Consider the following 57,671-nt stretch of genomic DNA (forward strand, 5'->3'; position numbering starts at 1 on the left):
ATAATCCTATGTGAATCCTAATATTTCTTTAATGAAAACAAAAAGGATCAACGCCCGTTCGCATTATATACGATTTTCACTTTTTTCTCAAAAATTCATCGCATCAAAGGTTTTTTAACCATTTCCCGCTAACACTGGAACCCAGAGTTACATATCGTATCTTAACCTTTTAAGAGGACAACTATGGCTAAAGCACATGTTCAGCCGGGTGACCGGTTTATCAAAGTCGGCCATCCAGAAACTGTCTGGATTGCCACACGTCTAATCGAACTCCCGAACCTTCCGATGCATGTTCACTTGATGAACGAGCGCGATGACCTGCAAATGCAGACATTGAGCGAAATGGCACTGGAGGATCGCAAGCTTTATCAACGAGTACGCACCACTCATTAATAAAAACCTGCGAACACCAAAACAAAAAGCGGTCCCTTTGCCATGAAGGGGCCGCTTTTTGTTTAAACGCCTTGTTTTGTGCTTTAGGAGGGGAAGAAACATCATAACTCCGCCCCTCCCTCTTCAAAAAACACCCTAAATTTAAGAAGCTATCCGCGTTAGAGGAAAACCAGAATCATAGAGTTTACGTAAATCAGTTTCTTCGCAAAAATGGCCAAGAGCATAACAAATCGGCTCTCCAATAATGCGAATGACCTTACCAAGCAAACTTCCCCGTTCGATTTTTCCTTCGATATGGGCAACCTGCTTGGCGCGAGCTAAGGCAAAAGGCCGTATGAATGCGGTGGCAAGTGGTGATTTGCGCATAAGTCTTACATACGGTACAGCCCAAAAGTGATACCCTCGTCTCAATTCATCAGGCATCACCCGGACAGCATGAGCCATATCCCACCGATAGAGGTTTGAGGGCATTAGCCCTTGGCGATGCAACTCCGTGCAAATAGCACTCTTGCCACCTCCCGTATTACTGCTATCCGCATCATAACCAATACCTCGTTTAGATGCTTCAATTTCCACCGCACTGCGGTTAAGCCCAAAAGTCCGCCCCAAAGCTGGTTCAGCAGAAACGGCATTACCCTTTCCTTTACCAAGCCCTGCAGATACTTCAGCATCTGACATGCTACCTGGGTCTCTACCTTCGCCACTGTTTGAACGATTTGCATTTGGCCCTTTTTGACTATTTTTGCCCATATTGGCAGTTGCTGTAGATTTCACAGCAGCCACTTTCCCGACATCACGGCTATTTGGACCTGCACCTAAGGTGTCTTTGGCAGCACCACCTGACAAATTATGAGCTCCCGTCCCGCCACTCATGATATCCTTTTCATCAGCCGTACTCAACATTCCAGTGGTCGGACCCGTTTTACCGCCAAATTCTTTCGTTGATTGAGAAGAAGAGTTAGTCGTCAAACCATGCTTTGCATCAAAATCTGGATTGGTTGGTTGGGCAGCACTTGTAGTATTTGACTGTGCCGCTTTTGCAGCAGCGTTGTGTGCTTCCTGAGATTTTTGATGTGCCGCAGCCTGCGACTTACTATAATTATCCAGATGTTGCTGTGTTTTTGCGGCTTGCTTTTCTTCCTCCTTGCTGACTTGAGTTTGGTTTTGGGCAACCTGCGTATTCGTCACAGAAGTCGAACGGGATTTATTCTGACCAAACATTCCAGCTTCAATATCTGCCATGGCACTTTGCATCGCACGGCTTTGGTCAGTGGAGATTGTTGATCCGACCGGTCCTAACCCTTGCACGCCTTTGGGGGCAGATGTAGGTCGGCTGGGCATTGTACCAAAAGAAGCTGATGCTGACTTACCATTCGCTAGGGATACTGTCCCCGGAGCCACTGCATCAAAGAAACCACGTACCCACTGATAGCGAGGTTATGGTTGGGATCAAGTGTATTGCTATAGGCTTTTGACCCCATCAATGACAAGGCATCATCCTTGTGCATCAGTGAAGGATTACTTGCTGTAATGGACTTGCCATTCACATCCAAAGTCGGGCCAATGGCTTGACCGCTGACCATTCCCAAAATGTCAGGATTTAATGACAAGGCTTCAAAGCTGCCGAACGCATTATTAACAGCTTCATCTATAGCCCGACCATTCACAGAAAAGCCCGCACCATCATCATAGGCACCACGCAAATCACCTTCGGAGTATGATGGTGGTGATACACCGTCGTCAAAACGTGAAGCCATTTCCAATACATCCTTTGCAAGGTCATATGCAAAATCAGTATTACTTAAACTACCTAAAAAGCTGGTTGAAATTGGGTCAATTTCCACTGCTTGTGACAAACCATATTGGTTAATTGCCGCAACCATTGGATCAATTGCATGATATGCCCAGCCTCCATATGTATTGCCATGGGGAACGGCATTGGGATCATACGTTGTTGGCCTTGCATTTGTAATGCCATACACAGAAAAGTCGGTTGGCATTTCAAGTGTTAATCCGGGAAGGTGCTCAACAAAATGAGCAACAGGTGAATGTTGTTGCGTCAATGTCACTACGTTATTAGGTGAAATTTGAATATCGTTCGGATTATCCAAAATCCCAATGGCACCCGGTCCATCAATACCCACTAAACTGGCATTGGCTCCTTTTCTCGTTGCTTCTTCGGCTAAGGCACCTGCGATTGGATTGCCAAGACTAAAACCTGAAAACGTAATTTGGCGACCATTTGCTCTTTCAATCGCATAATCGAGAGCATCCTTGAATGCTTGTGTATCCTTTTGCAACTGACCTCCGCTCAAGTCTGCCGCTAAATCCTTAGCGGTTTCCACGTGATCTTTCCCACCAGCGTAGGTTCCAGCAGCACTTACATGCACCCCCTTTTGACCGCCGTCGAACACGCCAATTTGTAACCCAGTGGGATCATCCCTAAAATCTGCAACTGGGCTAAGCCCGTTAATCGTTTTTCCTGACAGGCCAGTTAATTGAGTGTTGTGAACTTCTTGAGCAACATTAACTGCATCAATGATTTGTTGTTCGGTTAGGTTAGTATTCATAGCAATCTCCTTCATAAGATCAAAAAAAAGACCCGCCAAACCAGCGAGTCTTGAAAAGTTTAATAAAGCCCTGCGAAATCCCTTTTTGGGCAGCAGAACATTCTGTAGGTCTACATGATTAGAAAAAGGTTATTAATGCCCAGCATAGAAATAATGAAAAGAGGGTGATGGCGGAGTTTCCCAACCATCCAAACCGATTTATTTTCTTGTATATTTTCCAGCTAGCCCACCACAAAATAATAAGAACGACACCTCCTACTAGATACGCATGACGTAACGAGTACAAGGCTCCCCCAATCGCTCCGCCAAAGCCAAGTCCCAATACAATGAGATTGACATAGACAAGAATAAGACCAAGTAGTGTCAAAGCGGCAGCACGCCACATCGTTTCTAAAACAGTCATGTTGTTCGAAGTATCCATTAGTGTATTCTCCAATTCAGAACTGATGACTGGATACATATCGTTATGAAAATGAGGACTATGTTCCCTTTCACGCTGAATTTATTGATCTTTCTGTAAAGAAAGAACATGGCGAGCACAACTGCTCCCATCAGAAGTAAAGGTAAAAGCAATAAATAGACCGGCAATGTTTCGGTAAACCTTGCCATTAAGAAATAAGCCGCAGGTATTAACAATAAAATGACGACCGCGACATTTAACAGAAACATTTGGATCGCCCCACGCCACACCATTTCCATAGGCATCATTTTATTCGGAACGTTCATTATTGCGTTCTCCAATTTAGAACTGCGAACTGGAAACAAAAGGTTATGAAGATCAGTGCCAAATTCCAGCTAATGGGGAAACGGTTAATTTTTCGATATACTAGATAAGCCACATAACACAGCCCACCACAGACAATTAATGGGAGTGGCATCAACCAAAATGGTGCATCAACACTTGCTGCACCTGCCATTCCTAGTGCAAGCATACTAATTGGTATAAGAACAACTAAAACACCCATTAAATTCAGAATGGTAAATTGGATAACACCTCTCCACAGAATTTCAGGAAGTGTTATTTTTTTCTCTATTTCGCGCATTCCAACTCTGCCTATTTTTCTCAGTTTTATTTATGAAAAGGCTATAGGGGTTTTCTTAAGTTGTATTACAACAAACAAAAATAGGAAAGTGCGCTCACACTTCTCCTGTTGACTTCCCTCTATATGGCATGTGGCCCACATCAAGCCAAGAACACAACAAGAACAAACTATACCTTTGCCCAACACCAAATGCGAATCCATCAATTTTCACAAGGGCTCAGCTCTTTTAACCAGATTTCCTTGAGGCACAAACGCAGGCTATCCATGGGGGAAATGGCACCGATAATTTGGGCAAAGGCATCCTGCAAGGCGCGAATAGCCTTTAAGACTTCCTCAGAACGTTCGCGGTCCATGGTTTCCCGGCCAATGGCATACATTTTTTCAAAGGCTGCTTTTTTGATCTCATTGAGTTGTTCAGCCAAAGACACAGCCGAAAGGCAGGGTGTCTCTTCCAACATTTTGGTCATCTCGGCCAAGGCAGAGAGAATAATCTCGCGTAACTGTTCATCTTTGATATGTGCAAATTGTGCTGTTTCAGCCACTGCCGCCATGATCAGGTCCTTAATGATTGCCATGAGCCCTTTCTTATTAGATAAAGAAGCCTATGTCGAAAATTATCTTATTCAATAAGCCCTTTAACGTCCTGTGCCAATTTACAGACGAAGGAATTAAGCGCGAAACACTGGCTGATTACATCAAGATTCCCGGTGTTTATGCCGCTGGCCGCCTGGATAAAGACAGCGAAGGATTATTGTTGCTGACAGGAGACGGTAAACTCCAGTCACAGATTTCTCATCCAAAATTCAAATTGCCCAAGACATACTGGGTGCAGGTGGAAGGTATCCCAGATGACAAAGCCCTGAATGCTTTGGCACAGGGAATAACGCTTAAAGACGGAAAGACACGCCCTGCCAAAGTACGCAGAATCGAAGAACCTAAAAACCTATGGGAAAGAAATCCACCGGTACGTTTTCGGGCCAACATCCCCACAAGCTGGATTGAACTAACCATCAAGGAAGGTAAAAACCGGCAAGTGCGCCGAATGACAGCGGCTGTCGGCTTTCCCACCCTGCGCCTCATCCGTTATGCCATAGGGCCGTGGACCCTTGATCAGCTTGAAACAGGACAATGGAGCGAAACATCTGTCAAACAAGATGACTTGCCAGAATTTAAAGTTGAGAGAAAAAAAGCTTTTCATCGGCGCAAAAATGGTCGAAAACAGATAGGAACAAAAAACAGGGAAGTTAACAAACGACTTCCAAACGGGGAGAAGACAAGGGCATGAGCGCCAGCGATAGATCAACAAAAGAAACAGAACGCTTTGTTGCGCTTGCATTTTGCCGTGCCGACCTCCTTTTTGAGCTGGACGACGACTGTAAGATTGAGTTTGTCGCAGGCGCAACCCCGGTTTTACTGGGCAAAAAGCCCGGACAAATGAAACAGACCAACTTCAAAGACTATGTTCATGAAGAAGATCACGGCCTTTTGAAACAACTGATTGATACAGCTGACAACAAGGGGCGGCTGGACGATGTTACCTTACATTTAAAAACGGCTAAGGGCGGTAAAGTCAGAACCTGCCTGTCAGGCTATCGTGTACCAGACTTTAACAATCACTTCTTCCTTGCGATTAAGGTGGAACCCAAGAAAGATTCCTTTGGTAAGATTGATCCCTTGCGCCGTGATGGCGACACAAGCCTGCTGGATAAAGAATCTTTCTCTCAAGCGGCCTCTGAACGGATTAATTCCTTCATTCGTGCAGGTGGTGAAGCCGAAGTTTCCATGGTTAAAGTCGACCAACTGGATAAACTTCTGGAATCCATCGAAGAAAACGACCAGCAGAAACTGCTGGAAGGTATCGGCAACTTGCTGAATGAAAATTCCATTGGTGGCGATACGGCCAGCCGGATTGATAATGACAGTTTCAGCTTTGCCCACTCCAAAGATATTGATACCGAAACCGTTAACCAAAAAATCGAAGAACTCGCCAAACAAATTACTCCGGCAGGTGATATGATCCAGGCCGTTTCCAATACGGTTGATATGGATTCTGCGGACATGAGCGACGATCAGGTCGCACGTGCCATGATGCATACCATGCAGAAATTCTGTGAAAATCCTGGCGGTTTGAAAGAGAATAACTTCTCCGATGTTCTTTCCGGCATGATGACCAATACGGTCTCTAATATTGATTATATCAAGGAAGTGTCCAAAACAGGCGATCTGGATATTTACTTCATGCCTATTAACGATTTGCAACGAGGGTATGTCCACCACTTTGAAGCCCTTGTTCGCTTTAAAGGAGAACAAGGAAAAGGCTCGCCCTATCAACTGATCAGTCTGGCCGAGGAAGTCGGGATCATTCACGATCTTGATATGGCAATTGTGAAAGAAACCATCGCCAGCGTGCGTAATTATCGCAGTAAAAAGAATTTCCCAGGTGTCGCTGTCAACCTGTCAGGATCGTCTGTCAGTAACGAACAGTTTATGACAACCATTTATGAGATGATGAAGAGAGAACCTAAACTTTCGGAACATCTCCTGTTTGAAATTACAGAATCTGCCAAAATTGATGATCTGCCACGTGTAAACAATACCATTCAATCTATCCGTGAGCTGGGCTTTGAAGTCTGTCTGGATGATTTCGGTGCCGGGGCAGCCAGTTTTGATTACCTCAACGGGCTGGATATCGACGTGGTTAAGTTCGATGGCCCTGTGGTTAAGCGTGCCTATAGCACGAAAAAAGGCCATGACCTGCTCAAAGCCATGGCAAACATGTGTCGTGACCTGAATGTGGAAACCGTTGCCGAAATGGTCGAAGATCAGGAAATGGCCTATCACATGAAAGAATGCGGCATTGATTACGGTCAAGGCTGGTTCTTTGGCAAACCAGACCCCGACCCCATGCAATATGCCCGTAAATTTGCCCCTAAGAACAAGCTGATCAAAAAGTAATTCAATTACGAATCAAGGATAAGCTTCTTACATTAATAGGTCCTGCCCCTACCTTATCCCGATACAGCAAGATTTTTCCTAAGAAGTTTTTCATTGTGCTGCAGAATCACAGCACGCATTACAATCTAAGTACGTATTCATATAACTGTAACAAATTCTAGGTATTCCCCCCTATTGTCTTTGCGATACCGTCTCTATATAAGAGGTTTATCTTTTAAGAACTTGTTTTTATGTATGGTTTAATGACTATCACATCCACAGATAAAACTCTATATGAAGCGGAACGTACTTGTTATCGCTGTAACAAAGGCTCATATAAACTTGGTACAATTGGCTGCGCTGATATCTGTGAAAAAATTTACGATACAATCGTCAATCTGGACGGCGATGCCTCCTCCTATCCAAAGGGCTCACTTCATATCCGTTCATATTAACAAATATGGGTGATTTCAAACCTGATTTCCTGAGTTATACAGTCCGCACTTAAATTTAAGTTGATGCGGATGGAAAAAATGTCTCACATATGGGAAGAACTGACCAATCATGAACTCAATATGGTCAACTGCCTGAAAGCCTATTGTTTTGCCTGTAAAAAGAGTACAGGTATTGAAGGGGTGATTGGGTGTCGTGATATTTGCCCCCCATATGTGAAGCCCTCGACAATCTTGACTATCTGCGCGAGAATAGCCCCTTTTCCGATTACTGTGAGCTTCAACAGGCTTGTTAAGATTCGTAGGCCCTATAGCTTTTCCAGATACGCCTTATACTTCATATCATCAATCAGAATATGATTAAGAAACCAGTCAAGCAATGCCTGTAAATGCTGAGCTGTTGCACCTTGGCCTTTTTCAAAATGTTGACAAGCCTTGGCAAGCTCGTCCAGAAATTCAAAATGACTTTCTTTATGGTCCTTTAGCCCCGGAATCTCCATTTTTTCCAACAAGGTTTCTTCGAACAGTAAATGTTCATGGACAGACTTTAACAAGTCCCCCATTTGATTCGCCACATGGATTTCACAATCCGGGCTTTCTACAAAATCAATCAGTTGATTGAGGTTCTCTGTGATCTCCTGATGTTGCGCATTTAATTCGCTATGCCCAACGCAATATGTCCCATCACCAATAAGTGGCTGCATAATCAACTACCAATAAAATCAATAAAGTCACAAGTTGCGGTGCTTTTAATATATTGCAATGCACAAAACAACCTGTAGAAGTACCTATAAATACAAAAAAAGACCCGAAGTAATCTTCGGGTCTTTTTGAATTGGTAGCTGGAGGCAGACTTGAACTGCCGACCTCGGCATTATGAGTGCCGCGCTCTAACCAGCTGAGCTATCCAGCCTTAGAAGCGTGTCGTGCGCTTCGAAGTGGGCGTTTTTTACGGCAGTAGCGCCCAACTGTCAAACAAAAAAAACATTGTTTTTAACTTTTTTTTGACAGCCTTAAAATGCCTGAAATTCCACAAGAAAAAAGCTTAAGCCCCTCGTTCGATCCAGCCTCCACCCAGCATGCGCTCACCTTCATAAAAGACACAAGCCTGTCCCGGTGCGATACCAGCATACCCCTCTTTAAGGGCCACACGGGCGCGGTTATTATCCAGTGGATAAACCGTTGCTTGTTGCGGGGGCTGGGCGGAACGAACCTTGACCACCAGCTCACGTCCTTCTTTAGGTAAGTCGGTAAAGCCAATCCAGTTCACCCCATGAATGGTCAGCTCATATTCCATCAAAGCTTCTTTAGGGCCAACAATAACCTGCTTTTTCTCAGCATCCAGCCGAATAACATACAAGGGCTGCGGCCAGGCAATGCCCAACCCACGACGTTGACCAACCGTATATTTGATAACCCCATCATGTGTGCCGACCACTGTCCCGTCGATATGGACAATCTCACCAGCCTCTAGAGCACCGGGGCGGAGCTTTTCAACCACATCCACATATTTGCCTTCCGGGACAAAGCAAATATCCTGGCTATCGCTTTTAGAAGCCACTGCAAGGCCATATTTCGCAGCCAGAGCACGTGTTTCATCCTTTGACATACCGCCTAAGGGAAAACGCACAAAATCAGCCTGATCCTGCGTCATGGTGAACATGAAATAGCTTTGATCCCGACGATGGTCTTGCCCCCGCAATAGAATCGCCCCCTGATCTGTCATATCCCACTGGACGTAATGACCCGTGACAAGGGCATCCCCACCCAAGTCTTTGGCCGTTTCCAGAAGGTCACGAAATTTCACTGTCTCGTTACATTTCACACATGGGATCGGTGTTTCACCATGGACATAGGTTTCAGCGAAATAGTCCATGACATCACGCTTAAAAATCTCTTCATAATCCAGCACATAATGCGGAATGCCAATCTGATCAGCGACGCGGCGTGCATCATAGATATCGCGCCCGGCACAACAGGTATTGGGACGGCACACTGCCTCCCCATGATCATAGAGCTGCAAGGTGACACCAACCACATCATACCCCTGTTCCTTAAGCATAGCTGCTGTAACAGAACTATCCACACCGCCGGACATGGCGACAATCACGCGGGTATCTTCAGGGGCTTTATCAATAAAGAGAGAATTCATGATTTAATCACTGCTTCATAATCACTATTAGGGTCAAGCACACGCAACGTTTTGGAATGAAACTCACGACGATAAACGACCAAAACGACAAGAAGGGTCGAGGCAATAAAAATTAATGGATGGATAAACCACGATAGTGCGGCCAAGCCAAAATAATAGGCCCGCATCCCCCGATTAAAGGTCTGCACAGCCAATGCATTAATTCTTGCAGCGCGCTCAGCCAAAGTCTGTGCCTTTTCACTCGCCGCCTCTTGAAAATCGGGGAATGCCCCCATCACAATGACCATGTAATTAAACTGTCGTAAAGACCAGGCGAACTTGAAAAAGGCATACACAAAGATCAACGCCAAAGTCAGGAGCTTGATCTCCCACATCACTTTGGTTGTGCTGGCGACATATCGTAAATCTTTCGTCAGTTCCTGCACCTGATCCAGCCCCCCAAAAATGGCAACAATCCCCCCGATGATGAAGATTGCTGTCGAGGCAAAGAGTGAAATGGACCTGACAAGAGTGGAAACCGCAGCCATATCAGCAACGCGAATTTCATGTTTGAGGGCTTCGCGCATCCATTCCAGACGATAGTGATACATCACATTCATAAGGCTGGAGCGTTGCTGACTAAAGCGGTCCGCCCATTTGGTATAGCCCGCCCAAGCAATTAAAAACCACAAGAGTGCGAGCGCATCCAGAAGGGTCACACCATGCATAAATTCAATATTCATACCTTCCCTCCCAAAAGAAAAGGTCCCCGCATTCGCGAGGACGACAGCTTCTTAATCTCTTTCTTCAAGCCAGGCCATTTGTATGGCTTCGAGAATTTTCTCGTTGCTTTTATCCGGGTCATCCTCGAAATCATCCAACTCCTGAACCCATTTCCAAAGATCAGTAAAGCGGACATGCATAATGTCCACATCAGGATGAGCATCCTCCAGTTCAATGGCGATATCATGAATATCTGTCCAACGTAGTCCCATCAGATGCTCTCCTTATGTGTGTCAGTCTTAGCCGATGTTGCGTGTTTCGGCCGGAACGTGAACTTTAATGCCGTCCAGTTCGTCATTCAGAATGATCTGACAGCCCAGACGTGATGTTTCTTGCAGGCCAAACGCCAAATCCAGCATATCTTCTTCTTCTTCAGTCGGTTCGTCCAACTCGTCAAACCACTCGTCATCAACGATTACATGGCAAGTTGAACAAGCCATGGACCCTTCGCAAGCGCCTTCCAGCTCGATATCATTTTTATGAGCAACTTCCAAAATAGACAGACCGTTTGCAGCCTCTACTTCTTTTTCAGAACCGTCAGGGTTTACGAAAACTACTTTAGGCATAAAGAACTCCTCTTTTTCAAAAACTTCTAAGTTAGTTTTGATCTATTCAATTCAATAAATCAAGATTCAATAGCATTTTCCAGTCGATCCACATTGATGCCTGTCAATGCTTCTTCAATTCCTTTATCCATGCGGCGCTGTGCAAACATCTGGGTTTCGCGATCCAGCTCTTCCACCATGGCATTAATGGCATGACGATCATCACCGACGATGGTCTCGTCCAGTTTATTCAACACCACATCAATATGGGAACGTTCATCTTCATTCAACAATTTTCCATCAATATGAAGGGCAGAATAGACCGCTTCCATCACGCGCTTGGCTTCAACACGCGCCTCGGTTAACAAACGGACTTCCATATCGTCTTTTGCATGTACCATACTATCGCGCAGCATGGTCGCCATTTCTTCATCAGACAAACCGTAGGACGGCTTAACAGCCACTTCTTGCGACACACCTGTGGTCACTTCTTCAGCCCCAACGGTCAGCAAGCCATCTGCATCTACACTAAAGGTCACACGAATACGCGCCGCCCCGGCCGTCATGGCCGGAATGCCTTTCAGGGTAAAGCGTGCAAGGGATCTGTTTTGATCCACCATCTCACGCTCACCTTGCAGGACATGAATAGCCATCGCACTTTGACCATCCTGATAGGTGGTAAATTCCTGTGCTTTAGCCACTGGAATCGGGGTGTTGCGCGGAATGACTTTTTCCACAATCCCGCCCATAGTCTCGATCCCCAAACTAAGCGGGGTGACATCCAGCAACAGGTTATCAGAACCAACAGTCAGGGCTTCGGCCTGCAAGGCAGCACCGACAGAAACAACCTCATCCGGGTTGATATCAGACAGCGGGTTCTGTTCAAAAAACTCCCCCACACGCTGGCGTACCAACGGCACACGGGTTGAACCACCGACCAGAACAACGCCTTTGACTTCATCTGGGAACGTATCGGCATCTTCCAACACATTGCGACAGATATCAATGGTGCGTTCCACCAAGGGGGCTACCAGTTCTTCAAACTTTTCACGGGTGATGGTGTGGTTGGACATTTTGCCATTAAATTCCAATGCAAAATCACCACTATCATTTTCCGTCAAACATTCCTTGGCCATCCGCCCTGTAACAAGGGCAATCTTCACATCATCGGTTGTCAGGATTTCTTCACCATATTGGGCACGACGTTCCTCAAGGAAATATTCCAAAATGGCATGATCAAAATCATCCCCGCCAAGGGCCGCATCCCCGCCTGTGGCTTTTACCTGAAAAACGCCTTTTTCCATACGCAACAAGGAAATATCAAAGGTCCCGCCACCCAGATCATAAACCGCATAGACACCTTCGGCCTCACGATCCAGACCATAGGCCAACGCAGCCGCTGTCGGTTCATTCACAAGGCGCAGAACTTCCAAACCTGCCAGTTTGGCCGCATCCTTGGTCGCTGTACGTGCTGCATCATCAAAATAGGCCGGAACAGTGATAACCGCCTGATTAACCTTCTGCTTAAGCTGATCTTCTGAACGTTCTTTCAGAGCCTTCAAAATATCGGCTGAAATCTCAACAGGGGTGAGTTCCTTACCTGACACTTTCAGGCGCACCATCCCTTCGCCTTCGACTACTTCAAACGGAAGCGTCCCTGCGATGGATTTCACATCCGCCAAGCCACGGCCCATCAGGCGTTTCACTGATGAAATCACCGTTTCTGGGCGCATCAATAACAATTGTTTCGCCAACTGACCGACAATGGCTGACCCATCAGGTGCATAAGCCACAACAGAAGGCACCAATGCCGTTCCGCTTTCATCGCGCAAAACTTCCGGCTTTTCTTCTTTTGACACGGCGACAACCGAGTTGGTCGTGCCCAAATCAATACCAACAGCCAAATTTTCTTCACCATCATGTGGCATTGGCGTTTCACCGGGCTCGTGAATTTGCAGCAGAACGTTTTCAATCATTATTTCAATACCAGACGCGCTTTATGCTGACGCGTTTCTTCCAGAAGTTTCGTTAAATATTTCAGACGAAGAGCAAGCTTACGTGCCTCATCCAGCTTTGTCGTTTCAAAGGCAGCGGCAATGGCTTTCACACATTCCCGCACATCCCGACGTGCCCTATCAGACAACTTATTAACCACGGCAACATCTGTGGCTTCCATCAAGGCTTCACGGGTTTCCATAGCTTCCATCAACAAGATGGGATCATTCACCGTGTGATCATGGCTGATGCCATCCGTCCCTAAAACCTGCAACAAATAGTCAGCCCGTTTCAGCGGGTCTTTCAACACCTCGAATGCCTCGTTCAGGCTCACCGCCTGTTGTTGAGACAGGTTCTTTTCCTGTGCGGTTTTATTGGCAAAACGATCAGGATGGAGATGGCGTTGCAGTTCAAAATAAGTGCGCTCCAAACCATCCACGTCAATGCCATAGTCCTTATGCAGACCAAGGCGGGAGAAATGGTCAATGTGACCGGGGGGTTGTACCGCATGACAGGTTTCACAAAACAGGTCACTTTCCCCAACCGGGCCTTTACAGGACCAGCATGGGTGCAAACCACTGTGATCATTGCGCAATGTTGTATCGTTTGATGAAGTATCCATAGACCCAACTGCCATCCCGCACTTGATGCGGGATCTCTTTATTCAAAAGGTCCCCGCTTTCGCAAGGACGACGGTTCCTTAATTAAACGTGGAAAGATTCACCACAGCCACAACGCCCCTTTTCATTGGGGTTGTTGAAGACAAAACCGGATGCCATTTGCTCTTCGACAAAATCCATTTCTGTTCCAAAAATGAACATGGTCGCTTTGGGGTCAATCATGATTTTTACATCGTCTGCCGGGTCAAAGACCTCATCAAACTCGTTGACCTCATCAGCAAATTCCAACGTATAAGACAGGCCGGAACAGCCTTTGGTACGCACACCAATGCGAATACCCACACTGGGTTTGCCACGGCTATCTAACAACGCACGGATACGATCTAGTGCAGCATCGGTTACACTAATTGGGGCAGGACGTTCATTCATGCCAACGTCACTCCTTAGTCGGTTTTCTTGGTTTTATAATCGTCAATGGCGGCCTTGATGGCATCTTCGGCCAAAACAGAACAGTGGATTTTCACCGGCGGCAAAGCCAGCTCTTCAGCAATATCTGTATTTTTGATATCCGCGGCCTCATCCAAAGTCTTGCCTTTGACCCATTCTGTCACCAGCGAGCTGGATGCAATGGCAGAACCGCAGCCAAATGTTTTAAACTTGGCATCTTCAATCACACCATTATCAGCAACCTTGATCTGCAAACGCATCACATCGCCACATGCCGGTGCACCGACCAGACCTGTGCCCACATCACCATCTTCATTGTCCATAGAGCCGACGTTACGCGGGTTTTCATAGTGATCAACAACTTTATCGCTATAAGACATTTTATTCTCCTTTTCACCGCTTCAAAGGCGGTTGTCTTAACCTATTCCTTAATGTTCAGCCCACTGGATGGACTTAATATCAATACCTTGCTGAGCCATTTCAAACAGTGGGCTCATTTCACGCAGGCGTTTAACTTCTTTAATGATCCGGTCCGTGGCAAAATCCACTTCTTCCTTGGTGGTAAAGCGACCAATGCCCAGACGAAGCGACGTATGAGCCAGTTCTTCTTCCACACCCAGCGCCCGCAGCACATAAGACGGTTCCAGCGATGCAGATGTACAAGCTGAACCGGAAGACACGGCCAAATCCTTGATCCCCATCATCAGACCTTCCCCTTCCACAAAGGCGAAAGAGACATTGAGATTGCCAGGAATACGACTGTCCAGATCACCATTCAAGTAGACTTCCGGCAATTCATCCTGAAAACGTTTCCACATATAGCTTTGAAGCTCATGCAGGCGTTCACTTTCTGCTGTCATTTCTTCCTTGGCAATCTTACAAGCCTCACCCAATCCCACACACAGAGCCGGGGCGAGCGTCCCAGAACGCATGCCACGTTCCTGACCACCGCCATTCATTTGTGCAATCACACGCACACGCGGGCGACGGCGAACATAAAGGGCACCAATCCCCATCGGACCATAAATCTTGTGACCGGAAATAGACATGAGGTCGATATTCATCTCATTCACATCCAGTTCAATCTTACCCACAGCCTGCGCACAGTCCGTATGGAAGAAGGTTTTGTTCTCACGGCACAAGGCACCGATTTCTTTTAACGGCTGGATCACACCGATTTCATTGTTGACCGCCATGATGGATACCAACAATGTCTTATCCGTCATCGCAGCTTTCAATTCTTCCAAATCAATCAGGCCATTTTCCTGAACGGGAAGATATGTCACCTCAAAGCCTTCCTGTTCCATATGGCGGCAGGTATCAAGGATACATTTATGTTCGGTCACGCAGGTAATGATGTGATTGCGTTTATTCTTATAGAACTCCCCCACCCCTTTCAGGGCCAGATTGTTTGATTCTGTCGCACCGGAGGTAAAGACGATTTCCTTGGAGTTCGCCCCAATAATGTCCGCTACCTGCTTGCGGGCGTCTTCAACCCCTTCTTCTGCATCCCAGCCATAGGCATGGTTACGAGAATGCGGATTACCAAATTTTTCGGTAAAGAACGGCATCATTTTTTCAACGACACGCGGGTCTGTCGGTGTGGTTGCCTGATAATCCAAATATACCGGATGGTCCTTTGTATTCACGCCCATGAGGGGGTTCCTTTTCTTCTTCTTCGTCTTCAATCTCAAGCCGCATTACTGTGGCTTGTTTTTCTCGCCTGTACACGCTCAACTATCTTTGTATAAGCCTGTACAAAAAAATCTATATCTTCTTTGGTACTATTCCAGCCTAACGAGACCCGGATCGCACTGCCTGCCAGTTCATCCTTCACCCCCATAGCTTTCAACACATGGGAAGCCTTCACCTTACCGGAAGAACAAGCAGAACCGGCACTAACCATAACTCCTGCCAAATCAAGTGCCATGACCTGACGCTCACTCGCCATCCCTTCAATCGCGAAATAGCTGGTGTTGGGAATCCGTTCTACAGTCTCACCAAACACAACTGCGCCCAAAGCCTTAATTTGCACTTCCAGCTCATCACGCAAGGCTTTGATGGCAGAAAAGTCCCTTTTTTCTTCAACCGCTGCACCAAAACCGACAATACCTGACAGATTCTCAGTCCCGCCGCGCATGGAACGTTCCTGTCCGCCCCCTTTATTCAAAGGTGTCAACGTCAAACCTGCGCGCTTAACCAAAGCCCCCACACCTTGCGGGCCACCCAGTTTATGAGCAGACAGGCTGATTAGGTCCAGACCAAGGCTTTGCATATCAAAATCACATTTACCAGCCAACTGGACCGCATCAGAATGGATCAAGGCACCATGAGCATGGCAAATCTCCACAATCTCTTTCAGTGGCTGGATCACACCGGTTTCATTATTGGCCCCAACGATACTGACCAACGTTGCACGGTCATCCCCCTTTAAAGCTTTTTCCAAAGCCTCTAGAGAAACAACACCATTTTTATCAACCTCAAGCACTTCAAGGTCATCACGCGCCTGCATAACAGCAGCATGTTCAACAGATGAAACCAGTACCCGATCCACATCTACACCATTCAAGGCCAAGGCATCTGCCTCTGTGCCGCCACTAGTGAAGATCACCCAATCACTGGGCACATTAACAAGCCGAGCAACCTGTTCACGGGCTTCTTCCATCAGCTTACGGGCTTCACGCCCGGATCTATGAACCGAAGACGGGTTGCCCACATGGCTTAACGCATGCGTCATCGCATCTACCACAGCAGGGTAGATCGGCGCAGTTGCGTTATGATCCATGTAGACGATGTTCTTCATCACTCAGCTTGCCTTATTGTGCCGCTGCGACTTTTTCGCGGGTTTCTGTATCAAACAGTGAACTGGTCCCAAGCAGGCGTTTCTCAACAATATCTTCCAGTGAGATGGAGCTGAGATAGAGATAAATCTGATTACCCAATTCCGTCCATAAATCATGCGTCAAGCAACGGCTTTTATTTTCACGACAGCCATTGGGGTTGCCCGGTGTACAACGTGTGGCCGTAATGGGTTCATCCACAGACATGATAATGTCAGAAATACGCACATCCACACATTCACGCGCCAGCAGATACCCCCCACCCGGCCCACGTACAGATTTCACCAAATCCCCTTTGCGCAGTTTGCCAAAAAGCTGTTCCAGATATGACAGGGAAATTTCCTGACGATCCGCGATATCAGCCAATGAAACCGGCGAGCCCTTGCTATTACAGGCAAGATCAACCATCGCCATGACAGCGTAACGCCCTTTTGTACTTAATTTCATGCTTCAAGCTCCCACTTAACGTCCGCCGGAAACAACATCGAGTTTTTGTTCACTCTCTACTGTCTCTTCAGCTGTGCCGCCTTCAAGTTCTTCGACACGATTTTTCAATGTATTGATTTCTGTGCGCAACGCTTCGATTGTACGCACCACCGGATCTTTCATGCCATCCGGCGTTCCATAGGCACAGAATTCGCTATCTTCTTTTTTGTTGCGCCCCATCACCATCTTGGCCGGGATGCCAACCATCGTCACACCGGGCGGCACATCTTCCAGCACCACTGCATTTGCACCAATACGGGCACCGGCACCGATCACATGGGGGCCAAGCACTTGCGCACCAGAACCAACGATCACACCATCTTCCAATGTGGGATGGCGTTTGCCTTCTTCCAACGAGGTTCCACCAAGGGTCACACCTTGATAAAGTGTCACATCATCACCAACCTCGGCAGTTTCACCGATTACAACACCTGTCCCGTGATCAATAAAGAAGCGACGCCCCACCTTTGCCCCAGGGTGAATTTCAACCCCGGACAAAATTTTCCCAACATGAGAAAGAAAGCGTCCTAACAAGCGCCATTCACGCAACCACAAAGCATGGGCGACACGGTAAAACATCAACGCATGCAGACCCGGATAACAGAGAATCACCTCAAGGCGGGATTTCGCTGCGGGGTCACGTTGAATGAATGAATCGATATCTTCTTTTAATCTTTTGAACACGATAGGCCACGTTTTGCTAGTATCTTAATCATTTTTGCGCTATGAGATGGGCTATTGATTCGACAACAAATCGTGCTTATCTCATAGTGAATTGCTTAGGAATATAGAATGCCCGACTAAACTAGTCAAGTTTATCTCGGCACAAAAGTCTGTTTTTCACGAGAATAGCCACATATTTTTGTCGGATTTTTTATTTTTTGTTTTCATCTATTTAGGATTCGTCTGAGAAAGATGCCTGAAGTCATTTTCAATGGACCGGAAGGTCGCCTCGAAGGTCGCTACCACCACAGTAACGATGCAAATGCACCGATTGCACTTTTGCTTCACCCGCACCCAGAACAGGGCGGTACCATGAACAACCGTGTGACCTACACCTTGTTCAAAACGTTCAAAGAGCGTGGTTTTTCCGTCCTTCGCTTTAATTTCCGTGGCGTTGGTCGCTCTCAAGGTATTTTTGACAGCGGAATCGGAGAACTTTCCGACGCGGCTGCTGCATTGGACTGGATGCAAACACATAACCCCAATGCCCGCATCTGCTGGGTCGGTGGTTTTTCTTTTGGCGCCTGGATTGGCATGCAACTGATGATGCGCCGCCCGGAAATCAATGGTTTTATCTCCGTTGCGCCACCAGCCAACCTGTATGACTTCTCTTTCCTTGCACCCTGCCCGGCCTCTGGTCTGGTGATCCATGGTGATGCCGATGATGTGGTCCCGGAAGAATCTGTTGCCAAACTGGTCAATAAACTGGATAGCCAGAAAAACATCTCTATTGATTATCAGCGCATTTCCGATGCGACGCACTACTTCAATAATGAAGAAGAAGCAGAACTGATCAAACAGATGTCTGGTGAGTATCTGGATCGCCGCATTGTTGAACTGGCTGCTGAATAAGACCAAAGAGATTCCCAATCGAGTTGGGAATGACGAATAAAGAATAAAATGAGTCCTGACCTTGGTCAGGGCTCATTTTTGTGTGTGGGAATGAAACACACCGCCGCTCAACGGCTCTTTCACCCCTGTTGTCCCCGGAAAGGTAATCGGCAAACCCGCAACAGAACGCGTCGCGAGATAGGCAAACGCCTGCGCCTCAATCGCATCGCCATTCCAGCCAACATGTTCAGCCGTCATCACCTGCCCATAGAGATAAGCGTTCAAAGCGCTCATCATGGACTTGTTTAAACGCCCCCCACCACAGATGATCCAGTTTTCCGCCAAATAAGGAAACAAGTCCTGTGCCTTCATCACACTGGCAACGCTAAAGGCCGTCAAAGTCGCCGCCCCATCTTCGACAGACAGGTCATCAACAAGATCAAAGGCCATACGCTTAAATTCATCACGGTCCAAACTTTTGGGGGCCGACTTTGAAAAATAAGGATGGGTCATAAATGTATTGACCGCATCATCATGGATTTCACCTGATGCTGCAATCGCCCCATTTTTATCAAACGCCTGCCCGGTATGTTTTTTCACCCAATCATCAATCAAGGCATTGGCTGGCCCCGTATCAAAAGCCAAAAGTTCATGATCCGGCCCAATCCAAGTCACATTGCCCACCCCGCCTAAATTCAAGATGGCAAGCGGACGGGAAATATGTTTGGTAATTGCCTCGTGAAAAACGGGGACCAGCGGCGCACCTTCCCCGCCAGCCAGAACATCTGCTGTGCGCAAATCATTCACCACATCAATGCCGACAGCACGCGCCATCATCGCCCCGTCCCCCAACTGGATTGTCAGCCCATTATGGGGTTCATGAAAAACAGTTTGCCCATGAAAACCAATCAGGTCGATCTCATTGCGGGAAAAACCCTCACTTTGTAAAAAACGTTCAACCGCCTGAATATGGCGATGGGTAATTTGTTCTTCCAAATCCCCAAATGCCTCTTTCTGACCAAAACATTTTTGAACAGAGTGACGAAACTCTTCGTCATATTCGTAACTTTGAAAGCCCAATAACTCCGCAACGGTTTCACCATCCGTTTTAATCAAGGCAACATCAATCCCATCCAGAGATGTGCCGCTCATCAGGCCAATGACAAGTTTCATGAAAATAACGCCACTCTCAGTCCATCAATAATATATTGCGATGCCAATGCTGCTAATAAGACACCTAAAATACGCGAAAAGATACTTGAAACCGTCTGCCCAAGAACCTTTTCCAGCTTATCAGAGATCATAAACAGGCAAAGGCTAACCAGCAAGACACCCCCTGTTACCCCCAAGATCATCATCTGCCCTTCTGAATTACCATCCTGCGCTTCCATCAACAACATGATAGAGGTAATAGACCCCGGTCCGGCCAGAAAAGGAATGGCGAGTGGAAAAACAGAAATATCTTCCATTTCCTCATCAGCCTTGATCTCTTCGGCCTTTTCACTGCGCCGTGTGGTGCGTTTGCCAAAGACCATCTCAAGACCGGTCAAAAACAGCATAGCCCCGCCCGCAATGCGAAACGATGACATTTCAATCCCTAATAGCCCCAAAAACTCATGACCGATCAGGGCAAAGAATAATAAAATACAGGCCCCGAAGAAAACTGCCCGCAAGGCCATCTTGCGCCGATAAGCAGCTGTCGCCCCGGCACTGAGGCCAATAAACATGGGCGTCAATCCAATAGGGTCGATAATCACAAACATGGTGACAAAGGCTTGCAGGACGATATCCGTCATCCGTCTTTCCATTTTTATCTAGAGCAATGTCATTATTTTATGCTAAGTAGGCCCGCCTTTCATTAAAGTCAAAGAAATTCAGGAAAAGCGGACCAATGACCAATTACAAATCCGATTTTATGCGCATTCTGTCAGAGCGTGGGTTCATCAACCAATGCACAGACATCGAAGCCTTGGACGAAAAAGCGGCAAAAGAGGTCATCACCGCCTATATCGGCTTTGACTGTACAGCCACCAGTCTGCATATCGGCAGCCTTCTGCCCATCATGTTGCTGCGTTGGCTGCAAAAAACAGGGCACAAGCCTGTTGTTCTGATGGGGGGCGGCACAACAAAAGTCGGCGACCCATCCGGCAAAGACGCCACACGCCCGGTCATGACAGATGAATTTATTGCCAACAACATGGCCGGAATTAAAACCGTCTTTGATAAATACCTGAGCTTCGGTGAAGGTTCTACAGATGCAGTCATGGTGAATAACGATGACTGGCTGTCTGATATCGGTTATCTGGAATTTCTGCGCAATTACGGCCGTCACTTCACCATCAACCGCATGATGACGTTTGACAGCGTGAAGCTGCGCCTTGATCGCGAACAGCCCCTCACCTTCCTTGAGTTCAACTACATGATCCTTCAGGCTTATGATTTCTATGAGCTCAACAAACGCCATGACCTGACCCTGCAAATGGGGGGATCGGACCAATGGGGTAATATCATCAATGGTGTTGAACTGACCCGTCGTGTTTCTGGCAACGAAGTTTTCGGCCTGACAGTCCCGCTTTTGACCACATCTGATGGCAAGAAAATGGGTAAAACGGCCAATGGGGCCATTTGGCTGAATGACGATATGCTGTCGGCCTATGACTTCTGGCAATACTGGCGCAACACATCAGATGCAGATGTGGGCCGTTTCCTGAAACTGTTCACTGAACTGCCCATGGATGAAATTGCCAAACTTGAAGCGTTGCAAGGTCAGGAACTGAATGAAGCGAAGAAAATCCTCGCCCATGAAGTGACAAAACTGTGTCGTGGTGAGCAAGCTGCCCTTGATGCTGCAGAAACGGCAAAGAAAACCTTTGAGCAAGGCCAGCTGGGTAAAGACCTGCCCACCTTTGAAATTGAACTGGGTGACGGCATTCCAGCCTTTGATGCCATGCGCCGTGTCGAGCTTGCCAAATCCGGCGGTGAAGCACGCCGTGCGATCAAAGGCGGTGGCGCACGTTTGAACGACACGCCCATCAAGGATGAAAACCAGCTGATCACAGCAGCCGAAGCCAATAAGGATGGCCTGATCAAACTATCCTTTGGTAAAAAACGTCACGCTTTGATCAAACCTGTTTGATCATCATAAAAATGATTTTACTGAGCCGCAGCAGGAATATCTTGCTGTGGCTTTTCCAATTGGAAAAGGCGGCGCAAAAAGCCCGGTGCCAAGGCACTAACCGGGTTTACACTGACTTTAGGATCATCCAGATCCCCCGTCACATCAAAGGTCCAGGCAAACAGTCCGCCACCTTTTTCCCCGGCAGTAAACAAATTCCCCAACAGGGGTACATTCCCCAGTAAAGCATTCAGTCCGTAAGCCGGAACAATTGTGCCATCAATATCGGCCACATTGGCATGGGTATAAAGTTTCCCTTCCCAGGTTAAACCAATGGAAATTCCGTTGGTGCGCCCATCCTTAAACTCAACCACCCCGCTGTCATATTTAAACGGTGATGTCAGCGAGGTAAAACCAATGCCATCCCCTTGTAAGCTATCCAGCACCCCGGTCAAGGCCACGAGACTCAGAAGCTTGGCAAGCGCGGGCACTTCGGTAATACGATAATCCTGCACACGAATGCTGCCAACCAATGGGCGACGGGGGGCATCATCGTTAAAGACACCTTCGATCAACAGGTTGCCGCCTTGTATGTCATCAAACAGGTCAAGGGCACGCAACAAAGCCCCGGCATCTTTGGTTTCCATCTTCAAGCGACGGTTTTGTTTATCTGGGGACAGGTCAATAGTAAAGGCTTCGCCCCCGCCAACAACACCTGTCAGATGGGCCTTCGTCCAAACTTTCCCATCAGAACTGACCGCGCCAGCCACCGTATTTAAAGAATGGTCTTCATCCAGCCAGACTTTATCAAAGCGACCCGAGAATGTCCCCGGCAACCCTGTATCTTCATTGGTGGGGGCCTCCTTACTTTCACTTTTGCGCCGATTGTCCAAGGCAGCCATTAAGTCAAGACTGTCACCTGTAATATCAAACTCCCAGCCAACAACCGGGGAATATAGGACTGTTCCCTTATTCACCTTGGTGCGCCCTGCTTGAAAGCGGGAAATCCGCATGGTTTGAATTTGTTCCCCTTTGGCATCCAGTGCAATCGAGCCTGATGCTTTTAAATCTTTACTGGCAACAGAGAAATAAGGCACACCGATCAAACGATCTGAATTGAAATTGACTTTGGCATAGGCTTGTCCCTCCCCCTCAGGTACCTTTTTCCAGTCAATAATCGGAATATGGATTTCAGCACCTTTAAGGTCTGCAAATGTTTCCAAAATCCCAATACCTTGCCAGTTTTCCGTGATCGTTGCATCCACATGGATCGGCCCTGTCATAATCTCATTATTAAAGGGAGGGAAATCAAGGCGAAGTTCTTTGACCCGCTGGGCGTCATTTACCACCCCATCCAACAGGAAGCGACGCTTAAACAACGTATTACGGCTGAAATTCTCCCGCCATTTCAAATCCGCCGGGATGGTGCCCAAAACAATCTTGCCCTCAACATCCATACCTGTTTTATCGACGCTCAGCTTAATGGCACCTTTACTCAGGTCTTCTTCAAACAACACATCATCAATAACAATATCTGTTCCCTGAGCCGTGGCAGATACATCCACACCATCCCAGCCCAGATCATCCAACAGCAGGAAGGACATTTTCAGATTAGTCACCGTCTTGCCAGATGTTTTCTTTGGTTCAATCCCCAACGCCTTGGCAAAACCCAATGGTTTTTTATCAATAAAAAACAAGGTATCGCGCAGCGGACCTTCTGCAACAAGGTCCAGGTTCAAACGCTGGTCATATTCGTCCAAACCAAGGATATCAATTTGGGCTTTCTTGATACGGATTTTGTCAATACCGCCGCCCGTTACAGTAATCTTGAATGTCTTATCATCAAATTTCGCCCAGCCGCGCGCATCACGAACCTTGGGAAGCGGGTTTAGATAATCAACCGTCACCTTGTCCATTTCCATATCACCATGAACATGGTGAACAGTAACCTCCCCATTTTCATGGGCGGATACGGAAATATCAATACCTGCACGCTGGACCATGCCATCAGAAATATTTTCAACAACCCAGTCACGGGCATCGTCATTCAGCCCCTTGGGCCAATAACGGTTTAATTTCCCCGGAATAACATTGAGCAACTCCCCAATCAGGTCCGCTTTACGCACAGGGCCATTAAACAGGCCAGCGATACTCCCTTTGACAGAAGCAGTCGGTCCTTCTCCAAGGTCAAGGTCAAGACTTTCCACATGCAGGATGTCTTTATCCGTTTCATAATCCCCTTTGAAACGCATAACTTCCATTGGAATAAAGTCTTCAATCGGGGCAGGCGTCTTGATCATGGAGCCTTCGCTTAAGGCAAGCAAAGCTTCTTCAATTCGAACCTTGGCATTAAAGTCTTCATACCCGGCACGTAATGAAAGCGTATCAATATTCAAAACCTGCTTAACCGGTGCAGGTAAATGCAACTGCCCGCTTGTCGCCTTCAGGTCACTGAAAAAGGAACGGACATTCCCCTCTTTATCAACAGCCCCGCTGACTTGACCTTCAATAGAGAATTGCAGAGGTTTAAGTGGCGCCAGTTCCGGCCATAACCCGGATAAATCCCCCAGATGCAAGGCATGGATACGCGCCTGAGTATCCAAAATTTCTGTTGTCAGATTATAAGAGGCATCCAGATCAATCTTTGTCGGTTTACCACTTAAAAACACTTCCAGCGCACTTGCCAAAACAATGGTTTCGCCAATGCGTTCAACCTCAAATGTCGTATTGGGTACGCGCAGTGTGGTTCCGGTTTTTTTATCCTGATATTCAAGCTGGGCCTTATTGACTATCACTTTTTTCAAGTAACTTAAGGGCCGCGTTGGATCAGGCTGCTTACCAACCAGTTCATCCAGACGAAATGCCTTGTCTGCGCGAACCGTAATCCCATCGCCCATCTCAAAAACAAAGGTGCCATCCCCGTGGCGCATTAAATGGATTTGCGGCTTAATCAGCTCAATACTGCGCGGGGCCACAGTCCCTTCAAACAAGGCTTTCCCACTCAAGGACAAAGACGCCTGAGGGACAGAAGCAATGCGGCGACCATCACGGGTAAACACACTGGCCCCGACAATGCGCACATCCAGCGTGCGATCCCACCCTTCCCAGCTTAAGATCGTATCGTCAATTCGAACCGACATCCCCCGTGCATTTTTGGAAACAGCCTCAACGATATAAGGGGTTAATTGTGGCAGTGAAATGGGGCCCTGTGACAGTTTCCAGGCAAAGACAAGCCCCAGCAACGCAATCCCGGCAAGGACGGCGCTAACTATCTGGAGTGTATGTTTTAATGTCTTCCAGACCACTGAGGTTAATCCATTTCTTCTTTCACACTTGACCCGGCCATTTACATGGCGCACTGTTCTAAAAAAACAGGCGCACACAGCTGGGGAAATTTATTATGACATCACTTTGGTACCAAACCGTTAACGCGCCGCTTCCCAATGCATCAGATCAGGAAAAAACGAACGTTGGTTTTGAACACTGGCAGGAAGCCATCGTGCGCATTGATGACACCGAAGCACAGGCAAATGCAACCTCTCTTATTGAGGATGATAAAGCTAAAGATATCCTGACCGCACTTTTTGGCAATAGCCCTTTCCTAACCCATTGTGTTTTAAATGATATTTCATTCTGCACAAACCTGTTAAAAGACGGGCCGGACAAGACCTTTGATCAGCTCATTACTGATCTAAATAGTATCTGGGCAGGTCAGCCTGCACGCGACGAAATGGCAAAACAACTGCGAATCACAAAACGTTGTGCTGCCCTGACCATTGCCCTGGCCGATATCACCCAACACTGGACAGTCTTTCAAGTCACAGAAGCCTTAACCACTTTGGCTGAAAAATCACTGGATTATGCTGTCGGAACCTTGTTGCGTGAAGGGCATAACCGGGGGTATTTCAAGCTCCCGGACCCGGAAAACAATCCTCAAAAAGGATCAGGCTTTATTGTCCTTGGCATGGGGAAACTGGGTGGACGTGAACTGAACTATTCCAGTGATGTGGATATTATCGTTCTGTTTGATACCGATGTGATCGAAACAGACGACCCCTGGGACCTACAAGCCAATATGGTACGCATTACCAAAAATCTGGTTCAAATGATGGATGACCGGACATCCGACGGCTATGTCTTTCGAACCGACCTGCGCCTGCGCCCAGACCCCGGCTCTACCCCGCTAGCCATTTCCGTGCTGGCGGCTGAAACCTATTATGAAAGCATCGGTCAAAACTGGGAACGCGCCGCCATGATCAAGGCGCGTCCTGTTGCCGGGGATATTGAGGCCGGTTATGCCTTTCTTGACATCTTACGCCCCTATATGTGGCGCAAATATATGGATTTTGCCGCCATTCAAGATATCCACGCCATCAAGCGCCAGATCAATGCCCATAAAGGCGGACATACAATCGCCCTGAACGGCCATAACGTCAAACTGGGTCATGGGGGGATTCGTGAAATTGAATTTTATGCCCAAACCCAACAATTGATCTGGGGCGGGCGCAACCCGGATGTGCGTATTGCCCCGACCTGTAAGGCCCTGCAAGCCCTTGTTCATGCCGAACAGGTGGAACAACACATCTGTGACGAGCTGATTGAAAGCTATCAATATCTGCGCACCGTTGAACATCGCATTCAAATGACCAACGATGAACAGACCCATTCCATCCCCGAAGATGATGACGCCGTTGAACATCTGGCTATTTTCTTGGGTTATCGCGACAAAGCAGCCTTTGAAAAAGAATTCATCCCCCATCTTGAACGGGTTGAAACCCATTATGCCCAACTGTTTGAAGATAGCGTTGAACCCAATAGCCATGCCGATGAAACAGGTAACCTGGTCTTCACAGGCGGGGATACGGACCCCAATACCTTGGACTATCTAAGCAGTCTTGGCTTTAACAATGCAGAATTTGTCGATACCACCGTGCGCGGCTGGCATCATGCGCGTTATCGTGCCACACGCAGCAAGCGCTCGCGTGAAATCCTCACCGATTTGATGCCGACCCTTATTCATGCCCTGTCCAATACGGCAGAACCGGACACCGCCTTTCGCAGATTTGATGAATTTTTGAGTGAACTCCCCGCCGGGGTTCAACTCTTTTCCATGTTTCAGGTCAACCCGCAACTACTGGACCTCGTTGCCGAAGTCATGGGGGAAGCCCCGCGCCTGGCCGAACATCTGGCCCGTCATTCCGGCCTGCTGGAATATGTACTGACACCGGATTTCTTCACGCCACTGCCCGATGTCCCCGCCTTGAAACAAGACCTGAATAAAGTGCTGGATCAAGCGCGTGATTTTCAGGATGTACTGGATCTGTCACGGCGTTGGGCCAATGATCGAAAATTTCAGGTAGGTGTGCAGACCCTTCGCCAAATCATTTCCATTAAAGATTCCGGGATCGCCCAAACCAACATCGCAGAAACCATCCTTCAGGAAATGTTGCCGCGCGTTCAAAATGAACTGGCAGTCAAGCACGGTATTATTGAAGGTGGGGATATGTGTATCGTGGGGCTGGGCAAAGCAGGCTCATGCGATATGACAGCCACCAGTGATCTTGATTTGGTCTTCATCTACGAGGTACCAGAAGATGTCATCGGATCAAATGGGGAGCGGGAATTAGGCGTTGCCCAATATTACGCCCGCCTGTCCCAACGTTTCATCAATGCCCTGACCGCTCCAACAGGTGAAGGCATGCTTTATGAAGTGGATATGCGTCTGCGCCCATCTGGTAATTCCGGCCCGATTGCCTCCAGCCTTGATGCCTTTGTTCGCTATCATGAAGAATCCGCCTGGACATGGGAACATATGGCCCTGACACGGGCGCGTGTTCTGTGTGGCAGTGAAGCCCTGACAAACAAGGTTGAACAAGCCATTGAAAAAACACTTCGCACCCAACGTGACCATGACAGGCTGCTTTTTGATGTCGCCGATATGCGCAAACGGATGGATAAGGAACATCACACAGACGTGGTGTGGGAAATCAAGCAATATCGCGGCGGGATCGTCGATATTGACTTTATGGCGCAGTATCTTCAGCTCAAATTTGGTGATCAACACAAAGATATTTTACAGCATAATACACTGGATGTTTTACAAAAAGCACGTGAGCTTGAAATCCTTGAAGAGACACAGGCCAACGACCTGATTTCAGCCATGGAACTGTGGAATATCATTCAGGGCTATCTGCGCCTGACCGTTGCTGCCGAACTTAAAAAAGAAGACGGTGGGGAACTTCCCCATGCCTTGAAACAGGATTTGGTGCAAGCCTGTGGCGAACCTTCATTTGACATCTTATGTGAACGTATGAAAAATGCCGCCAAACAAGTAATGTCTCATTACACCCAACTGATTGACGACCCAGCGTCATCAATCGCCCCCCCAGAAGAAAACAATTAAGGAAAGAAACCATGACAATCGAAGTTGGAAGCCAAGCGCCCGATTTTACACTGCCAACAGATGGCGGTGGGGAACTCAGCTTGTCCTCGCTCAAAGGCAAGAAAGTTGTGCTGTACTTCTACCCGAAGGATTCCACACCAGGCTGCACAACACAGGCCAAAGGGTTTCGCGATGAAATGGCAGCATTTGAGGCTGAAAACTGCGTCATCGTTGGTGCCTCCAAAGACAGCATCAAGCGCCACGATAACTTCAAGGCTAAACAAGAGCTGAATTTCGCACTTGTATCGGATGCAGAAAGCGACCTGTGTGAAAATTATGGCGTCTGGCAGGAAAAGAAAATGTACGGCAAAACCTTCATGGGGATTGTGCGCACGACTTTCCTGATTGATGAAAATGGCATCGTTCAAAAAATCTGGCCAAAAGTAAAGGTTAAGGGCCATATTGAAGATGTTCTAGAATCAGTAAAAGAACTGTAAAAACAAAAGCTTCCCTTCCGCTACAAAATAACTACAATGGCGGAAGGGAAATTATCTAAAAGGGTAGATGCACAATGGCGCATGATAAGACAGAACTGGAATTACAAGTTGAAAGCGAGTTTCTGGAAGAAGCCCGCGACATTATGAATTCCTTGGAAATCCAGCGTGAAAACCTGCGTTCCAATTATAATGACGATGATATGGGAAAACTGCTGCGCGGGGTGAAAAACCTGGGCGCACAAGCCCTGACGGCTGACTTTGCCATTGTCAGCCTTTTGGCACACCGTCTGGAACATTATCTGGAACGTATCCCCAACATGGACGCCCCCCATGGAGATAACGTTCGCCTGTATCTAGATAAAATCGAATCTGCGCTAGACGGTACACTTCAAGTTGAAGCCACACAGACAAGTGCAAACCTGGTACGTGAACTGCCTGCGGTTACGAAGTTTGATCATGAATTTGGTGATCTGGAAAAGAAGAACATCGAAATTCTGATCATCGTGCCCGACAAGGCCACCGCCCATATCGTTGAACGTGAAATGGCAGAATGTGGATATCGTGTTTCTTTTGCCAAATCTTCTTTTAACGGGATTGAGCTGGCCATCCGCACCCGCCCGGATATGGTTTTGGCCTCCGGTCAAATTGACCAGCTTAGCGGTATTGATCTGGCAAATGCCTTTGCCTCCATGCCGGCCGCCCAAAACATTCCTTTTGCCCTGCTGACCAGTAACGATTGGGGGCACCCTTCTTTACGTGCCCTGCCCCATACCTGTGGTCTGGTACGTAAAGGAAAAAGTTTCGGTGACGACATTGCAGAATGCCTGAAACGTTTTGGCATCACATGACCTTAACTGAGGCAGCATGTGATGTTTTGCAAACGGCGGACCCAGATGAAAAGGTCCGCCGTACTTATGAGTATGCCAAACACTGGGATGAAGGCCAGATCACAGAAATTGGCAATCATCTTCCACCGGATACACCTGCACGCCCCGTGCGCCCCCAACTTTTGTCCCCTAAAAGCATGCCCCGCAGGCGGCTGGGAAGTGAAGCCGGGCGCATTGCCCTGATCCATGCCATTGCCCACATTGAGTTAAACGCTATTGATCTGGCGTGGGATATTATTGCACGCTTTACCCATGAGGACCTGCCCAAAGCCTTTTTTGATGATTGGGTCAAAGTTGCCTATGACGAAGCTGTCCATTTTGAGCTTCTCAATGACCGACTCAAAGATTTTGACAGTCATTATGGTGAGCATCCTGCCCATAACGGCCTGTGGGATGCTGCCTTTGAAACCCGTCATGACCTGATGGCACGTTGCGCTCTCGTCCCCATGTTGCTGGAACCCCGAGGACTGGATACAACCCCGGCCACCGTCGTGAAACTTCGCCGTATGGGCGATGATAAGACGGCTGATATTATGGAACGGATCGGCCATGAAGAAATCGCTCATGTTGCCGCTGGTACACGGTATTTCAACCTCTTGGCTGAACAACGTCAGCTTGACCCGATTACAACGTATCATACCTTAGTACGAAAACATTATAAGGGGAATCTGAAAGCCCCCTTCAATGAAGAGGCAAGAAGCCAAGCCGGTCTAAGCACCTATTACTACAAACCTTTATCTAATGAGTCACAAACGTGATACACACTGCGCGCGCAATGAGTAAGTATATATACATATACATGTATCAGATTTGCTCCATATTAAAATACAACCTAAAAATGATTTGACTCCGATCCAAATGCGTTATATCCGCCAAACCAATAACAACCTAGGTGGTAGATCATGCGTATTACGAATTTCAAAGTTCTCAACTTACTTTTCATCACTGCACTTTTAATCGTTGGCTTCACCTCCACGATCAGTGCCTGGCGCATCAGTTCCAATATTGAAACCTCAAAAAACTATTGGGAGAAATATCAGGATATTTCTTCGCCTAAAGAACAAGCCATCAATGCGTTGCTCAAAAACCTGGGCTATGGCGGCATGATCCACCAGTTTAAAAACTATGTCCTGCGCAAAGATCAAAAGCGGATTGAAAAAATCCAGACCGCTGTAGGTGCCTCGATTGCCGCCTTGCAGTCTTATGAGGCTGCTGGCGTGAATGATGTTGAAAAACAAGCTTTGGCCGATATTCGTGATGTGATCAAAGCCTATGGCCTCAACACCAAGGTTGTTACAGATCTTGCTCAAAATAGCGCAGCCTCCAAAACCATTGATAAATCTGTCAAGATTAATGACAAGCCCGCCTTGCAAGGTATCTCCACACTTCGAAAACAGGTCATTGCCCTGCGCCTGTCAGATGACCTTGAAGACACTAAAATTCAAGCCTTGTCCAATCTGCGTTCAGCCCTGGGCTTTGGTGGCATGATCCATCAATTTAAAAATTACGTACTGCGCCAAGACACACCGCGTATTGCAAAAATTAAAAAGAAAGTCACAACGGCGCGCCAAATCATTGCCAAATATCGCACATTCAAAATCACAGAAAATGAACAGAAAGCCCTGAACGATATTCAGGCCGTTGTGAATGAATATGCCCAAAATATTGACAAGGTTGAAAAGCTGGCAGCACAAAATAAAACAGCCGAACAAATTGACAAGGCCGTCAAGATCAGTGACTCCCCCGCGATCAAAGGCTTTGGCATTCTAACCGCCGCCATTGCAGAAGATGCCAAGCAGGAACGCAAGGTTCTGGATACAGATTTTGCCCAAATTCAATCCAATGCAACGATGATCCTTGTCATTGCCATTGGCTCAACTGTTCTTCTCGTTCTCTTCACCCTATGGCTGGTGAATGGCCGGATGGTCAACCCCATCGTCAGCATGACAGAAGCCATGCAAAAACTGGCAGCAGGAAATACAGATGTACAGATCAAGGGCATGGGCCGCAATGACCAGATTGGTGATATGGCTGCTGCGGTCAATATCTTCAAAGAAAATGCACAGGAAAACCAACGCCTGAAAGATCATCAAGAAGAGCTGGAGCGTGAAAACACCATCAAACGTAAGCAAGAAATGCTTGCCATGGCAGATGAGCTTGAAGGCCGCGTCACCGGCAGTATTCGAGCGATCACAGGCCATATTGACCAGCTTCATAGCGCCGCAAATTCCATGAGCAGCAACGCTGACAAGACACAGGAAAAAAGCAAGTCTGTTTCTATTTCCACGGATGAGGCGTCCGGTAATGTTCAAACCGTTTCAGCCGCTAGTAACGAACTCAGCGCCTCGATCAATGAAATCAGTCGTCAGGTAACTCAATCAGCTGATATTGCACAAAATGCAACATATGAAGCACAAACAACAAATCAGCGTGTTGAAAAACTGTCCGAAGCAGCCAGTCGCATTGGCGAAGTTGTCAGCCTGATTACGGACATTGCCTCTCAAACAAACTTGCTGGCACTGAATGCCACTATTGAATCAGCACGTGCAGGTGAAGCCGGAAAAGGTTTTGCCGTTGTTGCCCACGAAGTCAAAAACCTCGCTGCACAAACCAGTCAGGCCACCGAAGACATCGGCAACCAGATCAAGGCCATTCAGAATGAAACACAGGCATCTGTCGAAGCCATTCAGGAAATCACCGGGACAATCTCATCCATCAGTGATCTCAGCACCAATATTGCGGCCGCAGTTGAACAGCAACAAGCAGCCACAAATGAAATTGCCCAAAGCGTTGATGCAGCAGCACAGGGAACAAGCGTTGTTTCACACAGCATCTCCGAAGTGGCAAATGCTGCAAATGAAACAGGTGATATGGCCAAGACCGTATTTGCCGCTGCAAACGAATTGATGGAGGTCAGTAAATCCCTCAGAACCGGTGTACAGGACTTCCTTGATGAAGTCCGCCAAGCCAATCAATAAAAAACCTAAGATTAGGGCCTCACATATGTGGGGCCTTTTTCACAGGTTTGACAGAGTCGGTAAAACGGTTGCCTTGAGCAATATAATCAGCATATGCCTTGTTGATCTGGGCAACCTTATCCTTATGCTTCATCTTCAACCAAGTGTGTCCAGATAAATTCATCACAGGCAGTAAGGTCGCTTCGGCAAACTGTCCTTTAATCGCCTGCCACACAACCCCATCGACTAAAAAGCCATCAATGCGCTGTTCATTTAAAGCACGGATCAATTCCTTATAGGAACTCATCTCCACAGATTTGGGGATTTCGTCAATCAACAGTTTATGCCAAACCGTATCACGCAGATACCCAATCCGATATTCTTGATAATTCTGCGTGGTTATCCCGGTATTCTTTAGCGCCAGAACAAATCCTTTGCCCGAGGCCAAAGGGGTCGGCACCATAACCACATCCAGCTTGGTCACACGGTCATAAAATTGCACACGCAATAATTCACCCGTCAGCTTTCCCCGTTTATTTAGCTCCACAACTTCGGGGCTGGCAGGAGGATAAAACTGATGGCAAATGCCAGCCTGATCCAACGCCCGACCGACATGATAAGCAATGGTGGAAATAAAGCCTGTTTCATGTGCAGCAAAACGCAGGCAGTCTTCCTTGGCAAAGGCCGTATTTGCCCATAAAAGGGCCCCTGCTGTTATAAGTGACTTAAAAGCCGTTTGCGCCATATATTCTGCCTGTTTATTACATCGCCTACAGGCACGTTAAAACAACCTAAGCTTTACGACCAGCATTTTTTAAGGGGCTTATCACCCGTTTTCACTGGCGCTTTCAATTTTTTGCGCCAAGGCTGCTGCCATAAACTGATCCAGATCTCCATCCAGAACAGCCTGTGAGTTTGATGTCTCAACGCTTGTGCGCAAGTCCTTAATCATCTGATAAGGTTGCAACACGTATGATCGGATTTGACGACCCCAGCCAATTTCAGTCTTGGCATCATGTTCAGCCTGACTTTCCGCCTCACGACGTTGTAACTCAGCTTCATACAAGCGTGCACGCAACATCTTATAGGCTGCTGCCCGGTTTTTATGTTGGGAGCGGTCATTTTGACACTGCACGACAATACCTGTCGGCAAATGGGTAATCCGAATGGCTGAATCCGTCTTGTTAACGTGCTGCCCCCCTGCCCCAGACGCACGATAGGTATCAACGCGCAGGTCTTTTTCTTCAATCTCGATTTCGATGTTATCATCAATTTCCGGAGAAACAGACACAGCCGCAAAACTTGTATGACGACGCGCAGAACTATCAAACGGGGAAATTCGCACCAAACGATGGGTCCCGGTTTCGGTTTTCAGCCAGCCATACGCATTATGCCCACTGACCTTAAGGGAAACAGACTTAATGCCCGCTTCTTCACCCGCCGTTTCTTCAAGATATTCAATTTTGAAACCACGTTTGTCACACCAGCGGCTGTACATGCGCAACATAATGCCTGCCCAGTCACACGCTTCTGTCCCCCCTGCCCCGGAGTTAATTTCCAAGAAGCAGTTATTGCCATCGACTTCACCAGACAGCAGCGTTTCAATCTCTTCTTTTGCCGCACGTTCCTGTAAAACATTCAGGGCTTCTTCGGCTTCGCGGACGGTATCTTCGTCCTCTTCCATTTCGCCGAGTTCAATCAGCTCGATATTATCTTCCAGTTCCTGTTCAGACTCTTCCAGTGCCTTGATCCCGTTTTCAAGACGAGTGCGTTCTTTCATCAGGTTTTGGGCTTTTTGCGGGTCATTCCACAGGTTTGGGTCTTCACTCAATGCATTGAGTTCTTCCAAACGGCGCACGGCATTATCGTAATCCAAATGCTTGCGCAACAAAGCAAGGGATTTACGGATTTCTTCAACCTGAGTTTCGACTTCGGCGCGCATGAACGACAATTCCTAAAGAAAAAGATTAAATGAGTGTTGCGTGTTTAACCCCTAACACAGCCAAGGTCAATAAAGACCACCGCCCGTATCCACATCACCGGGACTGACGATTTCATCACTTTGGCCTTCCACAACCCTGTTGCTTTGGCTCGGCGATGTCCCTTGTTTGAAAGCTTCCCAGATGACATTGGTGTCACCGGGCTGTGCATCCTGACCTGTACGGGCATTCACCCGGATCATACGTACCCCATCAGGGATACGAAACGGCGTGGCGGGCCGGTCAGCCAGCGCTTCTTTCATAAAATCACGGAAAATAGGTGCTGCTACACTAGACCCCGTTTCCTTAGGGCCCAAGGGCTTGGGCGTATCAAAACCAACAAAGACCCCTGTTACCAGATCGGGGCTAAAACCCATAAACCAGGTATCACGGCTTTTGTTGGTTGTACCTGTCTTCCCACCCAACGGTTTGCCCACAGCTGCAACACGACGCCCTGTACCGCGCTGTACCACCCCTTCAAGGATAGATACGGCTTGATAGGCACTTTCAGGCGAGGTTACACTTTCACGGTTATCTACAATTTGCGGGACCAGCTGATCCCCCGTCCAGTTCATCGCCAGACAATTGGGGCAATGACGGGTATCATGTTTAAACACGGTTACGCCATCACGGTTCTGAATACGGTCAATCAACGTGGGAATGATACGCTTGCCCCCATTGACCAACATGCCGTAAGCCGTTGCTAAATTCATCAGCTTGGTCTCACCTGAGCCCAAGGCCATGGAAAGAACTTCCGGCAAGTTTGGTGTAATATCAAAACGTTTGGCATATTCGCTGACTTTTTCCATCCCCAAAGTCTGGGCCAAACGAACCGTCATCAGGTTTCGGGATTTTTCAATGCCCAAACGCATGGTCGAGGGACCATAGAATTTTTTGGAATAGTTATCCGGGCGCCATTTTGGCTGTCCCGGTCCCTGATCCAGAACGAACGGCGCATCCAAGATCAATGTGGATGGTGTATAACCTTCATCAAAAGCAGCCAAATACACAAACGGCTTAAAGGCAGAACCTGGCTGGCGTTTGGCTTGTGTTACCCGGTTGAACTGACTATGGGCATAAGAATACCCCCCAACCATTGCCAAAACACGCCCCGTATGGGGATCAAGCGAGACAATGCCGCCTTGAACAGCAGGCACCTGCCGCAAGGCATAAGTATTGGGCTGATATTTTTTGCCTTTGGAATTTTCTGTTACAGCCTTGAGCCAGACCACATCACCACGTTCCAACGCATCAGAAGGTTGCTTCAAACGAGCACCGACTTTTTGATCCTCTAAAGCTTCGCGTGCCCAACGCATTTCTGCAAAAGGCAAAGCCCCACGGCTACCATCTTGTAAGCCAACACTAACCCCGGCCTCATGCAGCTTCAGCACAACCCCCAACATCCAGTCAGCTGGTGCGCCTTTCGGTGGCTTAAGAGCGCTTAGATCACCATGCCAATCAATCAGATTGGTGATTTTGGCAACAGGACCACGCCACCCATGACGACGGTCATAGGCTTCCAAACCATTTTGCAACACACGTTGTGCCGTGGCCTGTAACGTTGGATCAAGTGTGGTATGAACGGACAAGCCCCCTTTATAAAGCTTGTCTTCCCCATACATGCCGACCAGTTCACGGCGAACTTCCTCCGCAAAATACGGGGCCTTAACGAATTCGGTTTCTGCACGCGAAGCCACACTAAGCGGTCTATTTTTTGCGTAGGCAGCATCCGCCAAGCTGATGTAACCTTCAATCGCCATGCGATCAATCACCCAATTGCGACGTTCCACGGCCTTTTTCGTCTTTTTAATCGGGTGGTAATTATTCGGTGCCTTGGGCAGCGCCGCCAGATAGGCAACTTCTTCAATCGTCAACTCACCCATGGACTTGTTAAAATAGTTCAAGGCTGCCGCTGCAATCCCGTAAGACCCGTAGCCGAGATAAATCTCATTTAAATAAAGTTCCAGAATGCGGTTCTTGGTTAACGCCTTTTCAATACGCAGGGCAAGGATCGCTTCCTTAATCTTACGCACATAAGAAACTTCATTGGTCAGCAGAAAGTTTTTCGCCACCTGTTGGGTAATGGTGGACGCCCCGACCAGACGCCGCCCCTTACCAACATTTTTCAGGTTGATCACAATCGCACGCGCCACCCCCATTGGGTCAATCCCGCTGTGATGGTAAAAATTTTTGTCTTCTGCGGCCAAAAAGGCCCCGATAACCCGTTGCGGAATGGCCTTAATCGGTACGAACACCCGGTTTTCGATGGCATATTCCGCCATCAATTGCCCGTCCCCGGCATGTACACGGGTCATGACAGGGGGTTCATAGTCTTTCAATTGGGTATAATCGGGCAAGCCTTTGCCATAATAATAAAAACCATAAAGCACAGCCCCCGCCCCCAAGGCAGCAAGGAATGTGAAAAAGCCAAATAATCCGGCAATGATTTTTAATATTTTCACGGCACTTCCAAATCTTTCAAATCAAGGACAGGCAGTATACTAATTAAACAAGGCTTGTCGCGCCTTATTATAGGCGATTGGCCTCTTCTACCCGATTAAAGTAACGATTGATGGATGTTTTAATTGCATCTGCCATTTTTGCCCGGAACTTTTTAGACCGCAAAGAACGCTCGTCATACTTGTTGGACAAGAATCCAAGTTCAATCAAAACGGCAGGCACATCCGGGGCTTTCAAAACAGCAAACCCTGCAAAACGATGCGGATTGCGCAAAACCTTGCCTGAACGTGAAATATCTTTCACCAGAGTTTCTGCAAAACGAGAAGACTGGTTCGTCGTATCACGCTGGGCCATATCCAGTAAAATAAAGCTCAGATCATCATCTTTGGTGGACAGGTCAACCCCTGCAATCAAATCCGCTTTGTTTTCTCGTTCCGCCAGGGCTTGCGCCTCTTTGGAAGAGGCACGTTCTGACAAGGTATAAACAGAAGCACCGCGCACAGATTTATCACGGAATGTATCGGCATGCAGGGAGATAAACAAATCCGCCCCGGCCCGACGCGCAATGGCTGTGCGTTCACGCAACGGAATAAACACATCCCGATCACGTGTTAAAACCACCTTGTAGCGCCCCGTACGTTTCAACGCATCGCGCAACTGTCGTGCAATGGCCAGCGTAATATGTTTTTCATAGGCTCCACTCACACCCCGTGCGCCCGGATCAACCCCACCGTGGCCAGCATCAATGACAACCACATGCTTGCTTTTCTTTTTCGGCTTGGCAGGTGGCAACATGGCAGGCACACGAGCAGGCTGAATTGGTTTGGGCTGCACACGGGACACCGCCTTTGCCACAGGCTTGCCGGGAAAAGTGGCCGGTTTCAACAAAGCCAGAAACGTTGCCCTGTTGGTATTGACCAGATCCATGACAAAACGCCAACTGCGAACCTTCCCACGTGGAGGCAAAACCATGGTCTTTTTGATTTTCACAGGCCCTTTTGCATCCAAAACGATACGCGATGTCCCAGTTTTAAACAGGCCATAACGAAAACCACTCAGCGATCCATACATGCGCGGGTTATGCCCATTGGGCAACTGCCAACCCATTTCAGGAAAATCGACAACCACACGATAAGGGTCTGCCAACATAGAAACCTGATAATCCACTTTGTCACTGACTTCCATCACAAAACGGGTGTATTCGGGGTGTTGGCCAACGCGAACGCTTTTCACAATTGGCATCAGGCCCTCTTGCGCGATCGCCTTTGGTGCGAATCCAAAAGCGCAGATCAACAGCAATAACGTTTTGAAAACAGTTATGTTTATGAATTGACGGGTCAGTTTCATGGGTACAAAAAAACTTGGCATCTTTGAATAATATAACACGCGACTCCTTTGATTTACCTCATTTCACCTATAGATCGCAAGCCCTGGATTGGCCCGATAGATAAAAGGGGAAGAAAGAAAAATCATCATCATCGCATTTAAGACATTGTGAAATTAAAATCCTACCGTTATGTTAACGACCGCGTGAAAAAGCGCTCTTATTTGTCGAAACTTCTATTTTTCAGGGGATCAGTCCTTGATCACCTTGTCTGGAAAATGGACTTTAATGTTTGCACAGAATTGAGTTCACGCCGATTTGACGCACGGTCTATGTGCGCGAAACGTAGCGCTTGCAATGACTTAAGACACCTATTCGAGGTTTTCATGCTGGCAAGAGCAGACCATACTATCAAAATGAATGAAACGGGACTTCCCGCTTCACGTTTTGTTATGGGCGCCGCTGGCATTTCTACCAAAAAAATTCACAAAAAATATAGCAGCAACGTTCAACTGGGGCACGTCCATCTGACTGTGCGCTCCCATCATATGCGCGTTTCTGCATTATGGAGTTACAAGCCTAATGGCAACCAAACGCATGTTAATCGATGCAACGCATCCGGAAGAGACCCGGGTCGTCGTTGTCGATGGAAATCGTCTAGAAGAACTGGAATTTGAATCCGCTAGCCGTAAACAGCTCAAAGGAAATATCTATCTCGCAAAAGTCACCCGTGTAGAGCCTAGCCTGCAAGCCGCCTTTGTTGAATATGGCGGCAACCGCCATGGTTTTTTGGCTTTTAACGAGATCCATCCAGACTATTATCAAATCCCGGTTTCTGATCGTGAAGAATATGAAGCCGATGTTGATGAAAATGGCGATGACGCAGAACCGGACCCGGATGCAGCCGTAGAAGAATCCGGTGCAGATGATAGCGATCAGGTGGAACACAACCGCCCAAAATACCGCAATCAGCGTCGCTACAAAATTCAGGAAGTCATCAAGAAACGCCAAATCATCTTGGTGCAGGTTGTTAAGGAAGAGCGCGGCAACAAAGGGGCAGCCCTCACAACTTACCTGTCACTGGCAGGTCGTTATTGCGTGTTGATGCCCAATACGGATAAAGGCGGGGGGATTTCGCGAAAAATTTCCAACGTGAAAGACCGCAAGCGCCTGAAGTCTGTTCTGGCTGAACTCAGCATCCCAAAAGGAACGGCTGTGATCGTGCGAACAGCGGGTTCTGAACGCTCCAAAGCGGAAATTAAACGCGATTTTGAATATCTCATGCGTTTATGGTCCAACATTCGCGATGTGACCCTCCAAAGTCAGGCCCCTGCCCTGATTTATGAAGAAGCCAACCTGATCAAACGATCCATCCGCGACATGTACAGTCGCGATATTGACGAAGTTCTGGTTGAAGGCGAAGATGGCTACCGTACCGCCAAAGACTTCATGAAAATGCTGATCCCCAGCCATGCAAAGAAGGTTCAGCCCTATCGTGAAGAGTCAAAAATTCCGCTTTACCATCGCTATCAGGTTGAAGGCCAGCTTGATGCCATGCACAGCCCGATTGTGCAGCTGCCAAGCGGGGGCTATATTGTCATTAACCCGACAGAAGCCCTTGTTGCCATTGATGTGAACTCTGGTCGTTCGACCAAGGAACGCAACATCGAAGAAACAGCACTGAAAACCAACCTGGAAGCCGCAGAAGAAATTGCCCGTTCCCTGCGCCTGCGTGACCTCGCAGGCTTGGTGGTTGTTGACTTCATTGATATGGAGATTTCACGCAACCAGTCAGCCGTTGAACGTCGCATTAAAGAGGCCATGAAGCATGACCGCGCCCGTATTCAGATCGGCCGCATCAGCCCATTTGGCTTGCTTGAAATGTCGCGCCAACGTCTGCGCCCAAGCTTCACGGAAACCAGCACGGAACCTTGTCACTTCTGTCATGGTACTGGTGTGCGCCGTTCGCTGGAATCAACCGTTCTGCATGTTCTGCGTGTGATTGAAGAAGAAGGCATCCGCCGTCGCAGTGATGAAATCATCGTTCATGTGCCAACGCAGGTTGCCCTTTATATCCTGAACCAGAAACGTGACCTGCTGGCTGCGATTGAAGAACGCTACCAAATGGCTGTACAGCTGTGTGGTGATGACAGTCTGGTATCGCCAGAATACAAACTGGAACGTATCAAGGCCAAACAAGGTGGGGACAGCAATAACGTGCGCCCATTGGGACCAGAAGATTCAACCAACCTGGAAAACATCAAGGATGAAGTTCTTGATGGTGGTGACGATGATGAAGATGGTGATAACCGTAAACGTCGCCGTCGCCGTCGTCCGCGCCGTCGCAAGACTGAAAATCAGTCTTCTGAAACAGATGCTGAAATCATCGAAAACGAAGATGAAATTGGCGAAGACGATGAAGATGACAAGCCGCGCAAACGCCGTCGCCGTGGAAAACGTGGAGGCCGTCGCCGTTCACGCCGCACCAACGAAGATGGCATCGAAATCGAAAGTGAAGATGGCGAAGATGCCGATTTGGAATCTGATGTCACTGAAAATTCTACAGAAGAGAACCCTCAGGAAGACAATCAGGACGAAGAAAAACCACGCCGTCGCCCACGCCGTCGCGGTATGCGCCGCCGTCGCCCCGATAATGACGATATAAGCGAAGAAACAACTTCAGCCCCAGAAGAATCTGCTGAAGAGGTTGCGGCTACTCCTGCTGTCGAAGAAGAAGTCAGCGAAGAGGACAAGCCGAAGAAAAAGACCACACGACGTCGTACAACTCGTAAAAAAGCCGATGAAGAACAAGCTGAAACAGCTGAGACTTCAACGGAAGAAAGCGAGGAAGAACCAAAGCGCAAAACAACACGTCGACGCACATCAACACGCAAAACCAAGACAGTAGAGGATTCAGAAAACACAGAAGAATCTCCAACTGACGAGGAAAAGCCCAAACGTGCACCACGTAAACGTCGCACGACGAAAAAGGATGATGCAGCAGAAGCGACAGAAGCACCTGCTGTAGAAGAGAAAAAAGCCGAAGAGCCAAAGGTTGAAGCAAAAATGATTGCAACCACGGCCGTAACGGTTAAATCAGTTGACGGCACACATGAAGAAGTCACTGAAGATAAACCGAAACGCAAAGGCTGGTGGAGCCGCTAGGCCCCGACCACCTCTTTTAAACACAAAAAAAGCGAGCAGCCTTGATGGTAGCTCGCTTTTTTTGTGCCTGACGATGAACAAAACCTAAAGTAGTTAAATTATTACTCAACACTCTCAATACATAACCGACGATCTAATACATCAGGGTAACTTACAATTAATAGAATATATGTTATCTTATATCCATAAAAACAATATAACTATTCTAAACAGCGAGAGAAAATTAAAGATGGTTGAAAAAATCAAATGCGGGGAAGGCGAGCACTGCCTGCGTTGCAAATTTAACGAAACTTTGTCAAAAATTGGCAGACTTGCAGGCTTTACAAAAAACAAAAAAGGCCGTTGCGACTGGTTTTCTGATAAGAGCAAAACCTCAAGCAGTACGTGAGCTTCTTCTTTTTAAGAGAGATACTCTTTTAAACGCATGGCTGCCTCTTGCATATGCGCATAGCTTCCTGCATAGGAAAAGCGCATAAAATGGTGGCCACGCGCTTCATCAAAATCGACGCCCGGCGTTAAAGCAACACCGGTTTCACTTAAAATTTTCTTGCAAAATGCCTGACTGTCATTCGTCAAATGGGCAACATCTGCATAAATATAAAAAGCACCATCACTTGGGGCCAGGCGATTAAAGCCTGCCTTTGGCAGCTCATTGAGCAAAAGCTCGCGATTGCGTGCATAAGCAGCCACATTTTGATCTAGTTCTTCCAAACAGTCAAAGGCCGCAATGCCACCAAACTGGGATAATGTCGGGGCTGAAATAAACAGGTTTTGCGCCAGACATTCAATGGGGCGTACCATATCTTGCGGTACCACCATCCAGCCCAAGCGCCAACCTGTCATGGAAAAATATTTGGAAAAGCTATTCACCAAAATGGCATTGTCGCTGAATTCCACCGCAGTATCTGCTTTACGCCCGTAAGTAATGCCGTGATAAATCTCATCAGAAATAAAGCGAATGCCATTGCCATCACAATAAGCACAAAGCGCCTGAAGATCATCCCGCGATAACATACTGCCTGTTGGATTGCCCGGACTGGCAACAATCAGACCATCCAATGTCACATCCAAACTGTCCAGCATTTCAGGCGTCGGCTGAAAGTGGGTTTCTGGCCCCACAGGAATTTCAACAGGCTCATAACCCAAGGCACGCAAAATATTACGATAAGCCGGATACCCCGGTGCCGTCAGCCCCACCTTATCCCCAGCCTCAAAAGCAGACAGGAACGACAATAAGAACGCCCCGGATGACCCGGTTGTCACCACAACCCGTTCAGCAGCAATCGAAACGCCATAATAGTCCTGATAATATTGTGCAATACGTTCGCGCAATTGCGGGATGCCCAAGGCATCCGTGTAGCCGATTTTATCAGCCATCAATGCTTTCTGGGTGGCCTCCAGCACCGCCTGTGGCGCACTTGTGCTGGGCTGGCCGACTTCCATATGCAGCACATCTCCACCACTGGCTTCACGTTCATTGGCAGCACGCATAACATCCATGACGATGAAGGGAGCAACCGTTCCCCTTTTTGCAATTTTCAACGCCATAATCAGTCCGCCCCAACAGCAAGGCCATAGCCACGAGGATCATTCAACGCGCGACAGCTTTCTGGATGGGCATGCAAACCTTCTGCACAGGCAATACCGTTGACAATCCCCAGTCCCTGAACCGCAGAAGTCTTGTATCCCATGGATTGAAGTTGGCGCAAGACATCTGCTGACACGCCCTTTTCATGATACAACACATCCGGTGCCCCACCATGATGGGTACGCGCGGCCTTAATTGTATTTTCCGGTGATTGTCCCCCCATGATGATACGAGAGGCAACCCCGACAAGGGCTGTTGGTGCCGTCACCCCTCGTGAGGCTGCACCGGCAAAATAGGTTTCATTCGAATTCGGGTTAACCACCAACATCGGACCAAGTGGCATCGGCCCCCGGCCATTCAGGCCCGGTAAGGCTGACAACAAAACACCTGTGCCCGGTGCAATGCGCCCAACCCCAAAACCATTATTCATGGACACATTACAGGCAACAGCCACCCCGTAGCGATCAACCGCTGCCATGCTTAAGGCACTGGGGGCTTCCGGTGTGGCTTGTGGAACATATTTTAAACTTGCCGCCTGTTGATGGCGGGTTTCACTCATGCCCTGCATCAGCTCTTGAATATGAGTGTCACGCACCAATTGATCTGCAGCGATAAGAGAACGTCCAGACGGTGTAACCCAGCGAGCACGGTCCCCAAAGGCACGCATGGAGGATTCTGCCAACATATGGGTACGGGTTGCTTCATCAGCACTGTCAAAATCCCCATATTCAGACAACATTGACCACATTTGTGCCCCGACAACACCTGCCGCTGCGGGAGGTGGAGCGAAATGGGCAATTTTATAATCGTAATCCAGACTTTTCACCGTTTCACGCCAAACCGGAAGGGCTTCGCGCAAATCCTGCGCACTCAAGTGAGCGCCAGCCGCCTTCACCGCTGCGATAAAGCGATTGGCATAAGGACCAACATAAAGCGCCCCCGGCCCCTTGGTGCGAATTTCTGTCAGGGTTGCCGCCAGATCGAACTGTTTAATAAAATCACCTTCCCGGACAGGCTGGCCGTCTTCTTTGGCAAAAATACGGGCAGCTTCCTTATCCTGGATCAAGGCCCTTGCCACAGGCTTCATTTCCGCAGCCAGCGCACGTGAGACCTGCGTCCCAAAACGCGCAAGATTTTCCGCCGGGGAAATCAATTGCGCCCAACGCAGGTCCCCATATTTGGATTGTAACACAAAGAATCCACGGGCATTCATGGGGACCCCGACCGGGCGTTCTGTCCCCGGTGGAATTGTTTTTGGAGCTTTTGACAGAAAATCCAGTGCTTCTGTTGTTTCTGTTTGACGGTCATGGATCAAACAGACCCCGCCCCCACCCAGGCTGGCCGTCGCAGGCATCGTGACACTGGCAGCAAAATACATGGCCGTCACCGCGTCTGCCGCAGTTCCCCCGGCACTTAAGACGTCACGCCCGACAAGAGCTGCACGCGGTTCGTCAATACTCACTCCACCGATAAAGCCCTGAACAAAACCGATTTTACCTTTGTCTTCGGCCTTTTCTCCGGTTGCACAGGCGGTTAATGAAACCAGCATTGTGCATGCTGCCAATTGACGCAACCGCAATGGCAGGCTAGCTTTAGGGAAATTTGATATATTTAAGCGGTGAGAAAGCGTGCGAAAAACCATTAAACTTCTTTTCTTTGTTACGTGTTGGACCCTGTCTTTCCACATCGTTGCTGCGAAAAATGCGGCCGCGCTGACCTTCATTCGCGATGCGGAAATCGAAAATACCATTGCCTTGTTCGCAAAGCCAATTTTTGATGCCGCCGGACTGGAAGCCGACAACATCCAAATCTATCTGGTTAAGGACAGTAGACTCAACGCTTTTGTTGCCGGTGGGCAAAAACTTTTTATTCATACCGGCTTATTACAGCGTAGCCGCACCCCTGAACAAGTCATTGGCGTGATTGCACACGAAACAGGCCACATTGCAGGGGGGCATTTATCCCGACTTCGCCAAAAAATGCAAAGCGCATCCCCCGAATCGATTTTAGGTTATGTTTTAGGGGGGGCAGCGGTCCTTGCCGGGCGCCCGGATGCCGGTTCTGCCCTGATCTTGGGCGGACAAGATATGGCCATGCGCTCCTTGCTACAATATAGCCGCACAGAAGAAGGCTCTGCCGACCAAGCCGCCATTTCCTATCTGGAAGCCAAAAAAGTGTCTTCCAAGGGGCTCTTGCAGTTTTTTGAAATCCTGAAACAAAACGAACTGACCACAACAGCAAACCAGAACCCTTATATTCGTTCTCACCCTTTAACGGCAGAACGGATTTCTTTTTTAAATGATCATGTGAAGAAATCCCAATACAGCCAAAAACGGGTTCCTGCACAATATATTGAAATGCACGCCCGCATGCGCGCCAAACTGGATTCCTATCTGTTACCGGCTGCTCATACCATGCGCCTTTATCCCCTGGGCGATAATTCCATTGCCGCACGTTATGCCCGCGCACAAGCCTATCATAAAGACAGCCAGCTGGATAAAGCCCTTCGTGAAGTTGACACTTTGATCACAGAACGTCCAAAAGACCCTTTCTTTCATGAACTTAAAGGGCAAATTCTTTTTGAAAACGGCAAACTGATGGACGCTATCAGCGCCTATGAAAAGGCTGTTGAAATTTTGCCTAATCAACCCCAGTTGCTTTTGGCCCTCGGGCGTAGCTATCTGGAAACAGAAGATCCACTGCACCTGGGCAATGCCATTACATTGTTGGAACAATCGGTACAGCGCGATAAAAAGTCCAGCTTTGTCTGGCGTCAATTGGGCATTGCCTATGGCCGTTCCGGGCGTATGGCGGAAAGCTCCCTTGCCCTGGCAGAAGAAGCTTACCTGCAACGTCGTTACAAAGATGCAATCTATCTGGCCGGACGGGCTGAAAAAGACCTTAAAACCGGGTCGCGTCACTGGATTCAGGCCCAAGACCTCCGTTTAACCGCAGAACGATTACTGAAAAAACAGAAGAAAAAATGATCCGTTCCCCACGCCTTATCATTTTGCTCTTAAGCCTTTTCTTACTGGAAGGCTGCGTCACACAAAAAAAAGAACAGTTTCTAAAAATCGGAACTGGTAGCCGCATTGATATTCTTGGCCCGCGCATTCAGTTCACCCCGGCAGAACTCCCGGCGGGATGGGTGGTGGAAGGGATGGACTACCCCAAAGTTCTGGGCAGTCAAAACCGCATCGCAAACCTGCAACATGTCAATGTCAACGGTATTTACGCCACCCATATTCAAAACTCTACAAAAGACTTTATTGTCGCGCGCTATACCAAAGCCAACCTGCTCGTCACCCCTTATCTGAGCTGGATGTGGAATGTCTCAGAACATAAAGGGCAACACCACCCGGTACGCTTATTGGTCGGTTTTTACGGCGGTGTGCCCCAAAGTCCGCCCCTGAATAATAACGCCTTTATCTGGCGCGGGGAAAAGCTGCCGCCTTTTGACCGCCTGCTTGCCATTGGTTTTGATGACATGGCCCTGAAACGGGGCAATCTCTATAATATGGGGCAGGTGAAATATTATGTTCAACGCGGTGGGATTGAACAAACCCACATGTGGTATAGAGAAGCCGTTGACCTATCCCTCATTTACCAACGTGCCTGGCCCCAGGACCAACTGAGCAATACCATGATTACCTTTGTCGGTATGGGAAGTATTTCCTCAGCACAAGGGGGCGGCATCAGTTTTGCCAATATTCGTCTGGCCCGATAAGTCTTCTTGCCAGCGCCCGTCTGCTCCGCCATGATACGATCACTTTAATAACACAAAAAGAGCCCCCCTTATGTTGCGCATTCTCTCTATTCTTGTTCTCAGCCTTTTCATCTGGTCATCTGCACAGGCAGAACCGCCCCTGAACCCAAGCCAACAAGATGAAGTGCGCAAGCTTGTACGTGAAACCCTGCTTGCCAATCCTGAAATTTTGATGGAAGCCATGACCATCTTGCAACAGCGTCAGGAACAGGCACGCCTTGAAGAACAGAAACAAGCCCTCCAAACCGTTCGCAAAGAAATGATCGAAGGCCCGCTGACCCCGATTGGCGGTAACCCAAAAGGCGATGTGACCCTTGTTGAATTCTTTGATTATCAATGTGGCTATTGCAAACGCGCCTTCCCTGCTGTGATGGAAGTGATCAATAAAGATCAAAACATCCGTTATGTTATGAAAGAATTTGCGATTTTAGGCCCCGAATCAGAAGTTGCCGCCCGCGCGGCATTAGCCGCGGAAAAACAAGGCAAATATATGGACTTCCATACAGCAATGATGACGGTGCGCGGACGGTTAAATGCGGATAAAATCATGAAAACCGCCCAAAGCGTTGGCTTGAACGTTGACCAGCTTAAAGCCGATATGCAAGCTGATGATGTGAGTGCAGAAATTAAATCCACCCGCGAAATTGCGCAAAAACTTGGCATTACGGGAACACCTGCCTTCATTATCGGGGATCAGGTCATCCCCGGTGCTGTTCCCCCAGCGACCTTAATGGAAGCGATTAAACAACAACGTGCCAAATAGGAAAAAACAATGAAGGTGGAAATCAACAGCGTTGAAAACCTTTTGGCTCATTCCATCACCATGGAAACAGAAGCTGCTGAACGCTATCGTGAAATTGCCGATGCTATGGAAACCCACAATAATATGGAAGTGGCCGATCTTTTTAATCTGCTGGCGGGATATGCGGACAAACATGGTGCTGAAATGCAGGAACGGGCCAAAGGGCTTGATATCCCCCACATTGCCCCCTGGGATTACGTCTGGGAAGATAATGATAGCCCAGAAGCGGCTGACCATTTCCAGACACATTACAAAATGACGCCTTACCATGTCTTGCAAATGGCCTTAAAAGTCGAAAAAGGGGCCTGTGCCTTTTACACCCAAATTGCCCAAAACAGCTCAAACCCCGATGTCATTGCCATGGCCAAAGAATTTGCAGAAGAAGAAAGTGAACATGTTGCACTGCTTGGCGAATGGGAAGGCCGCTATCCTGAACCTGATAAAAACTGGGATGAAGACCTCGACCCACCGATGATGCATGAATAAAGGATCGGTCAATCAAAAAGGCTCTAGTTATCTGGGGCGAGTGTGGGCAGTGGTGTTTTCAGGTTTGTCTCCCCTGCCCCAATGATCGGAACAGGTAACAGTACAAAGCGAAACCCATTGGCTCCTTCCACCAGCAACAGAACCATTTCACGCTTTTCAGTTTGCGCCTTTTTAATATTACTGATGATATGTGTTGGGTTCCAGACCGGGGTCTGATTAACCTGTACAACCACATCCCCAACACGGATATCAAGGCCCGCAGCCTTTTCTTCATCAACAAGGCTTACCACAACCCCACGGCTGCGCCAGGCAATGTTAAAACGTTCTTTCACCTTCTGAGTTAGGGCTGCAAAAGAAATTCCAAGCGGGGCAATCGTTGCAAATTTATTGCGCTGAATATTCCATTCAGAGGGCAAGCTTCCAATGGGGATCATCACATTCATTGTGCGCCCACGCCGTAAGATCGTGGCCTTCACCTGGCTGTTTGGCTGAAATCCCTGAACCATCTTCACCACAGAGTCCACATCTGTTGCATCCTGATCATTCAGCTTGATGATAATATCACCACGGCGAACCCCGGAATGACTGGCTGGCCCCGGATAAGCAATATCGCGCACCATCACACCGCCAGCAATATCCAGCCCTAATGTTTCAACAATGGTTGGGGATAAGCCCTGTATTTGCATTCCAAAAAAGGGCGTCACCGTTTTGGCACAGGCTGGCATGGCTGCAAAGGCACAGAGACCTGCAACAAAAATGCCTTTTCTGAAATGTCTTATCAATGGGCTGATCACCGCCCACCTCCACCAAAGAGATTAAACGAACCGATTAAGATTATCCTGAAGAATAAGTGTAAATAAAGTACGAAATTTATGAAAATACGTTTATTTAGGGTCAGGACCTACTTAGTTCCAAGAACTGATAGAGTGGAATCATAAGACTTGAAACCATTACGACCCGATGTTTTCACCGCATACATAGCCTCATCGGCGTAACGCATCAAAACCTCTGCATCCATTGTATCTTCTGGGAAACAGGCCATGCCGATACTGGCCCCCAGATAACAATCTTGCCCCGATGCCATGATCGGTTCCTTCAAACAATCCAGAACTTTCTGTGCCACAACAGGACCGGACTCCACAGTATCAAGTTCTTCCAATAAAATGACAAACTCGTCCCCACCGATACGCGCAACGGTATCAGATTCGCGAATAATATTTTTAAAACGCCGGGCAACTTCAATCAAAACCACATCACCGGCATCATGGCCCAACGTGTCATTGATCGGCTTGAATTTATCCAGATCAATGAACATCAAAACAAGGCACTTATCATAGCGTTTGGACAGTTTAATCGCATGAAGCAAGCGATCTTTGAACAAATGACGATTGGGCAGGCCCGTTAAAGTATCATGATGGGCCAAATGGCGGATCCGTTCCACAGTCTGCACACGTTCGGTAATATCCCGCAACACAGCCGTGAACATACGGTCACTGCCCACCTGTGTGCTGGAAACCGTCATTTCCATGGGGAACTCGCCTTTTGTACGATTGTAGCCTTCAAACTCAATCGGACGCCCCATCATTTTTGAGGTACCTTGGGAAATTTTACGCTCAAAAATACGGCGGTATTTTGCACGGGTTTCTTTCGGCATCAGCTCTTCAATATGCAAGCCAATCGCCTCTTTTGCCGTTAAAGCAAAAACGGTTTCAGCTGCCGGATTAAAGGTTTGGATCGTCCCATCTGCATCAAAGGTAATGATCCCTTCACTGACCGTATTCAAAATGCTTTTAATCCGGTGTTCCCGGTCCTGCACTGCTTCTGATGCGCGTTTATAGGCCGTAATATCCTGCACTTCGACGATAAAAGCCTCTGACGTGCCAATTTGAACAGCATTGATCAACAACTTCACATCAAGACTGCGCCCATCAATCGTGACAAGCTTGAGCGGAATAAAATCACCTTCTTCAGCCAAGACCCCCAGCCCAAAAGACAGAAACTCTTTATAATCTTCATGAATATAATTAAGGAGTTCTGCCCCCAGAACATCAATAGGGCTTTTCGCCCCTAAAAGCTCCCGCCCGGCCGGGTTCATATATTGAATACGATCATTGACACAAACAGTGAAAAGATTTGATGCCTTTTCCACAAGCCGCATAGCCCAGCCTGTCTGGCTGAGGTCAAAAGCCTCTGGTTGTACAACTGTTTCTGTTTCCGCCATTCTTAATTCTATTTAAGCCAAACGCTCAAGGATCACTTTAATTTACGTCTTGCTTTTGCGAGAGCCTCTGCCAATGCATTATCCCCCCCTTGCTGTCCCCTTGAGTGTTTCTGAGCACCCTTATTTCTATTCGTTCGTGACTCTAACGTATTTTTCCCCTTCTGCGAACCCGATTTTTTAAACTTTCCATCTACCTGCACATTATTTCCCCCATCACGCGATTTCATGGACAGGGAAATGCGATTTCGTTGCAGATCAACCTCTAATACACGCACCTTTACCACATCCCCAGGTTTCACCACTTCATGGGGGTCTTTCACAAAGTTATCAGACAGGTGTGAAATATGAACCAGCCCGTCCTGATGCACGCCGACATCAACGAAAGCCCCAAAATTCGTCACATTCGTCACCACACCTTCAAGGCGCATATCCGGTTTCAGGTCAGACGGTTTTTCGACCCCTTCCATAAAGGTCGCTGTTGAAAACTCCGGTCTGGGATCACGTCCCGGCTTTTCCAATTCGGCAATAATATCGCGCACGGTGGGCAAGCCGAATTTCTCATCAATAAAATCCTGCGCATCCAGATTACGCAAAATATCCTGATCACCGATCACATTTTCAACCGACGTATTGACTTGAGCCATAATTTTCTCAACAACAGGGTAAGCTTCTGGATGGACAGAGGATTGATCCAAGGGGTTTTCCCCTTCTCGGATACGCAAGAAGCCTGCGGCCTGTTCAAAAGCTTTTGGCCCCAGACGAGATACAGACTTCAATTCCTTTCGATTGGTGAAACGCCCCTGTTCTTCGCGATAGCGTACAATATTTTGCGCCAGCCCTTCGTTCAAACCAGATACCCGGCTCAGCAGCGCGACAGAAGCCGTATTCAAATCCACGCCGACACCGTTGACGCAGTCTTCCACCACACCATCAAGCATCCGACCCAGCTTAACCTGGGAGACATCATGTTGATATTGCCCAACCCCAATGGATTTGGGATCAATTTTCACCAGCTCGGCCAATGGGTCCTGCAAACGCCGCCCAATAGAGATCGCCCCGCGCAAGGAAACGTCAACATCAGGAAATTCCTGTGCGCCATATTCCGAGGCTGAATAGATAGATGCCCCAGCCTCACTGACCACCAGTTTTGTCAGTTTCAGGTCAGGGTATCGTTTCATCAAATCAGCAGCGAGCTTATCAGTTTCCCGTGAGGCTGTGCCATTGCCGATACTGACCAGCTCCACCTTATATTTACGACAGAGCCCCGCCAGAATTTCAATGGAGGCATCCCATTTACGCTGCGGTTCGTGTGGATAAATAGTAGCCGTTTCACACAGCTTGCCCGTCTCATCCACAACAGCAACTTTTACACCGGTACGAAAGCCGGGGTCCAAGGCCAATGTCGCACGCGTCCCGGCAGGTGCTGCCAAAAGCAAATCCCGTAAATTTCTGGAGAACACCAGAATGGCTTCATCTTCGGCTTCTTCCCGCAGGCGCGTCAGCAGGTCCATTTCCAGGTGCAACGAGATTTTTACTTTCCAGGCCCAGCGTGCACAGTCAGAAAGCCATTTGTCCGCCGCACGCCCCTGATCAAAAATACCGAATTGACGACTGACTTTTGCAATACAATCCGATGCATCTTCTTCCTGCGAGAGGAGTGCAATTTTCAACACACCTTCATTACGCCCCCTAAACAGCGCCAAGGCACGGTGAGACGGAATTTTATGCAGGGCTTCGCTATAATCAAAATAATCGGAAAACTTGGCCCCGTCTTTTTCCTTACCAGCCACCAGTTCAGAGACAACCCGTCCCTCTTCCCATAAATAGGTGCGCAAATTTGCCAACAGGGCCGCATCTTCGGCAAAACGTTCCATCAAGATTTGACGTGCACCATCCAGAACAGCTTTTTCATCGCCAAAGCCTTTCTCTGCATCAATAAAGGCCGCAGCCTCAATCTCCGGTGTTTTATCAGGGGTCGTAAACAACAAATCTGCAAGGGGTTCAAGCCCAGCCTCTTTGGCAATTTGCGCTTTTGTCCGACGCTTTTTCTTAAAAGGCAGATACAAATCTTCAAGTGCAGCCTTGGTATCGGCCTTTTCAATCTCCCCTTTAAGAGAGGCTGTCAGTTTGCCTTGTTCATCAATGGATTTCAAAATGCTGTCACGACGCTCATCCAATTCCCGCATATAGCGCAGGCGTTCTTCCAACTGACGCAACTGGGTATCATCTAGACCTTGCGTCACCTCTTTTCTGTAACGTGCAATAAAGGGCACCGTTGCCCCTTCATCCAGCAAGCCAACAGCAGCTTCAACCTGAGACAGGGCGATAGACAGTTCGGAAGAAAGACGATTTGGGATTGAAAGCATTCTTGTTTTTCCTTCTTGAAATGGGCGCTCTTTATAGCAAGGAGGAAAAGAAAAAGGCCACCTAAAAAAGATGGCCCGTCTGGTTATTTTTTCTACTGTAAATCAGATGTAAATGGCTTCAAAGGCCGGGGATTTATGAATACCGCATTCCGTCTTGCCTTGACCGGACCAGCGCCCGGCCCTTTGGTCTTCCCCGTCTTTTACCGCACGGGTACAAGGACCACAGCCAATTGAAGGATAGCCTTTGGCGACAAGGGGGTGGCGCGGCAGGTTCATGGCCTTAAACTTGGCAACAACGGTTTCATAGTCCCAGTTAAATAACGGGTTTACCTTGAAACGGCCATCATGATCCAATTCAATCCCTTGAAGGGCTGAACGCTCACTATTTTGAAACCGTTTGCGCCCACTCACCCAAGCCTCATAGGGGCCAAGGGCTTTTTCAAAAGGCAGGACTTTGCGAATATGGCAGCAATAATCGGTATCACGTTCATGGAGGGTGCCATTGCGGTCCGCATTTTCCAGATGAACAGCTTCTGGGGAAACCGTAATGATCTTACTTAAGCCCAGATGCTCTTCAATGGTGGATTTATATTGAATGGTCTCTTCAAATAAATGCCCGGTATCAATAAAGAGAACAGGTGTTGTTTTGTCGATATCGGCAACCAGCTTTAACAACACAGCAGCCTCCGCCCCAAAGGACGAACTGATCGCAATCTTGCCCGCAAACTCTTTTGTCAACATGACCTCAAGCAAGTCATGCCCTTCAAGTTGCCCGTATTGAGTCGTCAACTCTTGCAATCTGGCCTTTTTATTTTCGTCAGACGGGTCCGGTTTTGCAAAAGAAACAGCACTGGATGCAGCAGTCATAACTTTATAACTCACCTAATTATATCTGTATCGTTCCAAAGGATTTAAGCGACTCAACTCATTTTGTCAACTATTTAATGTTAATTATTATTTAATACATATTTTTATTGTTATTGCTAACAGTACTCGAATTGTATATTCAGACAGGAACTCCCCATTGAAAAGGCAAAGTGATGGTTAAACTACAAGGTCCTGAACTTCACCCTGAACATAAAGAAATCACATCCCTTGTGGTCATGTTACATGGCTTTGGTGCCGATGGTCAGGACTTGATCGGTCTGGCCCCCTGTTTTTCCCAGCCCCTGCCCAATACGGTCTTTCACGCCCCTGACGGGGCCCAGCCCTGTGAAATTTCGCCATTTGGTCGCCAATGGTTTAGCCTTGCCCAAAGTGACCCTGAATACCTGAGACGCAATGCTGAAACACAGGATATAGCCTTTGAAGGCATGTATGACGAAGCTTGCAAAGCTGCAGGTCCCATTGAAAACTATATCGACTCTTTAATGGAAGACTATCAATTGCACTCCAATCAGGTGGCTTTGGTTGGCTTTTCCCAAGGGACAATGATGGCCCTTCATATTGGCTTGCGCAGAACGTCCCCTTTTGCCTGTATCGTCGGTTTTTCCGGGGCCTTGGTCGGTGCCTCTCACCTGGCCGCAGAAAAACAAGCTGATTGCCCCGTCTTACTCGTCCACGGTGAAGCTGATGACATGTTGCCTGTGCGCGCTGTTGACCTCGCGGCAGAAGGGCTCAAACAGGCTGGCGTGAGCCCACAAGTAATTAAACGACCCGGCCTGCCTCATGCGATTGACGAAGTGGGGACAATTGGCTGTGCCAATTTCCTTCGCACTCATTTGCAGGCATAAAAAAAGGGCACTTCAACAAGTGCCCTTCCAAACATCAAAATGCTTTAAGCTTAGTCTTCGAACGGGATCAACGCATCGAATTTCGCAATTTCCAGCATGCGACGTACTTGGCCGTCTGCACTGCGAATTGAAATTGTGAACGGCTTGCCAACAGTTGCATCACGCAACAACATCAGCATGCCCAAGCCTGCTGAATCGATAAACTCAAGACCACTCAGATCAAAGACGCACTTAGAGCCGCCATATTCTTTAAGGTCATCTACGATTTTACGAAAAACGACGTTATCAGAGAAAGTCAAGCGTCCCTGCAGGAAGAGTTCCTTTGTGTTGTCATCGCCACGAATACTGTATTCCATGTCTCATCCTCGTTTTACTGAAAACAGTGCGGTCTATAAAAATAGAGTGCGTTATTATTTTGTCTAAGCACCACCATAACTGTTTTTTTTCGTTCGTCCAACAAATTAGCACAATTTTGATATATTTTTTTAGCATAAATACAAAGGGATATACGTACATTCCACAAATGAGCGAAATACCCCTATGTATATTCATCCTGAATAGACGATCTGATCTTCTGAACCGCCGTTGCCGACACTGCATCTGCCCTAAAGGTTGCGGACAAAGCTGCAGATAATTCAGGTAACAGGTCCAGATCCTTATTCTTTGGTTCCTGCCCACTGTCCCAGATAGATTTCGTCACCGTTACCAGCGTATCAGCCAAATCCGCGATATGGCCGTAATCACTATCTTCCAAACGTTTCACAATATCGCGGGCAACCTTCATCAATTTAATCACAAGGGAAAGGTTGGCCTTGGTAATCTCCCCGGCTTTATAGGCAGGAACGATGCGCTCAACCAGATAGGCGACCTGAAACACATGACGTTCAATCTTCTGCCCATTCACATTCCACAAAGCCTTATTAATTTCATGTTGCACCATATGAGGATCATACGCCCCGGTGGCTTTGGCAGCCAAAGTATTGGGCACATCAACCAGCGGTATTTCCTGTGTACCGGGACGGTTTTCCTTACGACGATCCGGCCCGATATAATCGGTCGTCACAACAAAGGGTTTTCTGCGTTCGATCAAATAAAGCACACGGTCAATGACTTTTTGCGTCACAACAGGCTTAATCTGCAAATCATCCAGCCCGGCCTCTGACGCCATTTGAACGATACCAGCCGTTGCCTCTTCAATAAAAAGGATAACAGCAGCAAAGGGGTTTTGCCCCAGTTGATTATGGCGCAGTTTTTTAATGCTTTCGCACACATGCCCTCCGCTCAGGTCAATATCACAGAGGATCAAATCCGGGTTCACCGACTTGACCGTACTTTCAAAAGATTCAATCGTGGCCGCATCGGTGATATTGCGAAAACCATAATGATGAAGCACGCCCTTCAGGCTTGTGCGCAGTTGGCGGTTTGAATCGGCAATCAGTATTTTTATATCGTCAATTTGATATTTCGTCATAACAATTGAACGCCTGTTTATTATCGTTGTCCTTTATAATACTAACGATGTAGCGCCTTCATCGCAACCGGATGGGTATTGATATCCAGCCAATACTCTTGCACTTTACTCATGACTTTTACAAACTGGCTAAAATCAACAGGCTTGCGCACAAAACTGTTTGCCCCCAATTGATAGCCTGTACGGATATCCTGTTCTTCATCTGACGTCGTTAACAGGACAACGGGGATATGACTCGTGGTCTCACTTGCCCGCATCTGGCGTAACACATCCAGTCCCCCGACTTTTGGCAAGTTCAAATCCATCAACACCAGTTTAGGCAAGTCTTCAGGTGTTAAATCCTGATAAGCCCCTTTGGCAAAAAGATAATCCAAAGCCTCTTGCCCATCTTCGACAATGACTAAAGCTTCATCCGTCTCATTGCGTTTAAAGGCATGCATCGCCAATTCCGCATCATCAGGGTTGTCTTCTACAAGGAGTACGTCTGTCATTTCATCTATTCTTTTTAATTATGCGCCATTTTTGTGTATTTAATAGATTGAAAGTGAAACAAACTCCCGACAAAAACAAGCATTATCAATCAGCCTTGACATATTTCTCCAAGAACGCCATGACCTATAAGAACTCTAATCTGAAAGGTGAACCATGGAAGAACTCGGCATTTTTGTTCCAGAGCTATTACAATCTCTAGACGAACTACCTTTTTCAAAAGAACTTTCAGCTTTAGGAATCTTCCTGACGTTTCTGATTTTGCGCAGTCTGTTTGCCAAAATCATCATGGGATTCATCAAGAAAATAACACAACGCACCAAAACCAATATTGATTATGACCTGGCTTGTGCGCTTGAGAATCCGGTGAAACTGCTTTTCGTGATCATTGGTCTCTCTTTATCTGTTCAGTTATTAGACCTGCCTGAAAGCTGGGCCGGGTTTATCACCCCGACCATATCTGCCCTTTATACCTATTGCTTTTTCTGGGCCCTTTTTTGCACCATCAAGCCGATTACCCGCGCCTTGTTCAGTATTGGTGAACGCATGGGCAAGGCCATTAACGAAGACCTGCAACATTTCTTTATACGCACCCTGGAAGTCATCGTTTTAATCATCGGTGCGGTTGCGATCCTTGAGCAATGGAACATCAATGTTTCCGCTTTTCTCGGCGGCCTTGGTCTTGCAGGTATGGCTGTTGCCCTGGCTGCAAAAGATACCGTTGCCAACCTTTTTGGTACCTTAACGATTTTCACGGATAAAACATTTCAAAAAGGCGACTGGATCGAAACGCCCCATGTAGAAGGCACTGTCGAAGTCATCGGCTTGCGTGCCTCAAAAATCCGTACCTTTGCCAAGGCACTGGTCAATGTCCCCAATGCCAAACTGGCTAATGCCCCAATTACCAATTGGTCACGCATGACCCATCGCCGCATCAAGATGACCTTGGGGTTGGAATATCGCACCAGTGCGGCTCAACTGGAAACAATCGTTGAAAACCTGCGCAGCTATATCGCCAATGACCCCCATGTCGAAGCCAAAGGCCCTGTTGCCCAGATGGTTCATCTGACCCATTTTGGTGCCAGCAGCATTGATATCAATCTTTATTACTTCACCAAAACCACCAACTGGGAAGAATGGCGCCAAATTCAAAGCGATCATATCATTGCGTTTAAACGCATTGTCGAAGA

General features: G+C 47.8%; 53 protein-coding genes and 1 tRNA gene (1 of these 54 cut by a window edge). 18 read left to right on the forward strand and 36 right to left on the reverse strand.

From position 1 onward, the window contains the following. The first annotated feature begins 183 nt into the window (after positions 1–183). Positions 184–393, forward strand: a complete 210-nt coding sequence (locus E4K71_RS08555) for a hypothetical protein (protein ID WP_135078614.1) — start codon at positions 184–186, stop codon at positions 391–393. Between the two features lie 141 nt (positions 394–534). Here the strand turns inward: E4K71_RS08555 and E4K71_RS08560 are convergent, their stop codons facing one another. From E4K71_RS08560 to E4K71_RS08585, 6 genes are all read right to left on the reverse strand, one after another. Continuing rightward, positions 535–1,635, reverse strand: a complete 1,101-nt coding sequence (locus tag E4K71_RS08560) for a hypothetical protein (protein ID WP_135078616.1) — start codon at positions 1,633–1,635, stop codon at positions 535–537. A 134-nt stretch (positions 1,636–1,769) separates the two neighbouring features. Continuing rightward, positions 1,770–2,963, reverse strand: coding sequence for a hypothetical protein (locus E4K71_RS08565; protein WP_135078618.1), 1,194 nt, complete (start codon positions 2,961–2,963; stop codon positions 1,770–1,772). Between the two features lie 118 nt (positions 2,964–3,081). Continuing rightward, a complete protein-coding gene (locus tag E4K71_RS08570; RefSeq protein ID WP_135078620.1) occupies positions 3,082–3,384 on the reverse strand; it encodes a hypothetical protein in 303 nt (100 codons plus the stop codon). Between the two features lie 81 nt (positions 3,385–3,465). Next, entirely contained in the window at positions 3,466–3,651 is a 186-nt protein-coding gene (locus E4K71_RS08575; protein WP_135078622.1) for a hypothetical protein, read from the reverse strand. Between the two features lie 37 nt (positions 3,652–3,688). Beyond that, complete coding sequence (locus tag E4K71_RS08580) at positions 3,689–4,006, reverse strand: hypothetical protein (protein WP_135078624.1); 318 nt, start codon at positions 4,004–4,006, stop codon at positions 3,689–3,691. Positions 4,007–4,206: 200 nt separating this feature from the next. After that, the gene (locus tag E4K71_RS08585) at positions 4,207–4,581 is read right to left on the reverse strand and encodes a hypothetical protein (protein ID WP_135078626.1); all 375 of its coding nucleotides are present in this window, start codon (positions 4,579–4,581) and stop codon (positions 4,207–4,209) included. A 29-nt stretch (positions 4,582–4,610) separates the two neighbouring features. Here E4K71_RS08585 and E4K71_RS08590 point away from each other — a divergent pair, with 29 nt between their 5' ends. After that, on the forward strand, positions 4,611–5,291 hold the full coding sequence (locus E4K71_RS08590; protein WP_135078629.1) for an rRNA large subunit pseudouridine synthase E: 681 nt from the start codon (positions 4,611–4,613) through the stop codon (positions 5,289–5,291). Next, positions 5,288–6,961: an EAL domain-containing protein gene (locus tag E4K71_RS08595; protein ID WP_135078632.1), complete on the forward strand. Its 1,674-nt coding sequence runs from the start codon at positions 5,288–5,290 to the stop codon at positions 6,959–6,961. Before E4K71_RS08590 ends, E4K71_RS08595 begins: the two co-directional genes overlap by 4 nt. A gap of 739 nt (positions 6,962–7,700) precedes the next feature. Here the strand turns inward: E4K71_RS08595 and E4K71_RS08600 are convergent. The 14 genes from E4K71_RS08600 to cysE form a co-directional block, all read right to left on the reverse strand. Next, positions 7,701–8,096, reverse strand: coding sequence for a hemerythrin family protein (locus tag E4K71_RS08600; protein ID WP_135078634.1), 396 nt, complete (start codon positions 8,094–8,096; stop codon positions 7,701–7,703). 132 nt (positions 8,097–8,228) lie between these two features. Next, positions 8,229–8,305: transfer RNA gene (locus E4K71_RS08605), tRNA-Met, on the reverse strand. Positions 8,306–8,437: 132 nt separating this feature from the next. Next, a complete protein-coding gene (gene mnmA / locus E4K71_RS08610) occupies positions 8,438–9,544 on the reverse strand; it encodes a tRNA 2-thiouridine(34) synthase MnmA (RefSeq protein ID WP_135078637.1) in 1,107 nt (368 codons plus the stop codon). Then, positions 9,541–10,266: a DUF599 family protein gene (locus tag E4K71_RS08615; protein WP_135078640.1), complete on the reverse strand. Its 726-nt coding sequence runs from the start codon at positions 10,264–10,266 to the stop codon at positions 9,541–9,543. Before E4K71_RS08615 ends, mnmA begins: the two co-directional genes overlap by 4 nt. 51 nt (positions 10,267–10,317) lie before the next feature. Next, positions 10,318–10,518 (reverse strand): Fe-S cluster assembly protein IscX, encoded by a 201-nt coding sequence (iscX, locus tag E4K71_RS08620; protein WP_135078643.1) that lies wholly within the window; start codon positions 10,516–10,518, stop codon positions 10,318–10,320. Between the two features lie 27 nt (positions 10,519–10,545). After that, complete coding sequence (locus tag E4K71_RS08625; RefSeq protein ID WP_135078645.1) at positions 10,546–10,872, reverse strand: ferredoxin family 2Fe-2S iron-sulfur cluster binding protein; 327 nt, start codon at positions 10,870–10,872, stop codon at positions 10,546–10,548. 59 nt (positions 10,873–10,931) lie between these two features. Further along, positions 10,932–12,827 carry a Fe-S protein assembly chaperone HscA gene (gene hscA, locus E4K71_RS08630; protein ID WP_135078647.1) on the reverse strand — a complete coding sequence of 632 codons (1,896 nt, stop codon included), beginning with the start codon at positions 12,825–12,827 and terminating at the stop codon, positions 10,932–10,934. Continuing rightward, positions 12,827–13,468 carry a Fe-S protein assembly co-chaperone HscB gene (gene hscB, locus E4K71_RS08635; RefSeq protein WP_135078650.1) on the reverse strand — a complete coding sequence of 214 codons (642 nt, stop codon included), beginning with the start codon at positions 13,466–13,468 and terminating at the stop codon, positions 12,827–12,829. The genes hscA and hscB overlap by 1 nt, the downstream gene beginning before the upstream one ends. A gap of 82 nt (positions 13,469–13,550) precedes the next feature. Then, a complete protein-coding gene (locus E4K71_RS08640; protein WP_135078652.1) occupies positions 13,551–13,895 on the reverse strand; it encodes an iron-sulfur cluster assembly accessory protein in 345 nt (114 codons plus the stop codon). Positions 13,896–13,909: 14 nt separating this feature from the next. Beyond that, the gene (gene iscU / locus E4K71_RS08645; protein ID WP_135078655.1) at positions 13,910–14,293 is read right to left on the reverse strand and encodes a Fe-S cluster assembly scaffold IscU; all 384 of its coding nucleotides are present in this window, start codon (positions 14,291–14,293) and stop codon (positions 13,910–13,912) included. A 48-nt stretch (positions 14,294–14,341) separates the two neighbouring features. Next, positions 14,342–15,568, reverse strand: coding sequence for an IscS subfamily cysteine desulfurase (locus E4K71_RS08650; protein ID WP_135078657.1), 1,227 nt, complete (start codon positions 15,566–15,568; stop codon positions 14,342–14,344). Positions 15,569–15,603: 35 nt separating this feature from the next. Continuing rightward, entirely contained in the window at positions 15,604–16,716 is a 1,113-nt protein-coding gene (locus E4K71_RS08655; RefSeq protein WP_135078659.1) for a cysteine desulfurase family protein, read from the reverse strand. A 13-nt stretch (positions 16,717–16,729) separates the two neighbouring features. After that, a complete protein-coding gene (locus E4K71_RS08660; protein ID WP_135078661.1) occupies positions 16,730–17,200 on the reverse strand; it encodes an Rrf2 family transcriptional regulator in 471 nt (156 codons plus the stop codon). Between the two features lie 15 nt (positions 17,201–17,215). After that, positions 17,216–17,923: a serine O-acetyltransferase gene (cysE, locus tag E4K71_RS08665; protein WP_346504517.1), complete on the reverse strand. Its 708-nt coding sequence runs from the start codon at positions 17,921–17,923 to the stop codon at positions 17,216–17,218. A gap of 231 nt (positions 17,924–18,154) precedes the next feature. Here cysE and E4K71_RS08670 point away from each other — a divergent pair, with 231 nt between their 5' ends. After that, on the forward strand, positions 18,155–18,814 hold the full coding sequence (locus tag E4K71_RS08670) for an alpha/beta hydrolase (RefSeq protein WP_135078665.1): 660 nt from the start codon (positions 18,155–18,157) through the stop codon (positions 18,812–18,814). A gap of 72 nt (positions 18,815–18,886) precedes the next feature. On the opposite strand, the gene E4K71_RS08675 is transcribed toward E4K71_RS08670, so the two are convergent. Together E4K71_RS08675 and E4K71_RS08680 are read right to left on the reverse strand one after the other, a co-directional pair. Then, positions 18,887–19,966 (reverse strand): anhydro-N-acetylmuramic acid kinase, encoded by a 1,080-nt coding sequence (locus tag E4K71_RS08675; RefSeq protein ID WP_135078667.1) that lies wholly within the window; start codon positions 19,964–19,966, stop codon positions 18,887–18,889. After that, complete coding sequence (locus E4K71_RS08680) at positions 19,963–20,589, reverse strand: MarC family protein (protein WP_135078669.1); 627 nt, start codon at positions 20,587–20,589, stop codon at positions 19,963–19,965. The genes E4K71_RS08675 and E4K71_RS08680 overlap by 4 nt, the downstream gene beginning before the upstream one ends. A 95-nt stretch (positions 20,590–20,684) precedes the next feature. Between E4K71_RS08680 and tyrS the strand changes: the two genes are divergently transcribed. Then, a complete protein-coding gene (gene tyrS, locus E4K71_RS08685) occupies positions 20,685–21,929 on the forward strand; it encodes a tyrosine--tRNA ligase (RefSeq protein ID WP_135078671.1) in 1,245 nt (414 codons plus the stop codon). 17 nt (positions 21,930–21,946) lie between these two features. Here tyrS and E4K71_RS08690 read toward each other — a convergent pair whose 3' ends face one another. After that, positions 21,947–25,213: an AsmA-like C-terminal region-containing protein gene (locus E4K71_RS08690; protein WP_135078673.1), complete on the reverse strand. Its 3,267-nt coding sequence runs from the start codon at positions 25,211–25,213 to the stop codon at positions 21,947–21,949. A 95-nt stretch (positions 25,214–25,308) separates the two neighbouring features. On the opposite strand from E4K71_RS08690, the gene E4K71_RS08695 reads away from it, so the two are divergent. The 5 genes from E4K71_RS08695 (at position 25,309) to E4K71_RS08715 (ending at position 32,652) form a co-directional block, all read left to right on the forward strand. Continuing rightward, positions 25,309–28,311 (forward strand): bifunctional [glutamine synthetase] adenylyltransferase/[glutamine synthetase]-adenylyl-L-tyrosine phosphorylase, encoded by a 3,003-nt coding sequence (locus E4K71_RS08695; protein WP_135078675.1) that lies wholly within the window; start codon positions 25,309–25,311, stop codon positions 28,309–28,311. An 11-nt stretch (positions 28,312–28,322) separates the two neighbouring features. Next, positions 28,323–28,787 (forward strand): thioredoxin-dependent thiol peroxidase, encoded by a 465-nt coding sequence (gene bcp, locus E4K71_RS08700; protein ID WP_135078677.1) that lies wholly within the window; start codon positions 28,323–28,325, stop codon positions 28,785–28,787. Between the two features lie 74 nt (positions 28,788–28,861). After that, positions 28,862–29,635 (forward strand): DNA-binding response regulator, encoded by a 774-nt coding sequence (locus E4K71_RS08705; protein WP_135078679.1) that lies wholly within the window; start codon positions 28,862–28,864, stop codon positions 29,633–29,635. Beyond that, complete coding sequence (locus tag E4K71_RS08710; protein ID WP_135078681.1) at positions 29,632–30,432, forward strand: ferritin-like domain-containing protein; 801 nt, start codon at positions 29,632–29,634, stop codon at positions 30,430–30,432. Before E4K71_RS08705 ends, E4K71_RS08710 begins: the two co-directional genes overlap by 4 nt. Before the next feature lie 144 nt (positions 30,433–30,576). Beyond that, positions 30,577–32,652 carry a methyl-accepting chemotaxis protein gene (locus tag E4K71_RS08715; protein WP_135078683.1) on the forward strand — a complete coding sequence of 692 codons (2,076 nt, stop codon included), beginning with the start codon at positions 30,577–30,579 and terminating at the stop codon, positions 32,650–32,652. 19 nt (positions 32,653–32,671) lie between these two features. Here E4K71_RS08715 and E4K71_RS08720 read toward each other — a convergent pair whose 3' ends face one another. The 4 genes from E4K71_RS08720 to E4K71_RS08735 form a co-directional block, all read right to left on the reverse strand. Beyond that, positions 32,672–33,376 (reverse strand): hypothetical protein, encoded by a 705-nt coding sequence (locus E4K71_RS08720; RefSeq protein ID WP_135078685.1) that lies wholly within the window; start codon positions 33,374–33,376, stop codon positions 32,672–32,674. 81 nt (positions 33,377–33,457) lie between these two features. Beyond that, positions 33,458–34,573, reverse strand: a complete 1,116-nt coding sequence (gene prfB, locus E4K71_RS08725; protein ID WP_135078687.1) for a peptide chain release factor 2 — start codon at positions 34,571–34,573, stop codon at positions 33,458–33,460. Between the two features lie 66 nt (positions 34,574–34,639). Next, positions 34,640–37,072 carry a penicillin-binding protein 1A gene (locus E4K71_RS08730; protein WP_240796897.1) on the reverse strand — a complete coding sequence of 811 codons (2,433 nt, stop codon included), beginning with the start codon at positions 37,070–37,072 and terminating at the stop codon, positions 34,640–34,642. A 67-nt stretch (positions 37,073–37,139) separates the two neighbouring features. Further along, positions 37,140–38,312, reverse strand: a complete 1,173-nt coding sequence (locus E4K71_RS08735) for an N-acetylmuramoyl-L-alanine amidase (protein ID WP_167730392.1) — start codon at positions 38,310–38,312, stop codon at positions 37,140–37,142. 664 nt (positions 38,313–38,976) lie between these two features. Here E4K71_RS08735 and E4K71_RS08740 point away from each other — a divergent pair. Together E4K71_RS08740 and E4K71_RS18230 are read left to right on the forward strand one after the other, a co-directional pair. Continuing rightward, on the forward strand, positions 38,977–41,559 hold the full coding sequence (locus tag E4K71_RS08740; RefSeq protein WP_135078691.1) for a ribonuclease E/G: 2,583 nt from the start codon (positions 38,977–38,979) through the stop codon (positions 41,557–41,559). 229 nt (positions 41,560–41,788) lie between these two features. Then, entirely contained in the window at positions 41,789–41,947 is a 159-nt protein-coding gene (locus E4K71_RS18230) for a hypothetical protein (RefSeq protein WP_167730395.1), read from the forward strand. Between the two features lie 11 nt (positions 41,948–41,958). Here the strand turns inward: E4K71_RS18230 and E4K71_RS08745 are convergent, their stop codons facing one another. Together E4K71_RS08745 and E4K71_RS08750 are read right to left on the reverse strand one after the other, a co-directional pair. Beyond that, on the reverse strand, positions 41,959–43,107 hold the full coding sequence (locus E4K71_RS08745; RefSeq protein WP_135078693.1) for a pyridoxal phosphate-dependent aminotransferase: 1,149 nt from the start codon (positions 43,105–43,107) through the stop codon (positions 41,959–41,961). A 2-nt stretch (positions 43,108–43,109) separates the two neighbouring features. After that, positions 43,110–44,696 carry a gamma-glutamyltransferase gene (locus E4K71_RS08750; RefSeq protein ID WP_167730397.1) on the reverse strand — a complete coding sequence of 529 codons (1,587 nt, stop codon included), beginning with the start codon at positions 44,694–44,696 and terminating at the stop codon, positions 43,110–43,112. 79 nt (positions 44,697–44,775) lie between these two features. Here E4K71_RS08750 and E4K71_RS08755 point away from each other — a divergent pair, with 79 nt between their 5' ends. The 4 genes from E4K71_RS08755 (at position 44,776) to E4K71_RS08770 (ending at position 48,201) form a co-directional block, all read left to right on the forward strand. After that, positions 44,776–46,134 carry a M48 family metalloprotease gene (locus tag E4K71_RS08755; RefSeq protein WP_135078697.1) on the forward strand — a complete coding sequence of 453 codons (1,359 nt, stop codon included), beginning with the start codon at positions 44,776–44,778 and terminating at the stop codon, positions 46,132–46,134. Next, positions 46,131–46,874, forward strand: coding sequence for a hypothetical protein (locus E4K71_RS08760; protein WP_135078699.1), 744 nt, complete (start codon positions 46,131–46,133; stop codon positions 46,872–46,874). The genes E4K71_RS08755 and E4K71_RS08760 overlap by 4 nt, the downstream gene beginning before the upstream one ends. Before the next feature lie 70 nt (positions 46,875–46,944). Next, positions 46,945–47,676 carry a DsbA family protein gene (locus E4K71_RS08765; RefSeq protein ID WP_135078701.1) on the forward strand — a complete coding sequence of 244 codons (732 nt, stop codon included), beginning with the start codon at positions 46,945–46,947 and terminating at the stop codon, positions 47,674–47,676. 9 nt (positions 47,677–47,685) lie between these two features. After that, entirely contained in the window at positions 47,686–48,201 is a 516-nt protein-coding gene (locus E4K71_RS08770) for a ferritin family protein (protein WP_135078703.1), read from the forward strand. Positions 48,202–48,224: 23 nt separating this feature from the next. Here E4K71_RS08770 and E4K71_RS08775 read toward each other — a convergent pair whose 3' ends face one another. From E4K71_RS08775 to E4K71_RS08790, 4 genes are all read right to left on the reverse strand, one after another. Further along, positions 48,225–48,995 (reverse strand): PDZ domain-containing protein, encoded by a 771-nt coding sequence (locus tag E4K71_RS08775; protein ID WP_135078705.1) that lies wholly within the window; start codon positions 48,993–48,995, stop codon positions 48,225–48,227. Positions 48,996–49,102: 107 nt separating this feature from the next. Further along, positions 49,103–50,422: a sensor domain-containing diguanylate cyclase gene (locus tag E4K71_RS08780; protein WP_135078707.1), complete on the reverse strand. Its 1,320-nt coding sequence runs from the start codon at positions 50,420–50,422 to the stop codon at positions 49,103–49,105. 32 nt (positions 50,423–50,454) lie between these two features. After that, complete coding sequence (locus E4K71_RS08785) at positions 50,455–52,788, reverse strand: Tex family protein (protein WP_135078709.1); 2,334 nt, start codon at positions 52,786–52,788, stop codon at positions 50,455–50,457. A 102-nt stretch (positions 52,789–52,890) separates the two neighbouring features. Next, positions 52,891–53,655: a phosphoadenylyl-sulfate reductase gene (locus E4K71_RS08790; RefSeq protein WP_135078711.1), complete on the reverse strand. Its 765-nt coding sequence runs from the start codon at positions 53,653–53,655 to the stop codon at positions 52,891–52,893. Positions 53,656–53,828: 173 nt separating this feature from the next. On the opposite strand from E4K71_RS08790, the gene E4K71_RS08795 reads away from it, so the two are divergent. Continuing rightward, positions 53,829–54,521: a dienelactone hydrolase family protein gene (locus E4K71_RS08795; protein WP_135078712.1), complete on the forward strand. Its 693-nt coding sequence runs from the start codon at positions 53,829–53,831 to the stop codon at positions 54,519–54,521. Between the two features lie 50 nt (positions 54,522–54,571). Here the strand turns inward: E4K71_RS08795 and E4K71_RS08800 are convergent, their stop codons facing one another. From E4K71_RS08800 to E4K71_RS08810, 3 genes are all read right to left on the reverse strand, one after another. Further along, positions 54,572–54,877 (reverse strand): STAS domain-containing protein, encoded by a 306-nt coding sequence (locus tag E4K71_RS08800; protein WP_135078714.1) that lies wholly within the window; start codon positions 54,875–54,877, stop codon positions 54,572–54,574. 182 nt (positions 54,878–55,059) lie between these two features. Then, complete coding sequence (locus E4K71_RS08805; protein WP_135078716.1) at positions 55,060–55,992, reverse strand: response regulator; 933 nt, start codon at positions 55,990–55,992, stop codon at positions 55,060–55,062. Between the two features lie 41 nt (positions 55,993–56,033). Next, positions 56,034–56,483: a response regulator gene (locus E4K71_RS08810; protein ID WP_135078718.1), complete on the reverse strand. Its 450-nt coding sequence runs from the start codon at positions 56,481–56,483 to the stop codon at positions 56,034–56,036. A 154-nt stretch (positions 56,484–56,637) separates the two neighbouring features. Between E4K71_RS08810 and E4K71_RS08815 the strand changes: the two genes are divergently transcribed. Beyond that, positions 56,638–57,671: the 5' portion of a mechanosensitive ion channel family protein gene (locus tag E4K71_RS08815; protein WP_135078720.1), read on the forward strand. 70 nt of this gene lie beyond the right edge of the window; the window shows 1,034 of its 1,104 coding nt (coding positions 1–1,034); the start codon lies at positions 56,638–56,640; its stop codon lies off the right edge, out of view.

This window comes from Terasakiella sp. SH-1 (assembly GCF_004564135.1).
Classification (GTDB): Bacteria; Pseudomonadota; Alphaproteobacteria; order Rhodospirillales; family Terasakiellaceae; genus Terasakiella.

What these genes read in the sequence shown, in the direction of transcription:
- E4K71_RS08810 (WP_135078718.1), bottom strand. Translation starts at nt 56,483, where the DNA reads ATGACAGACGTACTCCTTGTAGAAGACAACCCTGATGATGCGGAATTG.
- E4K71_RS08650 (WP_135078657.1), bottom strand. Translation starts at nt 15,568, where the DNA reads ATGGGCGTGAATACAAAGGACCATCCGGTATATTTGGATTATCAGGCA.
- E4K71_RS08710 (WP_135078681.1), top strand. Translation starts at nt 29,632, where the DNA reads ATGACCTTAACTGAGGCAGCATGTGATGTTTTGCAAACGGCGGACCCA.
- E4K71_RS08585 (WP_135078626.1), bottom strand. Translation starts at nt 4,581, where the DNA reads ATGGCAATCATTAAGGACCTGATCATGGCGGCAGTGGCTGAAACAGCA.
- E4K71_RS08695 (WP_135078675.1), top strand. Translation starts at nt 25,309, where the DNA reads ATGACATCACTTTGGTACCAAACCGTTAACGCGCCGCTTCCCAATGCA.
- E4K71_RS08570 (WP_135078620.1), bottom strand. Translation starts at nt 3,384, where the DNA reads ATGGATACTTCGAACAACATGACTGTTTTAGAAACGATGTGGCGTGCT.
- E4K71_RS08675 (WP_135078667.1), bottom strand. Translation starts at nt 19,966, where the DNA reads ATGAAACTTGTCATTGGCCTGATGAGCGGCACATCTCTGGATGGGATT.
- E4K71_RS08670 (WP_135078665.1), top strand. Translation starts at nt 18,155, where the DNA reads ATGCCTGAAGTCATTTTCAATGGACCGGAAGGTCGCCTCGAAGGTCGC.
- E4K71_RS08800 (WP_135078714.1), bottom strand. Translation starts at nt 54,877, where the DNA reads ATGGAATACAGTATTCGTGGCGATGACAACACAAAGGAACTCTTCCTG.
- iscX (WP_135078643.1), bottom strand. Translation starts at nt 10,518, where the DNA reads ATGGGACTACGTTGGACAGATATTCATGATATCGCCATTGAACTGGAG.
- mnmA (WP_135078637.1), bottom strand. Translation starts at nt 9,544, where the DNA reads ATGAATTCTCTCTTTATTGATAAAGCCCCTGAAGATACCCGCGTGATT.
- E4K71_RS08565 (WP_135078618.1), bottom strand. Translation starts at nt 2,963, where the DNA reads ATGAATACTAACCTAACCGAACAACAAATCATTGATGCAGTTAATGTT.
- E4K71_RS08580 (WP_135078624.1), bottom strand. Translation starts at nt 4,006, where the DNA reads ATGCGCGAAATAGAGAAAAAAATAACACTTCCTGAAATTCTGTGGAGA.
- E4K71_RS08790 (WP_135078711.1), bottom strand. Translation starts at nt 53,655, where the DNA reads ATGACTGCTGCATCCAGTGCTGTTTCTTTTGCAAAACCGGACCCGTCT.
- E4K71_RS08785 (WP_135078709.1), bottom strand. Translation starts at nt 52,788, where the DNA reads ATGCTTTCAATCCCAAATCGTCTTTCTTCCGAACTGTCTATCGCCCTG.
- E4K71_RS08745 (WP_135078693.1), bottom strand. Translation starts at nt 43,107, where the DNA reads ATGGCGTTGAAAATTGCAAAAAGGGGAACGGTTGCTCCCTTCATCGTC.
- E4K71_RS08735 (WP_167730392.1), bottom strand. Translation starts at nt 38,312, where the DNA reads ATGCCAATTGTGAAAAGCGTTCGCGTTGGCCAACACCCCGAATACACC.
- tyrS (WP_135078671.1), top strand. Translation starts at nt 20,685, where the DNA reads ATGACCAATTACAAATCCGATTTTATGCGCATTCTGTCAGAGCGTGGG.
- E4K71_RS08780 (WP_135078707.1), bottom strand. Translation starts at nt 50,422, where the DNA reads ATGGCGGAAACAGAAACAGTTGTACAACCAGAGGCTTTTGACCTCAGC.
- E4K71_RS08770 (WP_135078703.1), top strand. Translation starts at nt 47,686, where the DNA reads ATGAAGGTGGAAATCAACAGCGTTGAAAACCTTTTGGCTCATTCCATC.
- bcp (WP_135078677.1), top strand. Translation starts at nt 28,323, where the DNA reads ATGACAATCGAAGTTGGAAGCCAAGCGCCCGATTTTACACTGCCAACA.
- hscB (WP_135078650.1), bottom strand. Translation starts at nt 13,468, where the DNA reads ATGGATACTTCATCAAACGATACAACATTGCGCAATGATCACAGTGGT.
- E4K71_RS08560 (WP_135078616.1), bottom strand. Translation starts at nt 1,635, where the DNA reads ATGGCAGATATTGAAGCTGGAATGTTTGGTCAGAATAAATCCCGTTCG.
- E4K71_RS08760 (WP_135078699.1), top strand. Translation starts at nt 46,131, where the DNA reads ATGATCCGTTCCCCACGCCTTATCATTTTGCTCTTAAGCCTTTTCTTA.
- E4K71_RS08655 (WP_135078659.1), bottom strand. Translation starts at nt 16,716, where the DNA reads ATGAAGAACATCGTCTACATGGATCATAACGCAACTGCGCCGATCTAC.
- E4K71_RS08555 (WP_135078614.1), top strand. Translation starts at nt 184, where the DNA reads ATGGCTAAAGCACATGTTCAGCCGGGTGACCGGTTTATCAAAGTCGGC.
- E4K71_RS08750 (WP_167730397.1), bottom strand. Translation starts at nt 44,696, where the DNA reads ATGCTGGTTTCATTAACCGCCTGTGCAACCGGAGAAAAGGCCGAAGAC.
- E4K71_RS08680 (WP_135078669.1), bottom strand. Translation starts at nt 20,589, where the DNA reads ATGACGGATATCGTCCTGCAAGCCTTTGTCACCATGTTTGTGATTATC.
- E4K71_RS08765 (WP_135078701.1), top strand. Translation starts at nt 46,945, where the DNA reads ATGTTGCGCATTCTCTCTATTCTTGTTCTCAGCCTTTTCATCTGGTCA.
- E4K71_RS08705 (WP_135078679.1), top strand. Translation starts at nt 28,862, where the DNA reads ATGGCGCATGATAAGACAGAACTGGAATTACAAGTTGAAAGCGAGTTT.
- hscA (WP_135078647.1), bottom strand. Translation starts at nt 12,827, where the DNA reads ATGATTGAAAACGTTCTGCTGCAAATTCACGAGCCCGGTGAAACGCCA.
- E4K71_RS08715 (WP_135078683.1), top strand. Translation starts at nt 30,577, where the DNA reads ATGCGTATTACGAATTTCAAAGTTCTCAACTTACTTTTCATCACTGCA.
- E4K71_RS08795 (WP_135078712.1), top strand. Translation starts at nt 53,829, where the DNA reads ATGGTTAAACTACAAGGTCCTGAACTTCACCCTGAACATAAAGAAATC.
- E4K71_RS18230 (WP_167730395.1), top strand. Translation starts at nt 41,789, where the DNA reads ATGGTTGAAAAAATCAAATGCGGGGAAGGCGAGCACTGCCTGCGTTGC.
- E4K71_RS08740 (WP_135078691.1), top strand. Translation starts at nt 38,977, where the DNA reads ATGGCAACCAAACGCATGTTAATCGATGCAACGCATCCGGAAGAGACC.
- E4K71_RS08660 (WP_135078661.1), bottom strand. Translation starts at nt 17,200, where the DNA reads ATGAAATTAAGTACAAAAGGGCGTTACGCTGTCATGGCGATGGTTGAT.
- E4K71_RS08720 (WP_135078685.1), bottom strand. Translation starts at nt 33,376, where the DNA reads ATGGCGCAAACGGCTTTTAAGTCACTTATAACAGCAGGGGCCCTTTTA.
- E4K71_RS08590 (WP_135078629.1), top strand. Translation starts at nt 4,611, where the DNA reads ATGTCGAAAATTATCTTATTCAATAAGCCCTTTAACGTCCTGTGCCAA.
- iscU (WP_135078655.1), bottom strand. Translation starts at nt 14,293, where the DNA reads ATGTCTTATAGCGATAAAGTTGTTGATCACTATGAAAACCCGCGTAAC.
- E4K71_RS08595 (WP_135078632.1), top strand. Translation starts at nt 5,288, where the DNA reads ATGAGCGCCAGCGATAGATCAACAAAAGAAACAGAACGCTTTGTTGCG.
- E4K71_RS08805 (WP_135078716.1), bottom strand. Translation starts at nt 55,992, where the DNA reads ATGACGAAATATCAAATTGACGATATAAAAATACTGATTGCCGATTCA.
- E4K71_RS08600 (WP_135078634.1), bottom strand. Translation starts at nt 8,096, where the DNA reads ATGCAGCCACTTATTGGTGATGGGACATATTGCGTTGGGCATAGCGAA.
- E4K71_RS08640 (WP_135078652.1), bottom strand. Translation starts at nt 13,895, where the DNA reads ATGAATGAACGTCCTGCCCCAATTAGTGTAACCGATGCTGCACTAGAT.
- prfB (WP_135078687.1), bottom strand. Translation starts at nt 34,573, where the DNA reads ATGCGCGCCGAAGTCGAAACTCAGGTTGAAGAAATCCGTAAATCCCTT.
- E4K71_RS08615 (WP_135078640.1), bottom strand. Translation starts at nt 10,266, where the DNA reads ATGAATATTGAATTTATGCATGGTGTGACCCTTCTGGATGCGCTCGCA.
- E4K71_RS08625 (WP_135078645.1), bottom strand. Translation starts at nt 10,872, where the DNA reads ATGCCTAAAGTAGTTTTCGTAAACCCTGACGGTTCTGAAAAAGAAGTA.